We start from the raw sequence: 57,384 nt of genomic DNA, 5'->3' as shown, positions 1-57,384 counted from the left end.
GGTCCCGGCCAAAGCGTTGATTTCTATAATGCGCCCCCAGCGCTGCTTGCGCATGTGAGGCACAACCGCCTGGGTGAATCTAAAGTGGCCCATTTGCAGCACGTTAGCGTGTTCAAGAATGTCCTCGGGTGTGAGGGTATCCAGGTCGCCGCCTTTCCCTTGGCCGGCGTTGTTGACCAGTACGTCAACGCCGCCCCAGGCTTCGGCTACCTCGGCAACAAAGGTACGCACGTTATGACTGTCAGTAACGTCAACGGCACGTGCTATGACTGCGTCCGCGCGCTCGGCTAGAGCTTCTCCCACCTTTGCGATGTCTGCGAAATTGCGCGAGCAGATGGCTACCTTCGCCCCATCGTTGGCGAAGGCGGTAGCTATCGCTCTTCCAATGCCGCGTGACGCACCAGTCACGATGACACGCTTGCCCTTTAAGTCGATATTCATACATTTTCCTCGGTTATTTTGTTTTCAGAATGCTTCATCTGTAACTAGTGCTATAGCCCGTTCTACAAGGCATAAACGACTTTTTTGCCGATTTTGCTGATAAGGGTATTACAAAAAGTAAATCATAAATTGAACAAAGTATAAAATTATGTTTAATTCTGGCTGTATACGGTTCGCAACCAAAAGGACGGGCACGCGGCGGTGCCCGGTAACAGCTCTGAGCAAAGTGACAGCGCGCTGGATTTAAAATCTGTATGTAGAATTTAAATCTTGATATGGAATTATCTGGAGCGCTCCGCTAGGATGGCGAGACGCTGGTTTAGAGGCGCTAGGCGAATGTCACTGTTTTTAGGCGGCTTTGTCAGAGTGTTACGTCAGGCCAGTAATCGGATGATTTCTATAAGTCACTGAAAATAAAAACAAAAGGAATAATGATGAACACTATCGACAATACTGGTCACATGAATGCGGCGCGCAGCGCCTTGGCTATTGCCGTTCTGATCGCCAGTGGCAGCGCCTCTGCGATGCAGATAGATCTGGGTAACCCAGATATTCGGATGCGTTGGGATAACACTGTTCGCTACAACCTCGGCATCCGGGCGGAAAGCCAGGACAGCGCGATCATGAACAACCCTAATTTCGACGAGTCTGATGGCAAATTTGACCGTGGGGATATCGTCACCAATCGTCTTGACCTGCTGACAGAGGTTGACTTGGCCTACAAGTGGCACTTTGGTGCGAGGGTCAGTGCCGCCGGCTGGTATGACGATGCCTACAGTGACCGTTCGGTCGATAGCAATGTGCCTGGTTATTCCACCAGCTATAACAATGATAAATACAGCTCCGAAGTAGAGCGTTACGTCTATGGCCCTTCTGGCGAAATTCTCGATGCCTTCGTGTGGGCTAACTTTGATGTCGGGCAGGTACCGGTGAACGTGAAGGTCGGTCGGCACACCCTGTATTGGGGGGAGGGCCTGCTGTTTGGTGCTCACGCGATTTCCTATTCGCAGGCTCCTACCGACGCGGTTAAGGCGGTAACCAGTCCAGGGATTGAGACCAAGGAGGTCTTTTTGCCGATTGGTCAGGTATCTGCCAAAGCGCAGTTGACCAATGCACTCTCCGTTTCTGCACAGTATTTCTATGAGTGGGATCACACTCGCTTCCCCTATGGTGGTACCTATTTTGGTGCTGCTGACCCCTTCTTCGAGGGGCCCGACCGTTTGCCTGCGGCGCCGGGGTTCAACCTACAACACGCCGATTCCAAATTTGGTCGTGACTCTGCTAACTGGGGTGTGATGGCCCGCTATGACCTGCAAAGCGTAGGCGCCACGCTGGGTGCCTATTACCGCGAATTCGACGACTATCAAGCTTGGCTGTCGCCGCAAATCGATATGGCAACCGGCCGGTATCGGTTGGTTTATCCGCGAGGCGTGAAGTTGGTTGGCTTGAGCTATGCGGGTAACGTTGGCTCGGCCTCCATTGGCGCAGAGGTGTCTTACCGCAAAGGTGGCGCACTTAACGCCACTGGCGTCAGCAACGTGGATGATGAAGGTCCTCGCGGTAACACCTACCATGCATTGGTAAACGCTGTTTACGGTGTGCCTCGCTTTTGGCTGGCCGAAAGTTCGACGCTGGTTGCCGAGCTGGTATACAGCCACCTGGATAAGGTGACCGAACATGAAGAGTTGTATAAGGGTGAAGGCACCGCTGCCTGCAGAGACCTGCGCAGCGGTGGCGAGGGCGATAAGTCCGACGGCTGCTCTACTCGTAATTACCTGGCGGCGGCAGTGAACTATACCCCCCAGTATCTGGCGATTTTGCCGTCGTGGGATCTGTCTGTGCCTTTAACCGTGAACTACGGTATTTCTGGTAACGCGGCTAACGCCGGCGGTGGGTCGGAGGGTGCCGTGTCATGGTCGGTCGGCGCCAAGATGACCTACCAGCAACAGCACGAGTTCAGCTTGCGTTATGCAGATACGATGGCCCAGGAGAAAAACACCATCAACCCGGTCAACGGCCAGACCATGGTAAATGGTAACGGTGCTGTTGGTGGTACCGACCGTGGTTGGTTGTCGCTCACCTATAAGACATCGTTTTAATAGAGCAGTACTGGCTCCCAGTTAATAAACACAAGAACGGAGATTGTTATGAGATATGCACTCGCTTTCAGCCTGGCTTTAAGTGGTATTTCAGCCAATGCGGTAGCAGCAGTTTCTTCCGAGGAGGCTGCCCAGCTCGGTAAAGCACTTACCTTGTTTGGAGCTGAACAAGCCGGCAATGAGGCGGGTACTATCCCTCCCTATGAAGGGGGACTCCGGACCGCCCCTGCCGGTTTTGAGCCCGGCAGCGGCTACTGGGTGAATCCCTACAAGGATGAAGAGCCGCTGTTCCGCATCGACAGCAGCAACTATCAGGAGCATGCAGATAAGCTGAGTGCTGGTCAGTTGGAGCTGTTGAAGCGTAACCCCGATTACTATCTGGATATCTTTCCAAGTCATCGTACCGCCGCGCTACCACAGGATGTGCTGGATGCTACAGTCCGTAATGCAACTACCTGTGAAACGCTGAACAACGGCCTGACGTTGTCGCCTGAATGCCGTGGTGGCGTTCCATTCCCGATCCCTAAGACCGGCCATGAGGTCATGTGGAACCAACAGGTTCGTTACAACGACGGTAAATACGGCACTACCACCAGTTCATCCAACAGCTGGTTGGTGGCGTCGAATGGGGCTGTAACCAAGGCATCAGAACAGGCTACTTTTGTTGAACGTCCCTATTATCAGGATGATGTAGAGGGTCGCGATCCGCAAATGTATTCCCGCGTTTACTCGGTCACCAAGGAACCCGCGCGCCGAGCAGGCGAGCTTACCGGGTATATGGACTACCTTGACCCTACCCAGCAGCCCCGACGCGCCTGGAGCTACACGCCTGGTCAGCGCCGCGTCAAGTTGGCCCCTGAGTTTGCCTACGACACGCCAGTTGCCAGTATGGGCGGTCTGGAATTGTTCGATGAGCTTTTCATGTTCTCAGGTATGCAGGACCGCTTCGAGTTCAAGCTGGTCGGCAAAAAAGAGATGTACATCCCGTATAACAGCTATGAGCTGTACTTCGACTGTGATCCTAAAACTCAACTGATGGAAAACCACGTTAATCCCGAGTGCGAGCGCTGGGAGCTGCACCGTGTATGGGTCGTTGAGGCCACCCTCAAGGAAGACCGTCGGCATGTTTACAGCAAACGCACCTATTATCTTGATGAGGATACCTTTGGTGCGGGGCTTTACGATGCTTGGGATCAAAGCGGCCAACTCTATCGTTCGATGATGCTGGGCGGCGTGCAGTTTTACGACCATGACATTCCCTACATCGTAAAACACTCTATCTACGACTTTAACAAGGGTATGTACGGGCTGATCAATGATGCGCTCAGCGGCGGTTACAAAGTGCTGGACGCACCGCGCTCCGAACGTGATTTGAACCCAGAAGCAGTGGTGGCACGCGAGACCACCCGGTAATTGCACCAGTTTGGCGCCACCGACGATGGGTGGCGCTTGCGTGTTGGACCGTGACAGGCGATGTAATCGCAGTACTCGGCGTTTTGAGCGAGCTGCGTAGAGGATAAAAACAATGACTTTGATCGACCTGATGAGAGGGTGCCTGCCATGCAGGTTGCCGCGGCTGCTGATGTGCCTGTTTTATGTTGGCTCCATTGCATCCTATTCAGTTGCCATCTCAGCGATGGCAGCGGAATCGGAGACGGTTGAGTCGGACAAGACGGGGTTGTTTGATCCGCTCAGCAATGCCGGTGCCAAACAGTTGATTCCACAATCCCAACCGACGCTGAGTGTTGCCCGAGCGGGTAGCCGGCTTGTCGGTGTAGGACTGCGCGGGTTGATCATGCTGTCCAATGATGAGGGTAAATCCTGGCAGCAAGTTGTTAGCCCGGTGGGTAGTGATCTTGTGCAGGTTCGCTTTCGTGATGACCAACATGGCTGGATCGTTGGCCATGACTCGGTTTTTCTGGCCACAGAGGATGGCGGACAAACTTGGTCCGTAGTGCTGGATGGCCGTAGTCTCCTGACGCTGCTGAAAAACTACTACTCCAGTGCTAATGATCTGGAAGAGTTCGAATCTGAAAGCATGCTACGTGAATTCGAGCTGGCGATGAGTACCTCGTCCGACCCCGACGTGATGGCTACACCTTTCCTGGATGCCTACATTAATGCGCAAGGTGAAGGTTATGTCGTAGGCGCTTTCGGGATGATCCTTCGTACAATCGATAACGGTCTTCACTGGGAGCCCTGGATACAGCGGACAGATAACGACCGGCGGATGCATCTATATTCCGTGAGCATGTCGGGCGCGGAAACCTTTATCAGTGGTGAGCAGGGGCTGGTAATGCGTCTGGACGATGAGGCACAGCGCTTTATTAGAACGCCTACGCCTTATACAGGGACCTTTTTTGGCGTTCAGGCTTCGGCTGACGCGGTTCTGGTCTATGGGCTGCGGGGCAACCTCTACGCGAGTAAGGACCAGGGCGAAACCTGGACCAAGGTGGAGACTGGCCAGGAATCTTCCATTGTGCAAAGCCTGCCTCTGAGCAAGGGCAGGGCCCTGCTGATCAGTCAACGGGGCGGAGTCATGCAGATAGACACCAAGTCACTGGAGCTCACGCAACTGGTTGGTGATTACCGTGGCACGGTTTTCTCCGCTGCGTTACTTAACTCGCCGGATCAGTTGCTGCTGGCTCAGTTTTCCGGCGTGCGTACCACGCAACTCAAGCCTTAATTTAACGTGCGATCGACGCTGGTTAGCTGCTTGCGTGGCTGACCCGGATAGCAATAGTCAGGTTGGCGAGGTGGAAGGGCATGCATAGCGTGTCGCTACGCGTCGATCCTCGGAGATAGAGATGGTCAATCAGAATAATACTAATGGGATGCCTGTCGTCCAAAATGTTGAGGATTTCGACAAGAAGTCTGGCGGTCTGTTTGAGCGCTTAATTTTCAGTCACCGAGTCCTGGTTATTCTGTGCTGTCTGGCTGCTACGCTGGTGCTTGGTTTTTTTGCATCTCGCATTGAGGTGAACGCCAGCTTTGAGCGGATGATTCCGGTCAACAATCCCTATATTCAAAATTATCTGGATCACAAGACCGAGCTGCCGGGGCTGGGCAATAGCATTCGCGTTGTCGTTGAAAACAAGAACGGAGATATCTACGACCCTGAATACCTAGAGGTGCTTCGCCAAGTGAACGACACTCTGTATTTGATACCGGGTGTCGACCGCTCCTGGATGAGGTCGCTCTGGATGCCCATTGTGCGCTGGCGGGAAGTGACTGAGGATGGCATCAGCGGCGGGGCCGTGATGCCGGCGAACTATGATGGCAGCGAAAGCAGTATACAGGCGCTGCGCCGGAATATTTCGCGCGCCGCTATATCCGGCAGTCTGGTTGCCAACGACGGTCAGTCCAGCATGATTGTTGCGCCACTGCAGGATACCAATCCGCAAACGGGGGAGCCGCTGCATTACGGCGATTTTTCCGATCAGCTGGAACAGAAAATCCGTGCCTACGAAAGTGACTCCATTGGCATCCACATTGTTGGCTTCAGCAAGCTTGTTGGGGATCTGATCGATGGCTTGAAAGTAGTGATGCTGTTCTTCGCCATATCGGTGGTGATCGCATCAATATTTGTCTACCTGTACACCCACTGCTTACGCAGCACGCTGTTGCTGGTGGGAATTGCGGTAACCGGTGTGATCTGGCTTTTGGGGCTAATGCAGATACTCGGTTACGAACTCGACCCTTACTCGATATTGGTACCCTTCCTGATTTTTGCGATTGGCCTATCGCACGGCACGCAAAAAATGAATGGCATCCTGCAGGACATCGGCCGCGGCACTCACAAGTATGTCGCTGCGCGCTACACGTTCCGACGTCTTTTTCTGACCGGGCTCACCGCGTTGCTGACCAATATTGTTGGTTTTGCAGTACTGGCAATTATCGACATTCCGGTAATCCGCGACTTGGCGTTGACTACCAGTATTGGTGTCGCGGTCCTGATCTTTACCAAGCTTATTCTTATTCCGGTTGCGCTCTCTTACATTGGAGTGAGTAAGAAAGCGGCGCAAATTGCCATCGATAAAGACCAGGCTGGACAGGCCAACAAGAACTGGCTGGGCAGAGTATGGCAAAGGCTGGATTACTTTACCGAGCGAAAATGGGCTCTGATGGCAATCAGTGCTTCTGTTCTCGTCACGGCAATCAGCACAGTCTTGATGATGGATTTACAGATTGGGGATCTCGACCCGGGCGCACCGGAGTTGCGCCCGAACTCGCGCTATAACCAAGACAATGCCTATATAACCTCTCACTATGGACTTTCCAGTGATCAGTTTGCGGTGATCATGAAAACTGGCGTGGACGGCTGCCGCTTTTACCGGCCGTTGCAGACTATGGATCAGTTGGCATGGAAGCTTAGACAGACCGAGGGTGTGCAGACGACAAGTTCATTGGCAGACACTGTTCGTGTTGTGTCCTCAGGCATGGCTGAAGGCAGCGCAAAGTGGCTGACCATCAGTCGTGACCAGGCGATCACCAATGCCTCGGTCGATGCAGCCATGATTTCATCACCTGGCATCACCAATCAGAACTGCTCAGTAACGCCGTTGGTAGCTTACTTGGCAGACCACAAGGCCGAGACGCTTAACCGTGTGATGGGGGTGGTAGAAGACTTTGCTGAACAGTACAACACTGCGCCGGATGCCGAGCGTCCGGTAGAGTTCTTGCTTGCAGCCGGCAATGCGGGTATCGAGGCGGCAACCAACATCGAAGTAGAGAAGGGTATTATCACCATGTACTTCGCGGTATATGGAGCAACTGCGCTGCTTTGCCTGCTCACTTTCAGAAGTATCCGTGCCACCATCGTTGCACTTATTCCCCTGATCATGACGACGATTATCTGCAAGGCGCTGATGGTCGTGCTTGGTATTGGACTGAAGGTGGCGACCCTGCCAGTGATAGCCGTTGGTGTTGGGGTCGGGGTGGATTACGCGCTTTATTTATTGAGTGTGCAGGTGGCTGTACAGGAGCGTGGTGAAAGCCTGGCGGTAGCTTATCGCAGGTCACTCGACTTTACCGGGCGTGTAGTTGCGCTTATTGGCCTGACCATGGCCGCCGGCGTAATAACCTGGGCTTGGTCCCCTATCAAGTTTCAGGCTGACATGGGCATCCTGCTGACCTTTATGTTCCTCTGGAACATGCTCGGTGCGTTGATTTTGATTCCAGCCCTATCGCACTTTCTGCTCAACCCAAAGCAAAGCTCAGATGGCCAAGGCGATAGCTCAGACGAGGCAAACGTCTCGCTATCCTCTGGGCAAGTGCGCCATGCGGCCCCGTCATCTGACAAGCGCGAAGAGGTAGCAAGTTTTTGAAGTACCAGCTGGGTGGCGTTTGAGGTCACCGCCTTGAATTGAATGGCCGCCGTTGTTTCGGCTGGCAAGAACGACAGACGGAGAAGACTATGTTTGAGCTTTTGATGAGTGCCGACATGATGGTGCCGGACCCCGATGGTATGACCGAGTTGCTGGTCGACAAGTTGGGCATATATAAACACGAGCGCTGGCGCCAGGCTTTTGATGATCACCCATACATTGCTCATTTTCTCCGGGTGCACAAGTCTCTTGCTGTGTCCCCGACGCGGGTTGAGCCGCAATGGCATCTTGATCGCCCGAACCCAGGCGATCCGATGTTTCATGATTTCCTGGAAAGTCTGAAAGCGTTTCAAGGCAAACATAGACCGATGCTGACGCACTCTATCGTGCTTGCTTTGCATGGTGACAAGTTTGATGCGCTGGTCAGCAAGCTCATGCGTCGAGGTTTGCCATTTCGCATGGCTCAGCGCACGCCTGACATGCCCTTTGACCGGCTATGGTTGGGAGCGACCCCGGAAAAGCCCATTTATGATCCTATAGTAGATGGCGGGTTGTGTATCGAGATAATGCCGGTGGAGCCGCTTCAAATGCCGCCAGAGACTTTCGCACAGCCGCCGGTACAACCGCGTGATGTCAAGCCAGGTGACATGGTTCGGGTTTCAGCAAGAGGGTACTTGGTACGCGATCTGAACGAGACGCTGCGCCGTGTCTCAACAAATCTTGATTGGGAGCCGAGTGGCCCTGTCGAGACCATTCAGAGCGAGGGTTACCGTCGCGCTCGAATGGGCTTTACCCTGCCCAATAGCGCCACTTTAGACTTGATCGAGGCAACCCGGTGGGACAGTGAAGCAGGCTTGTACCTGAACAGCTGGGGGCCAGGACCTTACTACATTCGTATTGCAGTCAACGATCTAGCAGCTAAGGCAGAGGATCTGCGAGCTCGCGGTACCAAGTTCACCTGGATTGAGGCCAGCGACGCTGTAGCCGGCAAGGCACTCATTCGCGTCGATCCAAACGATCTAAATGGTCAGCTGTTTGAGTTTGAGGAGTGCTGATATGAGTGTTGACGTAGAAGCCACGGCGGTCGCGATCAATGGCGCAGTCAAGATTGTTCGTGATGGTGCGGTTGGCTGGGTCGTCCTGACCAGGCCTGGCCAGATCAATGCGATTAATGATGATATCCGTCAGGGAGTACCTGCCGCGCTGGCTTTGCTGGAAGGCGACTGCGCGGTGCGTGCTATCGCCATTCGCGGTGAAGGTGAACGGGGTTTTTGCGCTGGAGCGGACATCAAAGAGAAGCGCGGCGTTGAGACATCGCTTGATGTGCGCAAACGCATTGAGTTATCGAGCTGGATAGACTATCTCGATCGAGTCAGCAAACCGGTGGTAGTGGCCATTCACGGTTACTGTATGGGCGGCGGTTTGGAGTTCGCCTTGGCTGCGGATATCCGCGTTGCTGCACCCGACGCCATCCTCGCGTTGCCCGAAACGGGCCTCGGTCTGATTCCAGGTGGTGGGGGAACACAGCGGCTTAGCCGGGTTGTTTCACCAGGCCATGCAATGGACATGCTTTTGACTGGCGACCGCCTGGACGCCGCAAAGGCCTTGAGTATCGGGTTGGTATCCAGAGTCTCCTTGAGCAGCGACAGCTTGCTTGATGAGGTGAGTGCACTAGCGCACAAGATCGCCGCAAAGCCGCCAATGGCATCGGCCTTTGTCAAGCGTGCTGCTCGCGCATCCCTGGAAATGGAGCTTGGTGCCGGGCTGAGCCTGGAGCGCGACCTGTTTTCTTTGTTGGCGACCACAAAAGACGCCAAGGAGGCTGCGCTTGCATTTGGCGAGCGGCGTCAGCCTGTTTTTACCGGTGAGTGATACTGACCTTAACGTACGGAGTTACAAGATGACGACGGGAAAACTTGATGGGCGCGTAGCGATAGTCACCGGTGCTGGCGGTGGTCTGGGCGCGGAATGTGCGCGAGTGCTGGCGGCGCATGGTGCCAGTCTGGCTATTGTGGATATCAATGAAGCTGCTGCCGCGCGCGTGGCAACGGAGATTGAGGCGTCAGGCGGCTCGGCGATGAGCGTCGCGACCGATGTCTCATCCGAGGAAAGTGTTGAGGCGATGGTCAGTGCGGTCATGGAGCGATTCGGCCGTATCGATGTACTGCACAACAATGCTGCAGTGCTTGACGTCGCCCAGCGTCAGAATGATCGAGACATCTGCAACCTGGACATTGCTGCGTGGGACCGTGCCATTGCTGTCAACCTGCGCGGTTCGGTGCTATGTACCAAGCACGTCGTACCAGTGATGGTGAAACAGGGAAAGGGCTCGGTGATTTTTGCGACCTCTGGTCTGGGCGCTCAGGGTGACCTTTCGCTAACGGGTTATGCCTGTTCCAAGGCGGCGTTGAACATGATGCCGAAACTGGTCGCGGCGCAGTATGGGAAGCAGGGGGTTCGGGGTAACGCGGTACAGATTGGGCTCGCTCCGGCAGAAAACGCACATTCATCCATGCCGAAAGAGCTGCTGGATATTCTGCGGGATAATCACATGACTCCTGAACTCGGCACGCCAAGACAAATTGCCGACGTGGTTGCCTTTCTTGCCAGTGATGAATCGTCTTTTGTTACGGGCACAACGTTAGTCGCTGATGGCGGCTTTTCAAGCCATACGCCTTCGCTGGTGGCGATGCAGGCGTTCTTCAGTCAGTCCGACCGTAAGGGCATGTAAACCTTGTAAAGGGTTTGTTTTAGCAAGGTTTGATAATTGCGGCGAGAATGAAATTCGCCGCATGCTCTCGCCAAATTTTCATACCCTCTGTGGACCTGGTATCGAAACCCACCAGAACCGAGAGGGTGTAATGGTTGGTAAAGCCGCCAGACATCAATAGCGCTGATGTGGCTAGCAGAAAACGGGCATCTACATCCGCACGGAAAATTCCGTCGGATATCCCACGCTGCAGTAGCGAGGCAAACTTGGCTTTTAGCGCCGGCGATTGACCGGAGAAACTGTTGACCTGATCGTCGTGAGCTGACTCATGATAGCGGATACCTTCAAGCGCCAATGAGCCAAGTAGTGGGTCGTTCATGTACTGCTCGAAGGTACAGTCGAGCAGTGTCAAGAGGGCCTGTTGTGGCGGCAGGTTTTCTACATTCAGTGCGACGAGCTCATCCATTATTTGCCGTGACGAGTCATCCAGCACTGTTGTAAACAGGGATTCCTTGGAGCCGTAGTAATGGTAAACCAGTTGCTTGGTTACTCCTGCCTGCCGCGCTATATCCTCCATTCGCGCCCCGGCCAGACCTTTTTGGGCAAAGATCTTCTTGGCCGCTGAAAGCAGGCGCTCAAGGGTATCTCGCTTGCTGGGTTCGGCGCGAGCCGAGAAAGACTGGAGGTCATCAGTAGGCATGTCACACTCTTGATACATGACGCTTTTGGGTAATCAGGATAAAGCATTGCACGCGCACTGGGCACCCTGAAATCAAGCGCTTTGCTAGTCGAGAAAAGCAACGGGAGTATAGTTATGGAAACAGGGCTTCAAGGGCGCAAAGCGCTAATTTGCGCTTCCTCCCGCGGGCTTGGTTTTGCCTGTGCACAGGCGCTCGCACTCGAAGGTTGCGCCATAGTGATCAATGGTCGTGATGAGGCATCCCTAGCGTGCGCTGCCAGGCAAATTGCGCAGATCACAGGCGTAAGGCCGTTGCAGGTGGTGGCTGACATTGCCACCGAAGAGGGTCGAGAAAAACTCGCCGAACCGCTGGCCAGTGCGGATATCCTGGTGACCAACAATGGTGGTCCCCCACCGGGCGACATGGCTGATTGGGACAACGCGCGCTGGCATGCCGCCCTCGAAGCAAACATGTTGTCTGCGGTGTCGCTTATTCAAGACGTTGTTCCGGGCATGCGAACGCGCAAGTTTGGTCGGATTGTCAATATCACCTCCGCAATGGTGAAGACTCCGCGCTTGGCCATGGGACTGTCAACGGCTGCCCGTGCCGGGCTTACCGCGTTCTCCAAGGCGCTCTCTGCGGAGGTAATCCGGGACAATGTGACGATCAACAACCTGCTGCCGGAAAGGATTGAGACAGACCGCCTGCGCTACATGACAGACAAATTGGCGAAGCACAAGGGGATTAGTTTGGCGCAGGCACGTGAGGAGATGCTTTGCCCCATTCCTGCTGGTCGTTTTGGTCGGCCCGAAGAGCTTGCCGCGGCCTGCATTTTTCTTTGCTCGCAGCAGGCAGGCTATATAACAGGACAGAACCTACAACTAGATGGTGGCGCCTATTCGGGGCTGATCTGATAGGTCATCGAGACGACAGCGTCTTCCAGTTAGCAGGGGGGGCTTCGTGCGGTGCAAAGTCCAACTCGACTTCTACTCCATTCGGGTCGTAAAAGAAAACCTGCCATGTAAGGGTGTCGGGGCTACGTATGATGCGAAAGGTTACTTGGTGCTTTTGCAGAGCCCCCAAGGTCCTGATCAAATCATTGGCGGAAAAAGCCATGTGATCTAGAACGCCACGGCGTGGAACGGGCATTTCTTTAACTTCGATAACATGCAGCACCGGCTCATCCTTTAAATATAGCCAAATCCCGGGGACCGGGAAATCCGGTCGTTGCCCTACCCGGAGTCCAAGCAGGTCAGTATAAAAACGACGCGTTAACTCAAGCTGATCGGTTACGATCGTGAAATGATCCATGCTGGTGATCATGCCAGAAGCTCTCTCTGTGTTCTGCAGGTGGAGGAGTCAAAGCCCTAGACTTTATCGCTGGATCTGGAGTTTATTTTGGAGCTTAAAGACAGGGGAAGCTGGCCTGTTTTAGTCCATTCGGCGATCCCTTCCCAGATATCAGACCGTGCGTTTGCAAAGTTGTGCAAGTGAGCATTCCCGGCAACACATAAGAGTGTCTTGTCGCACGCATTGGAAAAAAACTCAGGTTCCTTCTCTGGTGCAGGACTGACATCAACTTCACCGTATGCCAGCAATACCGGACAGAAAATGTTGGCGGCACTGGCGACAACCACGTTTGGAGTGAGTGCTGCGGTGGCCAGAGTGACGGGCGTCAGGCTCGAGTGCTGGTTATCGGCAGTTATTACGGCTTCAGCAACATCCGGCAGGTGGAAAAGAGCGCGCATCTGCGATCGATCCGTGGGTATGTAGCCGCTGGGGGGTAGTGCCGCCTTCATCGCTTCTACTTTGGCACCGGCCAGTTCCAGAGGCAGGTTGCTCCAGCCTGCGACGATAAGGCGATCAAAGCTCTTGTAATGAGCTTGCTGATAGGTGACCAGCATACCGCCCATGGAGTGGCCCAAGCCGGCGACTGTCAGGCTTGTTGATTCTGCCAACGTGCCCCACTGGTTCGACATTAAGGCTTGAACACACTGTTGAGTGGCAAGGTGATTGGCCTCTGCTATCACATTCAATGTCAGCTTGGATTCGGGCTCAGGCCTGCTGCTTTCACCCATGCCCAGATTGTCGAGCGCTAGAACCAGGTAGCCTCTATCGGTCATAAACTCGGCAAAGCTGTAACTCGGGTCAAGGTATGGCGGATGGAAGTAGCTGCGTGAGCAGCTGCCGCCATGCAGGCAAACAACAAGGGTCAGTGACGCTGGTACGTTGTCGCCAAACTTGTCCGGCAGGAACAGAGAGCCGCATAGGTCAACTTTGGATATGAAGGGGGTAAGGTGAGTTACGTCCCAGGATAGATTGATCGTTCGCATCCGTTACGCCTTAGCAATTCCCCTTGGCCGCGAAGCTCAAGGGGATTGGTGAGTTGGTTTTAGCGTTGAGATTCGCGCATCACGATGGCTTCGGGGTTTAGCTCACGTTCAGTGCGAGCTTCGGTGAGAACCTGATAGCCGCCATCCATCCCGTCGTTGACGATGCCGTACATGCCTTTATTAAAGTCGTACATGGAGTGCTTCACGATGTAGGGGATGTCGTGGTCATAGAATTGGACACCTCCAAGCATCATCGAGCGATACAGCTGGCCGTTCTGATCCCAGGCATCGTACAGGCCGGCACCATAGGTATCTTCATCGAGATAGTAGGTGCGCTTGCTGTAAACGTGACGCATACCTGGTTTCAAGGTTGCTTCAACCTCCCATACACGGTGCAGCTCCCAGCGCTCGCATTCGGGGTTTACATGAGAGGTGCGGAACTGGTCCTCACAATCGAAGTAGAACTTGTAAGTGTTGTATGGAATCAGCATCTCTTTGCGTCCAACAAGCTTGAAATCAAACCTATCCTGCACGCCTGAGAACATGAATAGTTCGTCGAACAGCTCCAAGCCGCCCATGCTTCCCACCGGAGTGTCATAATTGAACTCGGGGGCGAGTTTGATGCGCCGCTGTCCAGGGGTATAGCTCCAGGCACGGCGCGGCTTGTCGGTCGGATCGATAAAGTCCATCAGGCCAGTGAGCTCTCCAGCTTTGCGTGCGGGTTGCTTGGTCAACGAGTAAACCCGGTAAAAAAGATCCTCCGGTCGGCCTGGTACATCTGTCTGGTAGTAAGGGCGCTCAACGAACGTAGCTTGGTTGGCAGACTGGGTTACTGACCCGTTTCTATCAACGACCCAGGTGTTGGACGAAGAGGTAGTGGTACCAAACTTGCCGTCGTTATAACGCACGAGCAGGTTCCAGATTACTTCATTGCCTGTTTGGGGGATCGGAAAGGGTAAGCCGCCACGACAATTTGGCTCAATCGCCAAGCCGTCCTTCAGGGTGTGGCAGGTAGTTGCGTTACGCACCGTTGCGTCCAGCACTTCCTGCGGGTAGGCAGCAGATCTGTGGCTGGGGTAAATGTCCATGTAGTAATCAGGGTTGCGCTTCAATACCTCTATCTGCCCCGCGCTAAGCAGGTGCTCGTGCTCGCTTAGATTGGCCGCAGTTATCCGATACAGGGGTTTGTCCGCAGCATAGGGGTCTTTCCAAAACCCAGTACCTGGCTCGAATCCCGGGGGAGCGGTTCGCAGACCCCCCTCATAGGCCGGAATGCTGCCATCGGCGTTCGCGGCCTGAATAGCGCCCAATGGTGTGAGGGTATCGCCGATAGCGCTGGCTTCATCCGGGCTCACTGCGGCCAGAGATGTGGCGGACAGGCCGCCAACTAGCAAGCCAATAGCAATTTTCAGTTTCATGATCTTTCTCCGTTTTTGTTTTTATAAAGAGAGCGCGAAAAATCGCTGTCCGGCACTGCTGCCAGGCAACGAGTTCGAGGTTAGGTAGTAGAACAATGAAGGTGCGGGACGTGCATCCCGATTTCCCTGCGCAGGAACGCCTTCCGGTAGGCAGAGCTGACCGGAACCGGCTTCACCCTGGATGTAAACCAGAGATGCTTTCACTTTATGTCCTTTTATTTTTATTTTTCAAAGGCTTTCATCGTGCTCCCAGCCCAGTCTGGATGGGCTGTACAGCCGAATCTGATTGCCTGCCTAAGACCCTAGCAGAGCATTGAAAATAATTCCATATGCAGATTGAAATTCTACAATTGGAATTATTCTGTCGGGATGCTTGAAGCGAGAGGAAGGGTTGTTTTGCTCTTTGCTCGCACGTCAGGGCGCTGGTTATCCGTTTTACGCCCGGTAAAACGGATAGCCAGCGCCTCCGGTTCTTTCTTGTTACGTTCCCGATTGCCGTATACAGCGGACGGCGAATGTTCATGCGTGGTGATGCCAGTGGGTATCGGACGCATTGTTTATTGGGCGTAGCAAGGACTCTGTCGGCAGGTGTTTGGTAGAGGAAAACCTGAGTCAGCCCAGTAGGGAGATACTTTGATGAATAACAAAAATACCGATTTCGACGTGATTGTCGTGGGCGGGGGAAGCAATGGCCTTTCAGCGGGTTGCTATCTTGGCCTTGAGGGCAAGCGTGTTCTTGTTCTCGAGGCGTTGGACAAGGTGGGTGGGATGGCGTCGTCCGGCTATCTCATCCCTGAGGCGCCGGAGCATCTGGTGCATCCTTGTGCGCTCGACATGATGTCGATGCGCGTGCACTCCCATGTACCGGAGGAGCTAGGCTTGGCCGACCACGGCTTTGACTCTATCGAGTTGTCGCCGGGTTATGTCTATTTACACCCCGATGGAAGCTCGTTGATCTTTTGGCGAGATCGGCAAAAAACAGCAGATGAAATTCGGCGGTTTAGCCACAAGGATGCTGCTGCATTTCTTGAGTTCATGGATGTTATCGACATGTTCATGGATATAGCCCTGCCTATGATGCGGGTAGATCCCGCGCGGTTCAACTTGACAAGTAAGCTTAAAGTTCTAGGCGTGGCGCTGAAGAACCGGCGCCTTAAGCCTGAACTCATGGCGCTGATGACAGGGTCCGCTCATCAGGCTGCCAAGGAACGTTTCGAGCACCCGGTGACCGTTTCCGCGATGTGCGCGCTGACGGGACTGGCAGGTGATATTCGGGCTGATGGCGGCGGTATCTATTATGCGCTACTTGGGTTTCTGCACCGCTTTGGCGTGGGACGGGTCAGGGGCGGTATGCAGCAATTGAGTAACGCAATGTGCTCACGTCTCGAGGAGCTGGGTGGCAAGGTGATTACGTCTGCCACTGTGACTGAAATCATCTCTTCGCAGGGCAAAATCGAAGGCGTACGGCTTGCTGATGGGCGCACTTTCACTGCGCCCGCGGTGATAGCAGGTTGTCACCCCAAGGTAGCGCTGGAAATGGTAACCCCGGGCGAAATGCCTGCCCACCTGCTCACACGGGTAGCCATGGCTCCTGCCAACGCGAAGGGCTCGGGCCCACTGAAAGTGGATGTCGCGCTTGACGGTTTGTTGTCGGTTCCACGCTATGAGGCCATCCGCGGCGACGGAATTGATTTGCGCAAGACGGTCATGTTGATCGGTACGGAAGACGCAGTACTTGAAAGCTTCGCCGCCTGTGAGCGTGGCGAAGTTCCCAGGTACCCCTACATTACGCTTGCGGTCCCTAGTGCGGCGGATCCGGCTCAAGCGCCCGCCGGCCAGGACATCGTATATGTCTATCCGCCAGTCATGCCTGTCAACCCCAGAGCAGGCTGGGATGCGCTAAGGGAGACTGTGGCAGACCAGGTGTTGCGCCAATTGGCTGACTACGTGGATGGCATCGATGGTCATGTCATTGGCCGCCGTATCGAGGCAGCACCGGACTTCACAGAACGGCTAAATACAGTGAATGGCTGTGTAGTCCATATCGACACCACCACCATGCGTTCGAGCACTATGCGGCCAGCCTATGGGCTGGGTGGCGATACTCTCCCGGTTTCCGGGCTGTATCTGGGTAGCGCAGGCAGCCACCCGGGCGGAGGAGTCAATGGTATGGCCGGCAAGCTTGCAGCCAAGCGGGCGTCCAAGTTTTTGTCGAATAATTCCTAAGTCGGCTGTATCGCTTACCCGCGATTACAAGCGTGACTATAACAAAAGACCTGAAGGTCACAGGGAGAACCACTAATGTCAGCGGAAATGAACGAGCTTGATATCGAGCAGGCTTATCACGCGGTTTCAGATACCTATCTTGGCTCAGCAGTCGATATCCACGGGCTGTGCAGGGATAAGCGGATTAACGACCCAGTTATGCGTGGCGACTTCGTAGATAGTTACCTGGGTGTGCCAACCAATGCTGGTGCCAAGGCGGCCAAATGCGTTGTCACGCTGTTCAAGCACAAAGACGTGATGGCGGTGCTGCGCGACGCAGAAACCTTCACCAACGGTTTTATTGCCGAAGGGCTGGGCGCGTTCTTCGACGGTTTGATTGTGTTAGCCATGGACGGTGAACAGCATCGTCGTACACGGGCCCTGTTGCAGCCAGTGTTCATGCCGGAAACGGTCAACAAGTGGCGACCGGAAATCGACAGGGTGATTCGGGAAGAGTTTCTGCAGCCAATGCAGGCAGACAAGAAAGCCAACCTGATGGATTTCGGGTTGTATTTCCCCATCCGTGAGATGTACGCGCTGATGGGCTTTCCAAGCGACGACCCAGATAAATTCAAACAATACGCTACTTGGGCTCTCGCGCTGGTGGCCGCCAACCAGATCGATCCGGAGAAAGCGCGTATCTATGGTGCCTTTGCCGGTAAAGCGGTTAAGAACCTGTATGACGCGATAATGGAAATTGTGGTGACAAAACGGGCTGCTGGCGCAAAGGGCGATGACTTGATCAGTCGAATGATCAACGCTGAATATGAAGGCCGTGCGCTGGATAACCATGAGGTAACTACCTTCGTGCGCTCTTTGTTACCCGCCGCTGGAGAAACAACCACACGCACCTTCAGTTCGATCATGACACTGTTGCTTGAGCGGCCAGAGCTGCTGGAACGAGTGAAAAGAGATCGGGGTTTGATTGGCAAGTTGATCGACGAAACTGTGCGTTATGAGCCTGTAGCAACTTTCAAGGTTCGTCAGGCTTCGAGAGACGTCGAGGTGGGTGGCGTTCTGGTTCCCAAGGGGGGCTTGGTTCAGTGCATGGTGATATCCGCCAACCGAGACGAAGATGTCTTCGACAACGCAGATCAGTTTGATATTGATCGAAAGGTGAAGCCTTCCTTCGGCTTCGGCTGGGGGGCGCACATGTGCATCGGTCAGTTTGTTGCCAAGGTCGAAATCAATTGCGCGATCAACGCAATTCTGGATCTGTTTCCAAACATCCGATTGGACCCAAGTATGCCTGCGCCTGTCATCGCAGGGGCTCAACTGCGAGGTGCGAAATCCATTCATGTGATTTGGGATTGATGCAACCTTAGCGGAGGAATACCAGTATGAAATCTTACAAAAACATCCCCGAGCGTGGCGACTTTGTTTACCAGCAGCTAGTTGGCCCATGCAAAACCACTGGGCCGGCGTTGAATGAAACGCGCTCATTCTTCGGCCTGTTGCTGAGCAAGAGCATGCCTTTTGGCTCTGTACGTGATGATGAAGGGCACATCTACTCATTTGTTCGCTCGGTAATGGCCCCTACAGGTACGCCCAACCCGACGCGGTTTTTTTATCAGTCTACGCGGATTGACGGCCAGCATATTCGTATGGATACCGAGCGAATGGCAAAGCAGGCGTTGACGCCAATGCCAACGCAGAAACTGGATGGGGATACGGTGCGCTGGACCAGCCTACCCGGAGAAGAGGGCAACCCCTGGTTACTGGAAGCCTCTGCTGAGCATATCAAGTGGGTGGAAGAGGGGCTGTATGAGCTGCAGGGGAAGCCGGTTGGCTGCGGTATGCAATGGTATTTGCCTGGTGTTGAGTGGGGCACGTTTTATGTCTCGCAACTGTGGAGCCTTTCCGGCGTGTGCGAAGGGCGGAAAGTGAAAGGCCTGATGGCACTGGACCAAGTGTATATGGCAGAAGGTGGAGCCATACATTTCAAGAAAGACTTGGTGGTAAACAACAAAATGCACGTCATCTGGTGGTCTTTTGCCACGGTATACAAGGACGGTACATTCGACTCGGGATCTTTCATGGTCGGCCATGACAACCTTGGTTACGCCATCTTAAACAATGAAAAAGGCGAGGTGCGTACTACCACCGATATCGAGGGCTTGGCAGTGCATAAGGACGGTAGTTACTTCCTGGACAATGCGCGAATTGTTTTGGACGGCAGCGAAGAGTGGGAGTTTCTGCCGGACGAAAAGGGTGAAATGGCGGACTTTGTTGGCGGCTTTCCGATTACAGCCCAGCAGGAAGGTCGCTGGCGCAGAGTAGGGGATACACGCGAACCAGACCACTGGCTGGCGTGGGGAGAGTCCGATCGCCGTAATGGCTCAGCGCGTAACGTGCGCGGTGCGGATCTATGACAGTCTCAATCGCCCGACTGTTCGAGGGCAAAAACAGGAGCGGAATGTGATGCCAGGCTTAAACCAAAAAGACATAGACGCCTTTTTACACGGCCAAATCGCCTGTTGGAATTCAGGTAACCGTGAAGGCTTCTTCGAGCATTATCGGCAGGTTGCCCCAAAGGGCTTGAGCATTGAGTACGTCGGGCGCCCGGCGGCGGATGGCTGGCCTGTACTTGAAGCTATGTGGGACCAGCAAAATAGCCGCTTTTCGGTGGAGGTAGAGGTGAGTATTCTCGGCTCGAATGAAGCCGCCTGTCACCATCGTAATGTGATGCGGGACGGCAGTGGCTCAATTGAGACGATTGAGCTGTACCGGTTCGAGGAAGATACAGTGAGCGTGCGTTATTTTATAAAACAATAGTGCCTGCTCTACTGAGCCACAAAAAACCGCTGCCCTGGCAGCGGTTTTTTGTGGGCCATACTCACGCTTTGGCGAGGCTTCAACTTTTGCCAAATTGCTCGGTGATTTGACCGGGCGCGTTTGGCTGGCTGATACGATGCAATAGCAAACTGGCGGCGCTGAGGCCAAGCATTACAGTGATAACCGGCAATGCACTTGGGCTCATCCACAGGCTGACGATGCCCACGGCCAAAGTGCCGAACAAGAACTGTATGAACCCAATGACTGATGAGGCAGAGCCGGCGCGGTGGCCCTGACTTGCCATTGCCAAGGCTACCGCGTTGGGTGTCAACAGGCCCATGGAGGTCATGTAGATAAAAAAGCACAGCATAAGCTGCGACAGGTTGATAGTGCCTGCCCAAGTGGACAGCGTCGCCATTAGGGTTGCGATTGCTGGCGCAAGAAGCACATATTTGAGCAAAGTGGCAGGGCCGTAGCGAGCGACCAGTTTCGCGTTCAGTTGTGAGCCAACAATCATGCCAAAAGCGTTGAGGCCGAAGAACCAGCCAAAGTGGTTAGGTTGGATACCATAGAGGTCGATGATGATCTTGGGGGATCCGGATACATACGCGAACATCCCGCCAAAAGGTAACGCACCTACCAGGACAAACCGCATAAACTTCCAGTCACAGGCCAGGCTCAGGTATTGATTGAATGCGGAACGTAGTTTCGGCTTGCTGCCGTTGCCGAGACTCGGTGAGGTTTCCCGCATGCAAAAATGGACACCCAGCAGCAGCGCCAGTCCACAGGCAGCCAGCGTCATGAAAATACCGCGCCAGCCGACTGCCAGCAGCAAAGCTCCGCCTGCAAGCGGTGCCAGAATAGGCCCGAGGCCCAACATCAACATTAGCATCGAAAAGGCTCTCGCGGCCTGTACAGTGGAGGTTCGGTCGCGGATGACAGCCCTGCTGATGACTACGCCAGCTCCCCCGCCCAGCGCCTGGCAAAAGCGTGCGGCGGTCAGCGTTGTCAGATCCGCTGCGAAGGCACAGCCAATTGATGCGATGAAGAATAAGGTTAACCCTGCATAGAGCGGTGGCTTGCGGCCGTAGAGGTCGCTGAGCGGGCCGTAGAGCAACTGCCCAAATGCCATTCCCAGAAGAAATACGGCCAAGGTGATTTGCACCTCCGACGAGCTGACTTGCAGTTGGCTCGCAATTACCGGGAAGGCTGGCAAGTAAAGGTCGACGGAGAGCGGCGAAAGGGCCGTCAGCATGGCGAGTAAAAATAGCCAGCCGGGGAGCAGCGGTACCTTCTCAGGAAGCGTCATAGCGGAGAGTCCTATCGAATGACACGTGCAAGCGGCGTTCAGTCAGGCGCCGTGTCGGTTTCAAGAGTGGGTATTGTTTTTTGCTAGCGAGACAGCTGGTGGGGGACGTTAAAAAAGCCCCCTCAAGCCCAGCAGACTATCGGGGGCTACACGATCAACTTGTTATGTACGGTGTGCTATTTCCCAGGCTTTGAGATCGAAGCCCGGGGTGCTGGCCTCACTGATGGTGAGTTCGGCTGGACGAGAAAGCAGTTTCTTCCCGGCCATGTGATCACTTGGCCGGTTGCAGGACTCAACCGCAATCAGGTGATCCTTGCGGAAGCAGAGCACGGAAAACTGTTGCGAACTCGGGTCGCCTAACGTGACGGTGGTGTCGAAGCCGGTAGACAAGCCAACGATCTGCAGCTTGAGATTCCCCTGATCGGTCCAGAACCAAGGCGTGGCGATGAACGGCGACGGTTTCCCGAGCAGTCTTGCTGCAACGCTCCGGGCCTGATCCATAGCGTTGGGCACGGATTCTATGCGGGTGTGTTCGCCGTTGTTGTGTATGCACGGGAAGCATGCCACATCGCCAATAGCGGAAATATGGGGATCGTTGGTTAAGAGGTTGGCATCGACCTTAATACCATTGTCAATCTCAAGGCCAGCCTCGGCTGCCAAGGTGATGTTCGGGATGATGCCGATGCCATACACCACAAGGTCAGCCGGCAACTCTTCGCCGTTCTCCTTCACCACGCCGGTTACTTTTCCGTTGGCATGGGTTATTCGGCTGACGCCTTGATTGAAGTGAAATTTTACCCCCCAGCTTTGGTGCGCATTGAGGAACAATGCCGACATTTCATGGGAGATTGCGCGCGCCATGAGGCGGTCTCCGCGGTCAACCAGTTGGACTGATTTTCCCAATGCCGCAGCGACAGCGGCAAACTCCAGTCCGATAAATCCGCAGCCCACTACAACTACGTTACTCGCCGCGCTCATTCGGGGGGAGAGCGCATCGGCATCAGCCAGGGTTTTTATTCCATACACCCCCTCAACATCATCCCCGGGGATGGATAACAACCTGTTGTGACCGCCCGTGGCAAGAATCAAATGATCGTAATCAACGCTGTTGCCATTGGCCAGCACCACATTTTGGTTCTGGCGGTCTATCTCGACCGCACGCGTATGCAACAGCTCGATATTCTGCTCGCTGAAAAAGGTGGCCGGGCGAAATGCCAGATTGTCCGCCTTTATCTTGCCCAGCAGGTAGGCTTTTGATAGTGGCGGGCGCTGGTAAGGCAGGCCGGGTTCATCGCCTATAAGAGTGATGGCTCCGGTGTACCCGCCTTGTCGCAGAGAAGCTGCGACCTGAAAGCCGGCCTGGCCTGCGCCGACAATCACTACTGAAGAAATCGACATGTTTGCTCTCGCTGCTCAGTATTGAGATTCTGGGAGCCGCAGGATCATCCCTTCCATATTGGCGCTCACCGTCAGTTGGCAGGTGAGTCGGCTATTTGCCTGACGCTCGCTTGCGTACTCAAGCATGTCCGACTCTGACTCCTGTAGCTCTGGCATGCCCGATAGCCAAGCATCATCCACAAACGCATGGCAAGTAGCGCAACTGCAGGCACCGCCGCAGTCGCCTTGAATACCGGGAACCATGGCAGCCAGCGCCGCCTGCATAACAGACTGTCCTATCTCAGCGTTTACTTGATGCTCTGTACCATTGTGTTCAATGAGCGTGATGGTGGGCATGAGTGCTCTCCTGTTATTTTTTTGCAGTTATCGGGAAAAAGCCCCGGTAGTCCTGAAGGTGGGTGCGCGACCCAGTGTGAGAATTAATAAGGGGCCGAGGACAGTACAAGCTACGCTGTAAATCAGCATCGATGAGTAGGAGCCTGTTGCGCTCAGGAATGCTGCAAATAGCAAGGGCGCTAGTGCTGCGGCGACGGTATTCAGCCCTTGATGAACGCCAAACAGGCGCCCGTACTCCTTCATGCCGAAATAACGGGCGACTAGAAATGCGGCGATATCAAACTCGGCACCTGCACCGAAACCCACTAGTACAGCGGCAAATGCCATCAGCCAAAAGTCATTGCTTTCGCCGAGAAACAGTAGGCAGCCAACGGCTGGCATGGATAGGCTGATGGCGGATACCAGCGGCGGCCATACACGGTCCAGCAGATACCCGATAAGTATCCGGCCGGCCGTCAGTGATACGCCAAAGCAGCCAAATATCAGGCCGGCGTTCTCTGCCGAAATACCCTTGTCACGAAGCATGGGAACAGTGCTGGTAACCAATCCGACGATGGCAGATATAACTAGGCTCAACGCGAGATTGCAGATCCAGAACTTTCTAGATGCCAAACCTTCAGCAAATGTCAGGCCCGGCAATTGATTCGTATCCAGACGGCCCGCCTTTTCTTCTGCGCTTACCTTCAAGCCTTGCGGCAGAGAAAACCAAAAAAGCGTTATCGGTAACAGCACCGCCAAGTTCAGCAGGGCGAGAATGACGAAGGCTGCGCGCCAGTCCCATAAGCCAATACCCCAGGACATTAAAGGTGGAACCACAGCAGCAGTGAGGCCGGTACCTGAAAGTCCGATGGCGAGCGCGAGACCGCGATTCTTGTCGAACCACATGTTCAAGAGCTGGGTCCAGGTGACCGCGAGACAGCCCATGCCCAACAAGGGGAGTAGTGCGAAGGCTAGATAGAGAGTCCAAACAGAGCCGCCGATCTGTGTGGTCGCCAGGTACCCGAAAGCAATGGCTACAAGCGAGATAATGGTAACGCGCTTCATGCCGAAACGGAGGTTGAACCAGCCGACCAATTGCAGCGATATAACCGCGCCGCCGAACAAGAACGTAATAGCCGCTTGCATTGCTCCACGCTCCCAGCCAAAGGCTTCTTGAAGAGGGATGACCAGGGTGCCGAAGCCGTATAGAAGAGACGCATTGATACTGATGGCGATGCCGATTAACGAAAGAATCAAGACTCGCCATCCGCTGCGGAACTCCGCTAGATCAATCGCTGCTTCGCTGTTGGGTGCATGCATGGGACGGCCTTTCATTGTTTTTATGAGTGCTGCTTAAGAAAATTCTGAGTTTCTGTTCTGCATAAAGAATGTGTTGCTGATGTCAGAATATTTGATCTAGTCTGCTGTGTCTATCCGATCATTGTAAGATTTGAACACAAAAACAATAAGTGACTAAAGGAAAACGTTGTATGCGATGGCTCAGTAGCTTTTCCATGGGTGCCAAGCTCCTTTTTGCTCCTGCCCTCATTGTGGTTTTACTCATTGCTGTCTCTGCGATTGCGTACGACGGTGTCGCCCGTCAGCAGGGAGTGCTGCGTGAGGTCGAAGAGGTTCGCTTCCACCAGTACCAGCGCGCACTAGACATCGCGGCGGCTTCTCAGGCGGCTATGGTGGGTTCCTACGCGGCGGTGGTTCAGTTGATCCAGACCGAAGGCAGCGCGTCGCAGGAGGAAATGCAGTTTTATGTAGAGGATATGCGAGCCAGTGTTCATGACATGAGTACTGGAATCGAGCGTGGCATGGCTGACAGTGCGGCTTTTAGTGAAGAAGAGCAGACGCTTTACCAAACCATGGGAGAGCAGGCCAAGGTCTTTGCGCAAGGAGTCGACGATCTGGCTGAAGCGGCGTTGACGTCACCTTACCAGGCGCCCTCATTGTTGGGTTATGTGCGTGCGGATTATACCCGTCTGCAAGGCCTGCTTTCTCGCATGCTTGTACTCCAGGAAGAGTTGTCTGCGCAGGCTTTTGCTACAGCAAACATGACAGCTGCATCGGTGACCAGGGCGCTTGCGATCGCCGTTGTTATTGCCATTGTCTTGGCTCTGCTGGTTGGGTTGTTGATGCGCTATCAGCTGCTGCGCTCGATCAAAGCCATAGAGCGAGCGGCGGTGAAGCTCAAGGATGGCGATCTGACTCATAGAGTGGAAGTGATAGGACGTGATGAAATCGCACAGACAGCGGTGGCTTTCAATGCGCTGATTACCAGTTTGCAGACGGCTGTAGAGCAGGTTAAGCGTGTTGCCGACTCTGTGGGAGCCTCGGCAGAGGAGTTGGTGGTTACTTCCAACCATGTCGCCGTTGGTGCGAATGAACAGGCCAGTGCCGCCGTTCAAGCATCCTCCACCGTCGAGCAGATGAGCCAGGGCATCGAATCTATTTCCTCCCACGCGGAAGGTTTGCGCAATTCAGCAGCGGATAGTTTGAAAGGTGCGGAAGAGGGGCGGTCCGCACTCAATCGGTTGCTTGATGAGATTCTGCGAGTCAGGCAAGCATTCCATGCGATTACGGCCTCGGTAGGGGACTTTGTCGCCAGCACCACCGCCATTACTGACAGTATCAACCGGGTCAAGGAGCTTTCGGCACAAACGAATTTGCTGGCGCTCAATGCGGCGATAGAGGCGGCGCGTGCAGGGGAGAGCGGTCGTGGATTCAGCGTGGTGGCCGATGAAGTAAGGAATCTAGCCCAGCGCTCTGCGGTCGCGGCCAACTCGATTAATGAGCTGACGGGGGCACTGGAAGGGCAGTCTGCCAGCGTTAGTGTGGTTCTGGGCGAGGGTGCTTCTGCCCTTGATAGCAGTCAGGAGTTACTAGAAGAGCTGGAAAAGGTGCTGCTGGAAGCCACGCGACTGGTGGGTGCCTCGAGCACCGGCGTCAGTGAGATTGCCGCTGCGGTGCAGGTCCAGAATGAGGGTAGCAAGGACATTTCCCTGGGTATTGAGCGTATCGCGAAGATGGCTGAGGAGGGGGACCAGATTTCGCACCAGGTCTCCGCTTCTGTTGCTTCGCTGCGTGTGATCGCAGAAGAACTTGCTCTATCAGTGAGGCACTTCAGAACCTGAAGGCCGAAAAAACCAGTTGTTTGGTCTGGGTAGAGAGTGCGCGGTAAAAGTTGCACATTAATTTCATGGTTCGGCTATTCAACGGGTTTGGCTGTATCTGTCTGAAAATAAAGGATTAATTTTAGTTATTTTGCGAAGGTTAAGCGATATTTTAGGCTTTTTTACTAATGGTAAAACTCAAAAATTTACAAAAGAGAAAAATTTGTTCATTATTTGTCTTCGCTGAGCCTGACAAGAGGAAAAAATATGAGTTCAGATAAGGTTATTTTTCGCGCTGTAGCGGATCGTGGCCGCTGCTGTGGCTATGGTTTGTGTGCTTCCATTTGCCCGGAAGTATACAAATTGGACGGTGATGGGTTGGTTTACTTCGACGACGACAAAGTCCCGCCGGAGTTGGAAGAGGCGGCCCGAGAAGGCGCAGAAGCTTGTCCTGCCGAGGCAATCTGGTTGGAAGAAATCCAGAGCTAACAACCGCTCACCTGAATACCATGGAGTCAAGCATTATGAAACGCTTTGAAGGTAAGGTCGTATTGATCAGCGGTACTGGCGGCGGGCAGGGCCGGGTAGCTGCGCTGAGGTTTGCACGTGAAGGCGCTATCGTCGTCGGTTGTGACACAAACAGTGAGGAGCACGCCAAGACCGCTCAATTGATGGAAGCGGAGGGTTATTCACTGCATGGCAGTGCGCCAATCGATCTGGGCGACCACGAGCAAGTGCGCGGTTGGGTGGAAAGTGCGGTTGCCGCTCACGGCAAGATCGACGTCCTATACAACAACGCTTCGGCAGCGCGTTTCGCTCCAGTGCAGGACATGAGTATAGAAGACTGGCATTTCACCATCCGCAACGAGGTCGACCTTATTTTCTATGCAACCAAGTATGCATGGAACCACTTGGCCAAGCAGAAAGGCGTGATTATCAACGTGTCTTCAACCGCGGCCTGGGGAGGATCTAAAGTGGCGGGTATCTCCGCCCATTCTGCGGCTAAGGGTGCAGTGGTGTCTTTCACTCGTCAGATCGCTGTGGAAGGTGCGCCCTTGGGGATTCGAGCCGTCTGTCTCAGCCCTGGATTTATTGCCACCCCGGGAACGGCGGCTTTCATGGAAAACCCTCAGGCCAGAGCCGCACTGCTTGATGGTGTGCTGATGGATCGCCCTGGTGAGCCGGAAGAGGTTGTCGCAATGGCTCTGTTTATTGCCTCGGAAGAAGCATCCTTCATCACCGGGTCAGATATCGTTATTGACGGTGGTTTGCTGGCAATCTGATCAGTCAATCGCGCTATGCGATAACCATTACGATCGCTGCCGACACAAAACATGAGGTAAAGAGCATGGATATTATTGGCATTGGCTATCTGGGCTTTGAAGCTACGGACTTGGATGCATGGCGTGACTATGGTCCGTCAGTGATGGGGTTCGGGATGAGCAAAAATCCTGATGGCGATCCCGATTCGGTTTATTTCCGTATAGATGACCGGCGTCATCGCTTTGCCTTTCACCCAGGTGATGTGGACCGTCTGGCCTATATCGGCTGGGAAGCGAAAGGTCGTATGGAGTACAAGCAAGCCTTGGCGCGTTTCCGTGAGGAAGGGGTCGATTTTGAAGTTGGCGATCAGGCGCTGTGTGAAATGCGCGGCGTCAAAGAGTTAATTCGATTTTTTGATCCAGTCGGGTTTCAGCACGAATTATTCTATGGACAAAAGTGGACGCCGGACTCCTTTGTGCCTGGTCGGCGACATGGTGGATTCCTCGCCAACCATCGGGGGTTGGGTCATGTCGTGTTAATGGCCCCTGAGTACTCTGATGAGTTGGAGCACTTTCTTATCAATATCATGGGCTTTCATTGGTACGGATCTGGCGCAGGTAAGGGGCGCACGGGCTTTTTCCGCTCCAAACTGAACACTTACACCAGCCATGACATTGCGTATGGTCACGCGCCGGGCCGTATGGGAATACAGCACATTGGTTTATTCGTAAGCAGTATCAGGGATGTAGGTGAAACCTACGATCTCGTCAAAAAGCGTGAGCTGCCAATGATGATGACGCTGGGGCAACATGCGCAAGATCCCCATGTATCTTTCTACCACTTCACGCCCTCTGGTTTTGCTTTTGAGTGCATAGGCGAGATTGAGCCGTGGCACGATGATGGCTTTGAGCTAAATCCTGAGGTGATGAGTGTTTGGGGGCATGAAATTGTAGGCCCGATACTTGGGCCAAGTGTCAAAACACCTGAAGAGGTTCGTGATCCGGCTTTTAGCAAGAAGAAAGGCTAAGCCGCTTGCATCTCGCTCGTATTCAAGACCTGTACGGGCGTACCGGCTGGGCCTCACTCGACCTTGAGACAGGACAGGCTTGGTGGATACTTGGATGTTTTACCGAGTGGGCTGAGAAGCTGACGCGGTGCCAAGCCAGAGCGCCCGCGGTGGATGAGATGCCTGTTCAACCAGGACGCTATACGCTTTTGGCGCCTGCTGAATCAGGAGCTCGCGTTTTTGGCGTAGGCCTGAATTACCGGACGCATCTTGAGCGACTTGGTAGCTCTGAGCCAAATCATCCGCTGTCTTATATCAAACCCGAGTCCGCACTGGTCCCGCATCTGGGTGAAATTCTTTATCCCGCGGTGACACAAGAGCTTGACTACGAAATAGAACTGGTCGCGGTAGTGGGTAGACCGCTTGAGGATGAAGCAAACGCGGTGTCATGTCTATTGGGTTACACCATTGGCAATGATGTGAGTGCGCGAGACGCTGGCAGGGCGCTGGGGAGACTAGATCTTTTTACTCAAAAAGCGCTGGATCAGACAACACCTCTCGGACCCTGGTTAACCTTGAGAGCCGAGGCTGGTGGGGATAGGCAGCCGGAACTGGACATGCAGCTCTCAGTAAATGGTGAAGTCCGGCAGCAGGACAACACAAGAGAGATGATCTTTTCCCTGGCCGAGATTCTGAACTACCTGGATGCCCGTGTGAAGCTGCGTGCGGGAGATGTTGTTTTTACCGGCTCTACCCATGGGGTAGGTCTGGAGTCGGGTATTTTTCTTCAACCGGGAGACCGAATCGAGGCAACGATTCAGGGTATAGGCACGCTAATAAACCAGGTCGGTCCACGCAGGCAATTAGCGGCGTCCAGGCGTCGGGGTCGCTTGGGGTTCCCCTCAGATCGTGGGTGAAAAAAATCGCGTGTTTGTAAATGTCGTGCTGCGTCCTGAGGGGGTGGTTTGATCAATCGGAAGTCTCCCTGGTATCCGCTGACGCTAGCAAGGTTTCGGCCCTTCTGGACTGCAGGGGCGGTAACCAATCTCGCAATCTGGATGCAGACGGTGGGGGCTGCCTGGATCATGGCGGGCTTATCGGATAGCGCCTGGATGGTCTCTCTAGTGCAGACCGCAATTACCTTACCGGTTTTTTTGTGCGGCTTGCCAGGAGGGGTGATTGCAGATCTTGTTGATCGGCGTCGATGGCTCCTTTTTACTCAGTCATTGATGCTATTTGCGGCTTTCAGTCTATTTGCTCTTATGGTGTCAGGGTATTTGACGCCTTGGGCGCTACTTGGTTTGACCTTTCTGCTCGGCATTGGCAGCGCCCTTAATATGCCGGCTTGGATGGCTGCAACTTTAACCCTGATTCCCCGCGATGTGGTTCCCTCTGCGGTCGCCTTGAATGCGGTGTCAACCAATGTGGCCAGGGCGGTAGGGCCTGCGATTGCAGGGCTGTTGATTGCGGCGGTTGGGCAGTCGGCTGTGTTTTTCGTTATTGCCTTGTGTTTCTTCGGTGTTACGCTCTTTTTGCTGCGCTGGCAGGAGCAGCAACCGGTTGTCACCTTGCCTCCGGAGACCTTGTTCGGCGGAATGCGCAGTGGCCTGCGATATATACGCCACTCGCGAGAGTTGACCAGCTCGCTCACCCAGGTATTCGTATTCACCAGTTGTGCTAGTTCGCTTTGGGCTCTCTTGCCGTTAATAGCGAAGGAGCGCCTCTCAATGGCGGCCGATGGATACGGCTTGTTGATGGGCGCGTTGGGTTTGGGCGCTGTTTTGGCTGCGCTCAATTTGCCGCGGCTTTATCGTGACTTTACGCTGCGTAAACTGATAGCTGGCGGGGTGGCGTTTTTTGCGTTAGCTACGGCTGGAGCAGCACTGCTGGAATCGGTTTGGGCGGTATGGCCAGTTTTGGTGGCGGCAGGTATGGCCTGGATGGCAGTGAATGCTACAGCCTCAACGATCGTCCAGACTTGTGCTGCCGATTGGGTGCGCGCGCGGGTGGCCTCCGTTTACCTGTTGATGTATATGGGGGCGATGGCACTTGGCGGCTTCTTGTGGGGTGTTGTCGCGGAGGTTGCCGGCCTGCAGATGAGCCTACTGGTTTCCTCCGTCGCGATGCTAGCAGGGCTGTGGGTAACCCGACGGGGTGTCTTCGTGTTGGGCAGTGAAGCGGACTATCGAGTCATTGCGCAGGCGGACAAGGTGATGGTCGCAACCGCGGTGGCGCATTCGGATGGTCCGGTTTCAGTAGAGACTGTCTACCGTGCGGTCCCTTCGATGCGTGCTGACTTCCTCCGTATCGCCTACGCGGTTGGTAAGTCACGCCGCCGTAACGGTGCCAGAAACTGGCGCCTGTATCGCGACTTGGCTGATCCGGATCGCTATGTGGAGCGTTTCATTGTCGAATCCTGGTTGGACTATCTTCGTCAACGCGAACGAGTGACGCAGGCAGATCGGCAGATTGAGCTCGGGCTGAGCGGTTATATTGATCCGGGAGTGGTGTCGACCCGGCGCTATATCTCCCAGAGTGCGCAGGACACTTCGGATAAGTGACTTGGCTTGATTCTGGGCAAAGTTTTCCAGTTAAAGGCGTATTCAAAAAACATATTCTTGATATAGAATAAATTGTTGGACCGCATAGAGTGCGGCCCATAATTTAGTTAGCTCAGGGAATATGATCAGATGCCAGCAGACGTCGCTCATGGAAATGCCCCGGTAACCGTTAAACCCGTTGTTAATGCCATACGTATATTGCGGCTCTTGAGTCAGGCGGGTAGGCCTGAGCGCGCGGTGGACATTGCGCGGCAGCTGGATATCAACCCAAGCACCTGTTTCAATATTCTGCGCACGTTGGCGGCGGAAGATATGGTTGAGTTCAATGCTATGTCCAAGCGATATTCTGCTGGGCTGGGTTTGGCTAGGCTCGTGGAGCAGTTTGTTACTCAAGGTCAGAAGATTCAGTTGGCCAAGCCGTTGCTTGAAAGCTTTGCTGCCAAGGTCCGCGTAACGGTAACGCTCTGGCGACGTATCGGTAATGATCGCATCGTTATTGTCAGCTCCGCGGCCTGCCCGACGGACGTGCGAATCGATATGAGTGAGGGGCAGCGCCTGCCCATAATGATGGGGGCGAGCGGAAGACTTTTCGCCTCGCAGCTAGATCTGGAGTCCGAGAGCTCGCGGGAAATTTTCGAGAAAATTCGCTGGGGAGCTCCGTTGTCTTACGACGATTACAAAAAGCAGGTCAGCGATGCCTCGCAACGCGGCTGGGCGCTGGATGATGGCTATTTCTCTATAGGTATCCTTGCAGTCGCAGCTCCAGTATTTTCGCCGAGTAATAGTATCGAGTTTACTGTTTCGGCGGTGATGTTCCGTGGGCAGCGTGATGAGGCCGGTATTGCCGAACTTGGCAGCATGTTGGGAGGCCTGTGTAGTGAACTGGAGTCTGTCCTTTTCTAGGCTTTCATGAGTCACTCTTTTACCAGCAGTAGGCTGCCACCGAGCGGGCCACCGCCGGCGGCAGTGACTGCGACCTGATGGTCTGCAATCTGTCGCTCTCCCGCCTTTCCCCATAATTGCAGACAGGCCTCATGCAAGTAGCCGAGCCCGTGGGTACGCCCTCCTGAGAGTTGGCCGCCGTTAGTATTGAGCGGCAGCTGGCCGGTCAGCGAAATCCGTTGCCCCCCCTCGATGAAGTTACCACTTTCTCCTCGTGGGCATAGTCCAAGAGCTTCAAGCCAGATCATGGTCAAAATGGAGAAGCCGTCATAAAGCTGTGCAGACTTCACGTCCTTGGGTTTTAGGTCTGTGCGGCTCCACATCATTTTACTCACATCGAATGCTGCGCCCTCAGTGAGTGATATTTGGTCCCATGACCAAGGCTGGTTCAGCGCGGCACCTATTGCCTCGATTCGAATGGGAGGGTTTTTTGTATCCCGGGCAGCGTCCTTGTGAGACAGAATAATTGCAGTGGAAGCGTCACAGTGTACGTCGCAGTCAAACATGCGTAAGGGCGATGAAATCATCCTTGATTGCATGTAGTCGTCCATGCTCATGGGCGAGCGATAAACCGCTTTTGGATTCAGCTGCGCATGCTTGCGACAGGTCAATGCTATCTGTGCAAGCTGCTCCGGCTTAGTTCCGTACTCATGGAAATGGCGCTGGGCATATATCGCCATCAAGTTCACTGCAGATAGGACGTTGAAGGGGGTATACCACTGCCAGGCAAAGCTGCTGTCGCGTCCAGCAGTCTTGTTGGTGAGCGCCGAAGCCTGTTTATTTATGAGGCGCGAGGATGACTCGGTGATGGTTCGAAATACCAACACGTGTTTGCAAAGGCCGCTCGTAATGGCCATCGCCCCGTTGATGACGCCGGCAAGTGGTCCGGGCCCTTCGTAGCCGCCACCAAACCAGTTTACTTCCAAGCCTAACGCGTTCTTTAGGGCGATGGGGCCGACGGGTGAGAAGCTGTCGCCATTGTTGTTGTCACCCGGCCAGCAGGCGATACCGTCGATATCGCCCCGCTCAAGGCCTGCATCAGCTATGGCCTGCAGGCAAGCATCCACTGTCAGGCGCATTCCCGACAGTTGGGAAGGGCGCCCCACCTCCGATTGGCCGATCCCGGTGATCGCGACCTCTTTCTCATAGAGTCTGGTCGACATACTTAGTCCTTAATAAAGAGCGGAATCCATACATCATCTTGCTGCTCGAAAACAACTCTCAGCGGCATGCCGATATAAATCTGCTCAACAGGTTCTTCAACGTTGCTGAGAAAACGCAGCCCGGGCTGTTCGGGCAGTTCGACAATCGCTATCGCAAAGGGCGCGGCTAGGTTTGGAGTCCAGGGTTGGTAATTGATCGTAAAACTTACGACTGTCGCCTTCCCGGACACTTCTTTAGGGCGGACTGAAAGGCTTGCGCATTTTGGACAGACAGGCCCGGGAGGGTGAAAGTAGCTGGTGCAGTCTTCGCACCAATGCATAAACAGGCGGTCCTGCTCCCCTCCTTGCCAGAAAGCGCGATTGTCTGCGGTCAGTGCGGGCAGCTTCCTGTGCATCTCGGTTGGTTCCTAAGTAATTACGGCGATGTAGCGAAGCGTATCATTTGTACATATATAAAAAAAGTGTTCTAATTTTCTAGGGGGCCGCCAATTAGGCCACCAATAACAATTAATAAGAGGAGAGCTGGAGCATGGCGCACCTATTAAAAGGCCGCTCGGTCGTGATTACCGGGGGGTTCGGCATCTTGGGCAGGGCTCTTGCAGTCTACCTTCTAGAGCAGGGTGCCCGAGTGGCTGCCTTAGACTTGAGCGCTGTCCCTGTAGATATCCAGGCGAGTGAAGACTTTCTTCCGCTGGGAGGTGTAGACCTGACCGACCCGGTGTCCGCGGGGGATGCTATGGCCCAGGTGTCGAGTGCGTTTGGCCAAATAGACTCGCTGGTCAACGTCGCTGGTGGTTTTGCTTGGGAACCCTTTGAAACCGGTGCTCTGGAAACCTGGGATCGGATGTATCAGATGAACGTCCGAACGACCGTTACTGCGACGCACGCAGCGCTTCCCCACTTGCTTACATCGGCTGATGGTCGGGTGGTCAGCATCAGTGCGGTCGCTGCCGGTAAGGCAGGTTTGGGGGTTTCAGCATACGCTGCTGCCAAGGCTGGTGTGTCTCGATTCACCGAGTCTCTAGCTGAAGAGTTGAAGGCGCGCAGCGTTACGGTGAACGCGGTTATGCCGAGCATTATTGATACCCCCGCTAATAGAGCTGATATGCCTGATGAGGATTTCTCAAGTTGGGTAGCTCCAAGTTCTCTAGCTGCAGTTATTGGGTTTCTCCTTTCGGATCAAGCGGCAGTCATTACCGGTGCCTGCCTCCCTGTGACCGGCAAGGTCTAGTTTCCAGACAACAATAAAAGGAAAGCTACCATGAGATTGGTTACCTTCGTGAATAGTGAGGGCCTGGAACTGCCAGGTGCATTGCTCGACAGCGATCAGGTGGTACTTGATCTTCAAGCGGCGCATCGTGAATGCAAAGGTGGTGCCTCGCCAGCGTTGCAGAGTGTCTTGAGTTTGGCGGAGTCGGGTGAGGCCGGCCTTGAGTTGGCACGCAGTGTAGTGGCTAAAGCGCCTGCTTCTGCGGTTGTTGCGCGGGATCAAGTACGTCTGCGAGCGCCAATCCAGCCCCCTCCCCAGATGCGCGACTTTTCCTGCTTTGAGCTGCACCTGCAGCAGTGTTTTGCCGCTGCCAGAAAGGGTCGTGCGATGCGGGCAGCTGACCCGGAAGCGGCACTGCGTGAGATGGATACCAGCGCAGATGACTCCGTCCTTAAAACCTTCAACCGTCAACCCATTTACTACAAGTGCAACCGCTTCGCGGTAGCGGGTATGGACGATGAGTTTCAGTGGCCATCGTACAGCAAGCTTTTGGATTTTGAGCTGGAGTTCGGTTGCTACATGGGCAAGCGAGGCAAAGACATAACGCGTGATCAGGCGCGGAGCTTCATCTTCGGTTACACCATTTTTAACGACCTCAGCGCGCGCGACGCCCAAGGTCGCGAGATGGGCGGGATGTTGGGGCCGGCGAAGGGCAAGGATTTCGATACTGCGAATGTGATGGGGCCGTGCCTGGTGACGGCCGATGAGCTTGGTGATCCCTACGATCTGAATATGATTGCCAGGGTGAATGGCGAGGAGTGGGGGCGAGGTAACACGAGAGATATGCGCTGGCAGTTCGAAGATGTAATTGCTCATGTGTCGCAGTCGGAAACCTTGTATCCAGGGGAATTCCTGGGGTCAGGGACTGTGGGTAATGGTTGTGGTTTGGAACAGCTGCGCTATCTCAAGCGAGGGGATGTGGTGGAGCTTGAGGTGGACGGTATTGGTGTATTACGTACACAGGTCGGACAAAAGTGATCACTCAGGGCGTATGGGAGTGGCTGAAACCCCGAGATACATAATTGTCCTTACATTTTATGTACATTTATTAAAAATTTGTTTATATTTTTCCCGACTGCGGCCAGCATCATTTCAAATACCCTGGAGGCGAGCATGCTAACAAAAACAAGCGCAGTGCTTTCTGATGGCACTAAGATATCCGACCTGATTTATCCTGATACGCGTGAAGTTCAGATGCGCGTACTGTCCGATCCAGAGATCTATGAGCTGGAGATGGAGAAGATCTTCGGCAAGACGTGGGTCATGCTGGGCCACGAATCCGAGATTCCTAACTCTGGTGACTTTATCGTTCGAGATATGGGATCCGACTCAGTTATCGTTGCGCGTGACAAGGCTGGTGAGGTTCACGTGACGTTGAACGTTTGCCCCCACCGTGGCATGCGTGTAGCTCTGACCGACTGCGGTAATACCCAAATCCACAAGTGCATTTATCACGGCTGGGCCTTCCGTACCAATGGTGACTTTGTCGGCTCACCAGTAGAGCGTGAGTGCATGCACGGGAAGCTACTTGAAAAGTCTGAACTAGGTCTGAAAAAGGCGCGTTCGGTTCTGTACGGCGGCTTGATATTTGCTACTTGGAACATCGAGGGCCCTTCTTTTGAGGAGTTTCTTGGTGATGCCAAGTGGTATTACGACATGCTCTTCCTGAGAAGCGACAAAGGCATGGAAGTGCTCGGGCCACCGCAACGGTTCATTGTCAATGCAAACTGGAAGACCGCAGGCGAGCAGTCAGCGGCAGATGGTTTTCATACGCTGACATTGCATCGTTGGCTGGGTGAGGTAGGTAACTACTCAAAGAAGGGTGAGGATGAGGGTGAGGGCGCAGACCTGAGCCCGGAAATGATCGGGGTCGAAGTAAGTTCTCCCCATGGTCACGCATTGCGTTGTATTGATCTCGCTCGCAAGATCCGCCGTCTAACGGGTCTAAATCCGGATGAGCTTAGTGTTCAGGAGAAGCTCAAAGCGCTGCCTCCGGCAGGCATGACTCAGGATATGATTGATCAGCTTGCCAACAATTTGTCCGAAGATCAGTTGAAGGTTCTGACCTCTATGCCACCCCAGGTCGGCGGTATGTTCCCTAACATTCTGTTCGGTTTCGTCTACATCCCACAGCCTGATGGTTCTGTAGTGGGATCCATGACGATGCATACCTACATTCCGCGCGGACCAAATAAGCTTGAATTCTGCAACTGGATTTTTGCCGAGAAGGATGCACCGACAGAGCTGCGGGAAAAAATGTTGAAACAGACAATTCAGCTGTTTGGCACTTCCGGCATGGTAGAGCAAGACGACTCTGACACCTGGCCGCACATGACGCTCGCCGCGAAAGGTGCAATGGGCAAGCATATGACGCTGAAGTATCAAGCGATGTTTGAAACAGGCGCCCCGGAAGGCTGGCCAGGGCCGGGCATTGTGAACGAAGGTTTCACCAAAGACGACACCCAGTGGCATTGGTGGTTGTACTGGAACGAATTGATGAACGCGGAATAACCTTCTCCATATCAATAAAAATAGGAGTCTCTTATGCAGCATGCTGAAGAAAAGAGCCTAGATATCAGTCAGGGATCTTACGTGCCCGTTGGTTCAGCTGAGTACAGTGCCGTTGTGACTTTCTTGTATGAGGAGGCCGCACTTCTGGACCAGTTACGCTTGAACGAGTGGGGGGATCGGCTGGCGACTGACCTCGTGTATACCGCGCCACTGCGTCACACTCGACTGGGTGTTGATCACGCACAGAGTTTTGTACGCAGCGTTCAGCATTTTCACGATGACTATCGCTCTGTGATGGGGCGTATCTTGCGCCTGTCCGGCAAGAGCGCATGGGCCGAAGACCCGCCGTCGCGCACTCGACGCCTAGTCACCAACGTCCTGGTTCGTGAAACTGAAAATCCCGACGAGCTGGACGTGACGAGCTATGTGCTGATGACACGCAGTCGCTTTAGTGAGCACCATGTTGACATCATCAGCTTCGAACGAAGAGATGTTCTGCGTAAGCAGGCGGATGGCGGATTCAAGCTCGCAAAACGAGAGGCGATCCTGGACCAATCAGTACTGGGCACAGCAAACCTCGCAGTGTTTTTGTAGTAAGAGTTGGGCTTTGGTTGTGGTCAGCAATCAAATGCCATGCGGGAAAAAGCCTGCCATTTGGCGGGCTTTTTTGTCTAGTTGTTCGATGTTGGTGGGGTTTTCAGTGCTGCACTTCGGCTTGTCGGCCTAATGTTCAGCCTACTCTTGACCGGATTGATGGTTAGTTGGAAGGGTTTAGCTGGCATTATCACCGTTAAGCCAAGCCTGATCTGTTGCGCATAAGAGCTCTTGTTGAGAACCAAAGTCGAGCGTTGAGCCAACCATCCTTCGCGCATGTTTAGCCCTTATCGGTTGCTGCGCGTAACATAAACCGGTTTCTGCTGCGTGTTCATTGGCATCAAGATCGTACTCTCTTCCGCGAGAGATGGTGGTACAGCGACGGAGGATCAGCGCCGCTTCGGCCTCTTCAGTTGACAGCGTTCGAATAGCCCAGCTAGCCATGCCGTGGTTGAGGTCTATTCCGGCATATGGACGGGGGGCGGTTATCTGAGTGCCTTGGGTCTTCCAGGCAAGATAAAGCTCGCCATTGCGCCACAGGCTGGGGCTGGTTGCGCCCAATAATCGTTGGGGAACTGCAATCTCATAGTGGCGCTGCTCTATGTTGGCCGCTGCAGCAGCGATTGCAAGGCCAGCTAAGTCCAGCAAGTGCGTGCATTGAAGTTTGGCGTCAGTTTGCCGGTTCACGCTGTGTGCGATGTCAGATAGTGGCATCCCTAGTAGCCCACGCAGCTGGTTGGCCGCAGATGGGCAAGCGTCGTAGGGGAAGCGAACTGCCCAGCCATTGATATCAGTCAGAATCTCGGAATTATGTCTGATGCTTACCCTGAAGTGATGAAAATCATCCTCAAGAGCGGCCCTGACTTCATGGGCGTTTTGAGCCTGGATTACTATGCGCCGCCTGAAAAGCATATTGATCTCACATTCTAGGTAGCAGGGAAATTGAGTGGAACTCTAGGTTATCGTGTAATAATATGAACATTAACAAAAAAAGTGTTTATTAAAAAGGCTGACGATATGGAACTGCTCAAGAATAAAGTTGCCCTGATCACCGGTTCTGGTGGCGGTATCGGCGAAGGTGTCGCACGTTACTTCGTTAAGCAGGGCGCTAGTGTTGTAGTCTCTGAGCTAAATGAAGGGCTCGGAGAGCGGGTGGCTGAAGACCTGCGCGCGCTTGGCGGTAACGCTGTTTTCGTTAAAACGGACGTGTCCAGCAAGGCCAGCATAGGAAACGCTATCGAAGCTGCGGCCAGGGAGTTTGGCGGCTTGGATGTGTTGGTAAATAATGCGTTTGCTCCCACGCCAAATGTCCTGTTTGAAGAAAAAACAGATGAAATGCTCGAGCAGACCCTGGGTACGACCGTCTGGGCTGCTTGGTGGGCAATGCGCGAAGCAATGCCTCTGATGAAAAAGCGTGGCGGCGGGTCAATTATCAACTTTTATTCAATTGATACTGAAATAGGTGCATGGCTGCATGCGGATTACAATACAGCCAAATCCGCCATTTTGGGCCTGACTCGCAGCGCTGCGTCTGAGTGGGGGCGATTCAACATCCGGGTAAATGCAATAGCTCCTACCGCTATGGGGGCAACCTTTCACAAGTTGGCCGCAGAACGCCCCGGTTTTGCCGAGATGTCAGCCTCGATGCGACCTTTGGGGCGCTGCGGTGAGCCGGAGGATGATATTGGGCCTGTGGTTGCTTTCCTCGCGTCAGAGATGGCCCGGTTCGTTACCGGAGAGGCGCTGCACGTTGATGGTGGCCTGCACTTGCCGGGATATAATTCGCGCCCGGCCAATGTACTGCCGAGAGAATATTAACGCCTAACAGCTTCAGGTTGAACCCGCATGCCTGCCTGGCAGGATGCGGGTTCAACCATCTCTTAACGTTTCTTGACTGTTATGTCGGTGTCTTCCAGATCCCAAGTTGCAGCTGTTTTCCCTTCGTCCCGCAGTTGATATTTGAGTACCCTGCCTTGGGGGTTTTTTGGCAAGTCTGTACGGAACTCGATGTAGCGAGGTAGTGCGTAGTAGGGAACGGAATCCGTAGCCCACTGGAAAAGGTCTTCCTCTTTGAGGGAGGCGTTTTCATGCAGGATTGCAGTTACTTTAACGTCATCCTCTCCTTTGTCTGACAGCACAGCATGTACTGCTACTTCAGCGATGGCAGGGTGCATGGCGAAGGCAGACTCCATTTCAAAACTGGAAATGTTTTCCCCTCTGCGGCGCAGGTAGTCTTTCTTGCGATCAACAAAAAAGAAAAAACCATCCTCGTCGAACTTGCCGATATCGCCAGTGTGATACCACATGTTCTTCATGACTTTCAGCGTTTCTTCGGGACGGCGCCAGTACCCCTGGAACATGATGTCTGGCCGCAGGGGGCGGACTACGATCTCTCCGGCCTGGTTGGCTGGCAGCTCGAAATCATTTTCATCAACAATGCGCACGTCAAAGTCGGGGATGCGCTTGCCGGAGGAGCCTGGTTTTGCGTACTCCCCGGCGGCCAGCGTAGTCACTACGCAGGCTTCGGTCAGGCCGTAGCCGTTACCCCCAACCAGAGGAGTGCCGAAACGAGATCGCCAGATCGATTTGGTTTCCTCCGTGTAGGGATTCCCGCGTGCTGTATGGATTTGTCCAAAACAGCGCTTCATCGCTTCATTGTCTGGAGCCTGGGCGAGCAATCCACCCATGCCGCCAAGAATGGATGCGATGGTGGCGCCGCTGCGCTCCACTTCCGGCCAGAAATTGGAGACCGAAAAGCGCGGAAGAATTGCCGCTCTCGCGCCCACCAGCATCGTGGCTATGATAGTCACGCAGAGCGCATTCATGTGAAATAAGGGCAGGGGCGTGATTGTTACGTCGGTTTCTGAAACAGGGCCTGCACGCAGCTGTAGTCGAGCAAGGTTGCACATGAAGTTATAGCTGATCATGCAGCCCTTTGAAGGCCCTGTGGTCCCTGAAGTATAGATGAGGCAGGCAAGGTCAGAAGCGGCTGGTCTAAACTCAATTGGGCTGTCGTTCTCGCCCCGGTGGTGGTCGAGAGGGGCAACAGGAACGGCGCACTCGCCGCTAGTGTTGAGTGCTCCTCTAACCAGGATTTGCTTAAGTGAAGTAAGCTGACTGCTGATAGCAGACACGCGCTCCAGATAAGCCTGCTCGCAGATGAGTAGAGGAGTGTCAGCATCGGCAATTTGATGTCGCAAAAACTCACCGCGTAGTGCGGTATTAATCGGCACGCTAACAGCACCGAGTTTGTTTACCGCAAGCCAGCAGACGACGGCGTCTACATTGTTATCCAGCATGCTGACGACGGTCTCACCTGGCTTAACACCTAGAGTGGCGAACGAGTGAGCTAGCTTGGTCGAAAGTAAATCAATATCTCTATAAGTGTGCAATTCTCCGCTGAAATCGAGAAATACCCGATCTGGATGGCTTGCTACTGCCCGGTCTAGTGCAGCGATGACAGTGTCTTGATCTCCGACATACCATGTATCAGGATTGCCAGTACCGCTCATGACTCATCTCCTTTCAGTACGGCTCAACGCGCGAGCCTGACGCTATTATTTTTGATAGAGAATTGAATTCTACATTGTATTTTTTGACCTGTCTCTACTGAGAGTTGAACAGAAAGTGCTTAATATGACCATATTTCGTGGTAGTATTGCTCCAATGAATGCTTTAAAGGGAGCTTGAGTGATGTTGGAAGAGTTTGAGGGAGGTAAGCCTGTAGAGGCTAAGGTGAGCGCCGTGAAAGGTAAGGCCGCTATGGGGGGCCGCAACGCACCAGCCGGCTCGAAGGCTCGGGCGGTTAAACCTAATCGACGCTCTGAAGAAACCATCAACGAAATACTTCAGGCTACCGAAGAAGTGGTTTTGAGCTCGGGTGCTGACCGTATTTCCATTTTGGACGTATGCAAAATTGCGGGCGTTTCGCGCGGAACCTTCTATCGCTATTTTTCATCCCAAGAAGATCTTCTGGATACTTTTTCAAGGCACAAGCGAGATAGTTTCCATCAGGTTCTGGTTAGCACCATAAGCGTAGTGGAGGATCCAGAGGCACGTTTGAATGCGCTGATCGCTTTTATCGACGACTATCTTGAGGAGAGTCGTGCTCAGCGTCTGCTGCGCGTTGCGCCCGAATACGCACTGGGCTTCTTTCGGCGTATTTTTCATGACTCCATATTGCGGTTTCAGGACACCTTGGACGTGGTGTTTGATGACTGGGATGCGAAGCTGGGTGTGAAGCTGGATCGAGAACTGATCTGCGAGATGATTATCAGGTACGTTCTAAGTGAAATCCTGGTTCCGGAAACCTCCGGGCGCAGGTTGTTGCCAGCGCGTGTGCGACGCCTGGTGGCTTCTTTAACCATGGGATCGACCTCAAGAACCCGACGTTAAGCCCGAGCTTCTTCGCGTTGTGCATGGGCCAGCAGGCAGTGGCCCTGCGCATCCGCCTGCGGTTCGTTTATGAGCGCTGCGCGCCTTCTTCATCGACTTCTCTTCGCGTGTTAACTAGTTAACACTCAGCCCTCGACAGCTTTTTCTGCCACAACCGCTCACCCTAGCTGACGTATTTTGGCACGCCCGGAGCCGGCGTACGAATAGCTGTGCCTGGTAAAAAATAATTTGAACAGTTTTGCAGTATGTGATCATTTTGTATTATGCTTTAGCTTATGAGCAAATTCTGTATTGAGAATTTAATGGCTCAGCTAACTAAAACAAAATCGAGGTCCAAAACATGCTGATTGATCTTCACGCGCACGCTCCCCATCCTGAGTATTACGACCAGCACCCTCACTGGGGTCCAGCGTTTGAATTACAGCCTGATGGCGACATCAAGCTGCGCGTTGGCGAATGGATTTTGTCGCTCGGCGCTCCTGAGCGTAAGGCTGCCTTGCGCGAGGCTCATGCACGTGGCGAGACGCTTCAGGTGGCTGAGTACATGGCCAAGTGGGCTGATCCGAAGCATCGCTTAGCTGGCATGGATGCCGCTGGTCAGAATGCCCAGGTTCTGTCTGTTCCCAGCCACTGTTACATGTACTGGGCTGAGCCCGAGTTTTGTGTGCCTTTCGCCCAAAAGGTGAATGATTCCTTGGCCAAATACTGCTCTGGTGCGCCTGATCGCTTGATGTTCTGGGCGCATGCGCCTCTGAATGTACCGGTTGAGGCCGCAAAGGAAATTCGCCGAGCGTGTACGGAGCTGGGGGCGAAGGGGTTGGTCGCTGGGGGGTCTAATTTTGGCGGACTGGAGTTTGACTCTCCTGAGATGGATCCGGTGTGGGAAGCATTGTGCGACCTCGATTTGCCCATGTTTGTGCACGGTTACAATCAATCTGTGACTTGGGGCAAAGACGCAAATACAGATCGCTATGAGACCACAGCCATTCTCGGTATGAATTATGACGAGTCCAAGTGCTTCTGGTACATGATCAACGGTGGCGTGTTTGATCGCTTCCCCAACCTGAAGGTTTACATCACCCACGGCGGTGGCTTTGTTCCGTACCAATTGGGTCGCATGGCACAAACCAATCCCAATCTGGATACCTATCACAATAAAAAGCCCTTCCTCTCTTATCTACGCAATTTCTACTTTGATGTGGAGCTCCATGAAGTGCCAATGCGCCAGGCAATGGTTGAGGTTATCGGTGCTGATCGCGTTCTCTATGGCTCCAATTTCGGTGGTAGCGACGCTGTGCGTCACGACCTGACGAGCGACTTGAAGCTGTCGCAAGAGGATATGGATCGTATCCGGTGGAAGAATGCCTGCGAGTTGCTGCATCTCGATCCCGCCAAGATCGGAAAGGTGGGTGCGTAATGAGGCTGGCGCGCTGCGCTCGCCATGGGGGAGCACCTTTCTGGGGGGTGGTTGATCTCGAGCATGGCGAGGTAAGTCCGATCTTGGGGCTGTTCACTGATTGGGCTCCCAGGGTTACCGCAGGGGAGGGTATCAGTGCATTGAAACTGGCACACCGCCCCGTGCCCTTGGCGGATGTCGTACTGCTGCCACCAATCGATCCGGTAAATCGCGTGGTGGTGGCTGGTGCCAACTACACCAAGCATCTGAAGGAGGACTTTGGCCTGGAAGCGCCCTCGCAACCCGTGGCGTTTCTCAAGGCGTACGGGGCGCTTATCGGCGCAAACGATTCAATCCGCTTTCCTCCGCTGACTGATGAGCTCGACCACGAGGTTGAGCTTGTGGCTGTAATTGGTCGAAACGAGGTAGATCCGCAGGACCCGTTGGCAAGTGTTCTGGGTTATACGGTTGGCAATGATGTCAGCGCCCGGGACCTGCAGCGCAGCGGTCCCAAGGGTATCGGGATGGATCTTTTTGCTGCCAAGAGTCAGGACCGTACGACCGGGGTTGGGCCTTGGATAGTAACCCGTGACGAGTTTCCAGCGGGTTCTCCACGTTTGCGTCTGACCTTGTCGGTCAATGGGGAGTTGCGCCAGGACGGACATACTTCAGACATGACTTGGGATGTCGGTGAGTTGGTGGCGTTTGTGGCGGCCAGATCCAGTTTTGCCTGCGGAGATATTCTCTTTACCGGATCTCCGGCCGGGGTAGGTATGGGCACCGGCAAGTTTCTGAAGTCAGGCGACGTCGTTGAAGCGACGGTCGAAGGTATCGGTACGTTACGTAACGTCGTAAGTGAAAAATACAGCTGAAAGGGGCTTTCGCAATGAATGCTGAAAACAAAGGCAAAGTGGTAGTGGTGGGTGCCGGACTGATGGGAACCGGAATTGCCCACGCATTTGCTAGTTCCGGGTTTGAAACGGTCCTGGTTGATACGAACTCAGACTCGTTGAAACGCGCTTACGCCGGTATCGAGAAAATCCTTGGTGATGGTGTCCGTCTGGGGAAGGTGGAAGAGCTGGTTGCGCAGCAGTCAATGGCCCGCTTGAGCACAAACGGTGATTTACGCCAAGCTGCAGCGGGCGCAGCACTGCTGATCGAGACTGTTTCAGAGCAGCTCGCGATTAAGAAAGCAGTAGTGACTGAAGCAGCGGCAATGATGCCGGACGATGCCATCATTGCTAGTAACACTTCAGCATTGAGTGTGACAGAGATTGCAGCAGTGGTTCCTTGTCCAGAACGTTTTATCGGAATGCACTTTTTCAACCCTGTTCACAAGATGAAGTTGGTCGAGCTGGTGCGGGGGCTGGCCACCAGTGATGAGACCGTCGCCAGGGCGCGCGATCTATGTGCAGCTATCAATAAAACCGCGATTGTGGTCAATGAGTCTCCTGGCCTTACCACAAGCCGGATGTCTGCTCTGCTTGGCAACGAAGCCATGTACATGCTGCAGGAGGGCACTGCCAGCGCCGAGGATATCGATACCGCATTGCGGATGGGCTTCAATCACCCTATGGGACCGCTTGAACTTGGCGATCTGACAGGTTGGGACACGCGCCTGTCGGTCCTGCGCTACCTGCACTCGACCCTTGGTGAGAAGTTTCGGCCGTGCCCACTCATCATCAAAATGGTAGCCGCTGGCCGTTTGGGCAGGAAGACAGGTCATGGAGTCTACCGATATGAGGATGGTAAGCCCGTCGCCGGTTCGGGCTTGAAGGCGGGCTTCTGATGAATGACAACGATATCGTCATTGTCGAAGCTGTGCGCACGCCGGTGGGTCGCTTTCGCGGCTCGCTCGCGGGCGTGCGTGCTGATCATATGGGGGCATTAGTACTCAACGCTTTGCTCGATCGAACTGGTATTTCGGCGGACCAGGTGAGCGATGTGGTATTTGGCTGTGTGACGCAAATTGGTGAGCAGTCAGCAAACATCGCGCGAACGGCATTATTGAGCGCAGGGTGGCCGTCATCCGTGCCGGGCATGACTATTGATCGCAAATGCGGTTCTGGTGAGGCGGCAGTTCACGTGGCTGTGGGCGCCATTGCATCCGGAGCTGCGCAGATCATGGTTGCCGGCGGGGCTGAAAACATGAGCCGAGTGCCGATGGGCAGCAACCGTGACCTGCACGGCGAAGCCTTTGGCTGGCAAGCCTTGGAGCGCTATGAGCTTACATCGCAAGGTGAGGCTTCTGAGCGCATGGTAGACAAATGGGCGCTGACGCGCGAAGAGCTGGACGCTTTTGCGTTACAGAGCCACAGTCGTGCGGCTGCGGCGGCGGACGCGGGGTACTTCGAGCGGGAGATTGTCCCTGTACCGATTGCAGATTATTGCGAAAAAGACTTTGACGGGGACAGGGGCGTGTTCGGTTACGACGAAACCATCCGTCGCGACACCTCGGCCGAAAAGCTTGCGACGCTGAAGACGAGTTTTCGCCCTGAGAATGGTCGAATCACAGCCGGTAATTCTTCACAGATATCGGATGGTGCTGCGGCCTTGATGCTGATGAAGGCAAGTACCGCTAAATCCTTGGGGCTGAAGCCCAGGGCTAAAATTCGTTCCATCGTTACCGTCGGCGCTGATCCGACACTGATGCTGACCGGACCCATTGCTGCGACCCAATCACTGCTGACAAAAACAGGTCTGACGCTCAGTGATATTGACCTATTTGAAGTTAATGAGGCTTTCGCCTCTGTGCCGCTGGCGTGGCTTCAGGAAATAGGTGCCGCGCCTGACAGGTTGAATGTGAACGGTGGGGCTATCGCGTTGGGGCACCCGCTAGGCGCTAGCGGCGCCCGGATAATGACATCGATGCTGCACGAGCTAGAGCGACGTGGTGCCAGATTCGGTTTGCAAGCAATCTGCTGTGCTGGCGGTCTAGGTACGGCGACATTGCTGGAGCGGTGCGATTGATGTCCCGGATCCAGCCGCTACCTCTGGAACAGCTGCCGGCTTCATTGGCTGATTTGCTGCAGAAGGGCGTGAGTTCTGGTGTTCTGAGTTCCACTGTGCCGATTCAAGTATGGGCGAATAGCCCCTCTCACGCGCAAGGCTGGCTGGCTTTGCTTGATCTATTCCACAGTGACAGCAGTCTCCCCGAACGATTGCGGGAGTTGGTGCGGCTTAAAATTGCCGGGATTACCAATTGCCGGGCGTGCCAGGTTGCTCGCAAGAGCGACCAGGTAAGTGAAGAAGAGGTGGCTTGTTTGAGCGCCGATGATGATCGATTTTCTGCCGGCGAGCAGGTTGCAATAAGGTTTGCGCAGTTGTTTGCCTCTGACTATACGGCGATTGATGAAGGTCATTTTGCAGCGCTACGCCAGCACTTTTCTTTAGAGCAGCTCACCGAGCTGAATATGTACTGCGCCTTGATGCTGGCAGGCGGTCGTATGACGTTCGTGCAGCAAGCCTACTGAGGTAATCATATGAACGAACAGCTGCAAGATATCCCCCTCATTACGATTGATGGGAAAGAAGTATCGCTCAAAGACTATGCGGGCAAGGTCATTCTCATTGTTAACGTTGCATCCAAGTGCGGACTGACTCCCCAGTACAGCAGCCTTGAGAGATTTTATCGGCATCACGCCGAGGAAGGCTTGGTAGTGCTGGGGTTCCCTGCTAATGACTTCAGGGAGCAGGAGCCGGGTACTGATCAGCAGATCGCTGATTTCTGTAAGACCGAATACGAGGTTACTTTTCCACTGTTTTCCAAAATTGCGGTTAGCGGGCCCCACCAGCACCCATTGTACACCGCGTTAGTCAGAGCCAAGCCATCTACTGTGGGTGAGGGAAGCATGCGGCAGCGCCTGCAGGATTATGGTATTGCCGTGAACCTGGAGCCTGAAGTGTTGTGGAACTTCGAGAAATTTTTGATCAGTAGAGAGGGGGAGGTGGTTGGTCGCTTCGCGCCGGATATGGACATCACCGATACTCGCATTCAAGAGGCAATTCGGGCATTGCTTTGAGCTGGTTGTTTTATTGATCAAAATGTGTAAAACAGTTCAAAAACTAATTTGGGTGTCATAATCTTCTAAAGAAGACAGCGGGCACAATACATTTTCAGTCCGCCGCCACAAACAACAATCAAGAGGTAAGCGATATGTCCGAAGCGGTCAAGAGTGACCTTGAAAAAGTATTTGCCGATGTCGCCAGTAACTATCAGGGCTCTGACATCGATCTGCATGCAACCTACGCGAAGATGCGTGCGGAAACCCCTGTGCTGGAAGCCAACTTCATGGAGCAGTTGGGCGTGCCCTCCATCGCTGGTGTCGACCCTAACCGCCCTTGTTACACGTTGTTTAAATACGATGACGTGATGAGAGTTATGCGTGATAGCGAGCAATTTACCAGCGGCTTCATTGCTGAAGGGCTCGGTGCCTTTTTTGACGGTCTTATTCTCACAGCTATGGATGGTGATCTGCACAAGAGCATGCGCAACCTGCTACAGCCGGTCTTTCTGCCTGAAACTGTAAACCGCTGGAAAGAGCAGCGTATCGATAGGGTAATACGCGAAGAGTTCATCAAGCCGATGCTGCCGAACAAAAGCGCTGATTTGATGGATTTTGCGCTGTATTTCCCCATTCGGGTCATTTACTCATTGATTGGTTTCCCGGAAGACAAGCCCGAGAAGATAAAGCAGTATGCCGCATGGGCCTTGGCGATTCTGGCTGGGCCGCAAGTGGATCCCGCCAAGGCAGAAGCCGCTAAGAAAGCTGCGATGGAGGCTGTGGTGGCGCTGTACGATGCTATCAAAGAAGTTGTAGTACAGCGCAGAGCAGAAGGTGCAGAGGGTGACGATCTCATTAGTCGTTTGATTCGAGCTGAGTACGAGGGCAGGTCCTTGGACGATCATGAGGTAACCACCTTTGTACGCTCCCTGCTCCCGGCGGCGGGTGAAACAACTACGCGTACTTTCGGCACCTTGATGGTTCAATTGTTGGAAAATCCGGACGTACTTGAACGTGTTCGCGCTGATCGTGGTCTGGTTAACAAAGCCATCGACGAATCTATACGATACGAGCCAGTGGCTACGTTCAAAGTTCGACAGGCTGCTAACGCTACCGAGATAAGAGGTGTTCAGATTCCCAAGGGTGCAATGGTTTCTTGCATTGTCAGTTCGGCTAATCGGGATGAGGAGGCGTTCGTCAACGCCGACAAATTCGATATTGATCGCAAGCCTCGTCCCTCCTTTGGGTTTGGTTTCGGCCCGCATATGTGCATTGGTCAATTTGTTGCTAAAACCGAGATCAATTGCGCCCTGAATGCGATCCTGGATCTTATGCCTAATCTTCGCCTCGACCCCTCAAAGCCTGCTCCGAAAATTACTGGGGCGCAGTTGCGTGGGCCCCACGAGCTACATGTTTTGTGGGATTGATATGCTCTAGTGGGTGATTTCCCTTGTACAGAAGCGCGTTGCATGAAAATGCATCGCGCTTTTTTTTGAGCATTTTTAATGGTTGCTGCATAGGCACAAAAATTCATTTAAAAACAATAATTTGAGTTTTTTTTATGAAATTCAAAATGTTCGCATGTGAACAGAATCAAAAAATATGTTTAAATTAATTCCTGTGTGATCTATCATCATCAAACAATCACAATCCGCGAAAAGCGAAGGGGAACATAATGAATCTGGACGACCTCATTCTCGTTAGTGTTGACGACCACGCGATCGAGCCGCCGGATGCGTTCAAGCATCATATGCCGGAGAAGTTCAAGGGCCGCGAGCCCCATGTTGAAAAGCGCGGCGATCGGGATGTATGGATTTTCGAAGATGAAGCTACTGGTTATATGGGGCTTAATTCGGTCGTAGGCCGGCCCAAGGAAGAGTACGGCATGGAGCCGTTGGGCTATGACCAAATGCGCCGCGGAACTTGGGATGTGGCGGCTCGCGTAGATGATATGAACGCCAATGGCGTACTCGGTTCGCTGTGCTTCCCGACCTTTCCTGGTTTTGCTGGCCAGCGCTTTCAGGCCCACTCCAATCGCGAGATCGCTTTGGCTGCTATCCGCGCTTATAACGACTGGCACCTATACGACTGGTGCAACGCCGCGCCTGGTCGTTTCATCCCGCTGATGCTGGTGCCTTTTTGGGACATGCCCGCAGCTGTGGCTGAAGTAAAGCGCTTGTCAGCCCAAGGTGTACATGCGTTGTCTTTCTCTGATAACCCAGCGCGTCTTGGGTATCCTTCAATCCACGATGATTACTGGGATCCGCTGTGGAAAGCCTGTTCTGACAACAACGTCGTGATCTGCTGTCACATTGGTTCTGGCGGTAAAGCGGAGCACGCCTCTGACTTATCCCCTATCGACGCCTGGATCACCACTATGCCGATCTCCATTGCCAATGCGGCTGCGGACTGGATTTGGGCGCCGATGTGGAAGAAGTATCCGAATCTGCGTATGGCTCTCTCGGAAGGTAGCATTGGCTGGGTTCCATACTTGTTGGAGCGTGCGAACTTTACCCATCGTCACCATAACGCCTGGACCAACGCGGACTTCGGCGGAAAAATGCCGAGCGATATCTTCTTCAAGCACTTCGTCACCTGCTTCATTGAAGATAACTTTGGCCTGCAGAATCTGCACTTCATGAACGAAGACATGGTTACCTGGGAAAGCGATTACCCGCACTCAGATTGCACCTGGCCACACTCTCCCGAAACTACTTGGGAAGGTCTGAAGCATCTGACCAAGGAGCAGATCGACAAGGTCACGCACCTCAACGCTATGCGTCAGTTCTCCTACGATCCCTTTTCTATCATGAAGCGCGAGGATTGCACCGTTGCAGCGTTGCGCGCCAAGGCGGCGCATGTGAGTACCGAGCCGGCTCTGGGTCTTGGTGGGGCAGATGTCACTCGCAAAGACGGTAAGCCCGTGACCTCTGGCGATATCAACGCCATGTTCGAGAGCGCGGACGCAAAGACCGCAATCTGATTTGCTCAGGCAATGCACAGTGCTCCCTTAAATAGGGAGCATTTGAGTGCCACTGAACAAAATGACTTTTGTCGATTTTTGAATTATTCAGGATGCCTCGGAAATGAGTATTTCAGAGTTTAGCTACAGCGCTATTCCTGCCGACGCGGAGCAATTGCGTGCGCAAGTGCGTGCTTTTCTGTCAGACGTGTTGCACGACTACCCAGAGGAAAAGCGTGCCTACTCTTGGATGGGCTTTGACGCAGAGTTCAGCCGTCTGCTAGGCGAAAAGGGTTGGTTGGGAATGGCACTGCCAAAGCAGTACGGTGGCGCAGAAGCATCTCCCTTTTCCCGCTATGTCATTATCGAAGAGCTGTTGGCTGCCGGGGCTCCAGTGTCTGCACACTGGATTGCAGACCGGCAAAGTGCGCCACTTATTTTACGCTTTGGCACCGAAGCTCAGCGTAAAAAGTATCTGCCCCCTATTTGCCGTGGCGAGAGCTACTTCTGTATTGGCATGAGTGAGCCTAACTCCGGCTCTGACTTAGCCTCCATCCGTACCACCGCCGTGCGTAATGCTGGTGGCTGGGTTTTGAATGGGCAGAAAGTATGGACCACCAATGCTCAACACTCGCATTACATGATCGCTCTGGTGCGTACCGGCGATAAGGAAACCTCTGGACGTCATGGGGGTATGTCACAGTTCATTGTCGATCTGCGTACCCCTGGCATCTCTATCAGACCGATCGCGGACTTGGCTGGTGGCGAACACTTCAATGAGGTGTTTTTTGACAACGCCCAGCTTGAGGAGGATGCCCTGATTGGCGAAGAGGGCCGGGGATGGGACCAGGTGACAGCAGAGCTAGCTTTCGAGCGGAGTGGCCCTGAGCGATTTCTTAGCAGTATCGCGGTAATGCACACCGCCATCGATGCTATCGGGCGCCAGCCTGATGCGCTGCAAGCACGTGAAATAGGCAAGATTACAGCTCGTCTCTTAACACTTAGAAACATGTCGCTGGGGGTTACTCGACAGTTGAGCGAGGGCAAAAACCCTGCGTGGGCGGCTTCGTGTGTCAAGGATCTGGGCAATGTGCTTGAGCAGGAATTGCCCGAGATACTGCAGGGTGTGGTTGATGAGCAGCCGCAGGTCATTGGGGGTTCAGCACACGCGAAAGTGCTGGCATACCTTACGCAAATGGCACCTTCTTTTTCTTTGCGCGGGGGAACTCGAGAGATTCTCCGCGGGATTATTGCACGTGGACTGGGGCTTCGATAATGCGCGAACTTTTTGAATCGACCATTGAGCGACTGCTGTCTGATTTGTGCACGCCCGACCTGGTTCACGAAGCCGAGTCTGGAGAGTGGCCGGCTGCCTTGTGGCGAGCATTGGAGGATAACGGATTTCCTTTGGCAGGAGCTCCGGAAGTAGCTGGAGGTGCAGACGCGAGTTGGGCGGATCTGTATGTGATCATTCGAGCACTAGGCCGATTTGCCGCCCCAGTGCCATTGGCTGAGATGATCATCGGTAACTGGCTACTGGAGCAGGCTGGACTCGGCGCACGCAGCGATATTCTGAGCTTTGCGAGCGAAACGAGTTTGACCATTGGCGAAGGCCGCGTTTCGGGAGGACTGGCTCAAGTGCCTTGGGGGCGATTTGCAGATTCGGTGGTGGCACTAGCCGGCGACAATGCAGGACAAACCCATGTGGTACTTCTGGATGTCGCCACGGCTGAACGGGTTAGGCAGGGCACCAACATCGCAGGTGAGGCTCGTGATCACCTCAGCTTCAGCGCCGCCGCCGTCGTAATGTCCGCCGTATTGCCGCCCCATCTGGCTGACGACGTCTTGCTGGCGGCAGGCGCCATGGCGCGTTCCGCGCAAATAGCTGGTGCCATAAACGCGTTATTGGAGATGACAGCCAGCTATGCAGGTGAGCGCAAACAATTTGGCAAACCAATCGCAGCCTTTCAGGCAATCCAGCAACAGTTGGCGGTCTTGGCAGAGCAGGCTGCTGCGGCCAACGTCGCTGCAGAAGCCGCCTTTGCGGGTGCTGATCAACGCCTGCCTATGTTCAGTGTGGCAGCGGCAAAAGTTTCTGCCTCGGAGGCAGCCAGCCAAGCTGCCGCTATCGGCCACTCAGTGCACGGTGCCATTGGCTTTACGCAGGAGTACGCTCTGCACATGTTAACCCGACGGCTCTGGAGTTGGCGTAGCGAGTTTGGCTCAAGCACGTTCTGGAGCAAGGCTCTAGGTGAGCATGTGTGCGCTGCTGGTTCAGCAGACTTCTGGCCAATGCTTACCAACCCCGAATTACAAGATCTTTCCACTACACAATAATAAGGAGCCGCACCCATGGGTGATTTTTTGCAGCTGGAGCGTCGCGGCGGCGTAGTCATCGTCCGTATGGATCGTCCGGATACGCGCAACGCGTTATCCGAGCCGTCGCAAATGCAGGAGTTCGTTGACCTGTGCGCGCAGATGCGCGCAGACGCGAGCGTTAAGGTCATTGTACTTAGCGGTAACGGCAAATCATTTTGCGCCGGCGGAAACATCAAGGATATGCAAGCGCGCGACGGCATTTTTGCCGGCTCTCCATACGAACTGAGAAACACCTACCGCGATGGCATTCAGCGTATTCCAACAGCGCTCTACGATCTGGATATCCCTATTATCGCGGCCGTTAACGGAGCTGCGATTGGCGCTGGGCTTGATTTGGCGTGCATGTGTGATATCCGCATCGCTAGTACCAACGCCGTTTTTGCCGAGAGCTTTGTAAAGCTGGGAATCGTGCCCGGTGACGGTGGCGCCTGGCTGTTGCCGCGCATAATTGGCATCCCCAAAGCCAGTCTGATGGCTTTTACTGGTGACACGATCGACGCGGAGAAAGCACTGGAGTGGGGGCTGGTAGAGCAACTGTGCGATCCGCAAGAGCTTGAGACGCGAGCGGTGGCTTTGGCAGAGCGTATCGCCGCGAACCCGGGTCACGCTTTGCGGCTGTGCAAGCGACTGCTGCGTGAAGGGCAGCATATGCGCCTGGACTCCCTGCTTGAGTTGTCGGCCGCCTATCAGTCGCTGGCTCACCATACTGAAGATCATCAGGAGGCCGTGGCGGCTTTTGTTGACAAGCGTACGCCCGAATACAAAGACCGATAAACGCCAACTTGAGGGAGGACTCGTCACGATGCGTAGCGTATTCCGTGAAGACCACAATATGTTTAGAGAGCAGGCCCGTCGCTTTATTGAGCGGGAGATCAGCCCGAATCTGCATGAATGGGAGAAGAACGGCATCGTACCGAAGGAAGTCTGGTTAAAAGCCGGAGAAATGGGACTGTTGTGCTCCACAGTGCCTGAAGAGTACGGCGGCGCTGGCGGCGACTTTGGTCACTCCGCGGTCATGATCGAAGAGCTGGCCCGTGTTAATGCAACAGCCGTGGGCTTTACCACTCATTCTGAAATCGTTGCACCGTATATCGTGGCGTATGGCACTGAAGAGCAAAAGCACAAGTGGCTGCCCAAGATGGTGTCCGGTGAGATCATTGGCGTTATCGCTATGAGTGAGCCAGGCATCGGCAGCGACCTACGCTCGATGCGCACTTCCGTGCGCCAGGACGGTGACGAGTATGTGGTATCCGGCCAAAAGACCTTTATCACCAACGGTGGTAACGCAGACCTAGTAGTAACTGCGACCAAGCTGGATCCAAAGGGCAAGGATCTAACCCTGATCTGCATTGAGACAGATCGCCCGGGCTTCTCCAAGGGCAAGCTCCTAGACAAGATTGGCTTGAAAGGGCAAGACACCGCTGAGCTGTTTTTTGACGAAGTCCGTGTGCCTACGTCGAATCGGCTGGGTGAGGAAAATAAGGGCTTCAAGTACCTTACGCATCAGCTTGCGTGGGAACGGCTCATCATAGGCCTTCGTGCTGTCCAGTCTGTATCTACGCTGCTCGAAGAGACAATCGAGTACACGCGCGAGCGAAAGGTGTTCGGTAATTCGGTATTCGAGTTCCAGAACACGCGTTTCAAGCTGGCAGAGGTCAAGGCGCAGGCTACCATGCTGCGAGTTTTTATTGACGATTGCTTGCAGAAAGTCATGAGTGGAGAGCTCGCTCCGGATGTTGCTGCAATGGCAAAACTCATGGGCTCTGAGCTTCAAGGCAAGCTGCTTGATGAGCTACTGCAGCTTCATGGCGGCTATGGCTTCATGAGCGAGTACAAGATCGGTCGGGCCTGGGTGGATGCTCGGGTAGCGCGGATTTATGGTGGTACATCCGAAATAATGAAAGAGATTATTAGCAGAAATCTCTAACTTAAGGGTTCTCGTAAAACAATAACAAGAGGGGCCAGGCTATGTGGCTTGCATGTCGAAATGTATTTATTTTCATGGCGTTGTTCTATATAGCAAACGCCTTTGCCCAAGGTATTCCAGAAGAGCAGTACTCTCAGGAAGAGGCTAGTGCAAAGCGTCTGTTAAACGAGGCTATCGACTACTACAAAAGGCACGGCGACGAAGCCATGGCCGCATTCAGCCGTCAGGGTCGCTTTGTCCAGGATGACCTCTATGTCTATGTGATCAACACGGACGGGGTCATGCTTGCCAGCGGCGGTCCCTCTGCAAACCTCATAGGACGAGATGTTGGAGCTGCTCTCAACGATGATCTTAACAAGGCTTTGAAAGAAGCGCTGTCACTCCCTGAAACCGGAGAGATGCACGCGGCAGACTACCGCTGGATGAATTGGGCTGACGGTCGTGAAGAGCGCAAACGAGTGCTGTTCCAGCGAGTGGATGACAAGGTGTTTTCGGTTGGCTATTACCTGCCTCGGTCTAGCCGTGAAGAGGCCAAGTTATTTCTTGATCGCGTTGCTGCAGCAGTTGCGGACAGTCCGGAAGAAACCTTCGAGCGGATCAATGGACTGGACGCGGAGTTCCAGAGAGATGATCTCTACGCCTTCGTTGTCGATATAGATACCGAACGCTTCGTTGCGCATGGTTATAACCTGCGTCTGGTACGTAGCGATTTTAGGAAGATCCATTCGGCGGATGAGCACCCTATCGGCCAGCAGATACTGCAGGCGGTAGAGCAAGCTGATCAAGGTACTGTGTCTTATGTGTGGCCAAATCCCGTTACCCGGAAGAATGAGCAGAAGATAACGATGTTTCGCAGAGTAGAGCATTACATCGTGCTGGTTGGTTATTACGAAGACCCGCGATGAAGGCAGGGTAAACCTTGGGCATGCTTTATAAAGAAGAAACACCTAAAGAGACTGTTTTAATCACCGGTGCAGGGCAGAGAGTGGGCTTGCATTGCGCTCAGCGGTTGGTCGCTGATGGTTATCAGGTCGTAATCACCTGTCGCAGGCTCCGGCCTGAGTGGGAGGTCAATCCTCTGAAAGGCATTGAGGTGATGCTTGCAGACTTCTCGTCAGAGCAGGGTATCAATGCCTTCATCCGGGTATTACAAGAAAGGGCGCATTCGTTGCGCGCAATCATTCATAACGCTTCTACGTGGATTGATGACGACCTTGTCGATGGTCCTGCCTTCCAGCGGCTATGCATGGTACACATGCAGGCTCCATATATGATCAACATGGCCTGTGCGAGTCTTTTTTCCGCCGACACTGTGGCTGACATCATTCACATCACTGACCACGATGCGCTCAATGGAGCAGATGACCACATTGCCTACCTGGCGACCAAGGCAGGACTGGAAAATCTGACCCGCTCGTTTGCCATGCGTCTGGCCCCAAGCATTAAGGTCAACAGCATCGCGCCTGCGCTGATCATGTTCAATGACGGCGACAGCGAAGAGCAGCAGGCGAAGTTGCTTGCACGCTCCGCACTAGGTCTTGAGCCAGGACCGGAGGTCGTTTATCAAGCAGTAAAATACGTGATGAACAACTCTTACATCACCGGAACCTGTGTAGACCTGAATGGCGGCGGAACGCTGAAATTTGCATAAGAGAGTAGCCCATGAATATTGAAAAGCTAACCTGTCATTACGCTAATATTATTGAAGAACTGGATGAAAACCCCACGCGGGACGGATTAAAAAACACGCCGGAGCGGGCAGCAAAAGCGATGCAGTTCTTGTGCAGAGGCTACGAGCAATCTCTGGATGAACTTGTTAATAATGCGCTTTTTGAGTCAGATAACGATGAAATGGTCATCGTAAAAGATATAGAACTTTATTCCTTGTGCGAACATCACATGCTGCCGTTTATTGGTAAAGCGCATGTTGCTTATATACCAACAGGTAAGGTGATTGGGTTGTCAAAGATTGCTAGGATCGTGGATATGTTTGCACGTCGCCTGCAGATACAGGAGAATTTGACGCGCCAGATAGCGGAAGCGATTCAAGCAGTTACCAATGCAGAAGGTGTTGCCGTAGTTATAGAGGCTAAACATATGTGCATGATGATGAGAGGCGTGGAAAAGCAAAACTCAACAATGTATAGCTCAGTAATGTTGGGCGCTTTCAGGGATTCAGGGAATACTCGCCAAGAGTTTCTGCAGTTGATTGGCCGCCACTGATGTTAAATGCGTATGGCTGTTTTCAACAGCGCGGCCAATTTATATTACTTAGCCGTTGTCAGTAGAGCGGGACAAATTTTCCCAGTTCTGCAACTCGGCCCCCAATGTAGCCAAGCGGCTGTTAGCCATGTTGATAGCGTCCGACCCGGCAAGAAAGCGCGGCGGCACATCCGCATCGTTGCTTAGAGACAGTAATGCCTGAGCAAGCTTGTCGGGATCTCCCTTTTGCTGGTGATTGTTGGCGTTGGAGGCAGCGACAATTTTTTCAGAAAAAGCATTATAGTCTTCTATACCCTGGTCTGCGAAGTGCGCCGAGCTTGGGTCCAGGAAGTCAGTTTGGAAGGCGCCGGGCTGAACAGCGGTCACCTTGATACCAAAACCGGCTACCTCTTGTGCCAACGCTTCCGAAAACCCGCTGACTGCAAATTTTGATGCGCTATAGACGCTAGCGCCGGCCATGGCGTTTACACCAGCGATCGATGATATGTTGAAAATATGGCCTGACCGGTTTTTTCTCATCACGGACAGAACAGCTCTGCACATGTCGAAGACGCCGAAGACATTGGTGGAAAACTGATGGGCGGTTGCAGGAACTGAGT

At 53.8% G+C, this 57,384-nt stretch carries 54 protein-coding genes (1 of these 54 only partly in view); 40 read left to right on the top strand and 14 right to left on the bottom strand.

Features of this window, described 5'->3' with window-relative positions; all coding sequences use genetic code 11:
• Positions 1–441, bottom strand: partial view of an SDR family oxidoreductase gene (locus CNQ84_RS17845; RefSeq protein ID WP_096006179.1) — the 5' portion only. 411 nt of this gene lie to the left of the window's left edge; only the first 441 of its 852 coding nucleotides appear in the window; its start codon is at positions 439–441; its stop codon lies beyond the left edge, outside the window.
• A 434-nt stretch (positions 442–875) separates the two neighbouring features.
• Here CNQ84_RS17845 and CNQ84_RS17840 point away from each other — a divergent pair, with 434 nt between their 5' ends.
• From CNQ84_RS17840 to CNQ84_RS17810, 7 genes are all read left to right on the top strand, one after another.
• Complete coding sequence (locus CNQ84_RS17840) at positions 876–2,540, top strand: DUF1302 domain-containing protein (protein ID WP_096006178.1); 1,665 nt, start codon at positions 876–878, stop codon at positions 2,538–2,540.
• A 48-nt stretch (positions 2,541–2,588) separates the two neighbouring features.
• Positions 2,589–3,953: a DUF1329 domain-containing protein gene (locus CNQ84_RS17835; RefSeq protein ID WP_096006177.1), complete on the top strand. Its 1,365-nt coding sequence runs from the start codon at positions 2,589–2,591 to the stop codon at positions 3,951–3,953.
• Positions 3,954–4,065: 112 nt separating this feature from the next.
• Positions 4,066–5,226 (top strand): WD40/YVTN/BNR-like repeat-containing protein, encoded by a 1,161-nt coding sequence (locus CNQ84_RS17830; RefSeq protein ID WP_228247469.1) that lies wholly within the window; start codon positions 4,066–4,068, stop codon positions 5,224–5,226.
• A 121-nt stretch (positions 5,227–5,347) separates the two neighbouring features.
• Positions 5,348–7,867, top strand: a complete 2,520-nt coding sequence (locus CNQ84_RS17825) for an efflux RND transporter permease subunit (RefSeq protein ID WP_096006176.1) — start codon at positions 5,348–5,350, stop codon at positions 7,865–7,867.
• An 89-nt stretch (positions 7,868–7,956) separates the two neighbouring features.
• A complete protein-coding gene (locus CNQ84_RS17820) occupies positions 7,957–8,922 on the top strand; it encodes a VOC family protein (RefSeq protein ID WP_092287629.1) in 966 nt (321 codons plus the stop codon).
• 1 nt (position 8,923) lies between these two features.
• Positions 8,924–9,739, top strand: a complete 816-nt coding sequence (locus CNQ84_RS17815; RefSeq protein WP_096006175.1) for an enoyl-CoA hydratase/isomerase family protein — start codon at positions 8,924–8,926, stop codon at positions 9,737–9,739.
• Positions 9,740–9,767: 28 nt separating this feature from the next.
• Complete coding sequence (locus CNQ84_RS17810) at positions 9,768–10,598, top strand: SDR family NAD(P)-dependent oxidoreductase (RefSeq protein ID WP_096006174.1); 831 nt, start codon at positions 9,768–9,770, stop codon at positions 10,596–10,598.
• Positions 10,599–10,617: 19 nt separating this feature from the next.
• Here CNQ84_RS17810 and CNQ84_RS17805 read toward each other — a convergent pair whose 3' ends face one another.
• The gene (locus tag CNQ84_RS17805) at positions 10,618–11,277 is read right to left on the bottom strand and encodes a TetR/AcrR family transcriptional regulator (protein ID WP_096006173.1); all 660 of its coding nucleotides are present in this window, start codon (positions 11,275–11,277) and stop codon (positions 10,618–10,620) included.
• A 114-nt stretch (positions 11,278–11,391) separates the two neighbouring features.
• Here CNQ84_RS17805 and CNQ84_RS17800 point away from each other — a divergent pair, with 114 nt between their 5' ends.
• Complete coding sequence (locus tag CNQ84_RS17800; protein WP_096006172.1) at positions 11,392–12,171, top strand: SDR family oxidoreductase; 780 nt, start codon at positions 11,392–11,394, stop codon at positions 12,169–12,171.
• 4 nt (positions 12,172–12,175) lie between these two features.
• Here CNQ84_RS17800 and CNQ84_RS17795 read toward each other — a convergent pair whose 3' ends face one another.
• Genes CNQ84_RS17795 through CNQ84_RS17785 form a run of 3 tightly spaced genes read right to left on the bottom strand, consistent with a single transcriptional unit; the run spans position 12,176 to position 15,008 of the window.
• Positions 12,176–12,580, bottom strand: coding sequence for a VOC family protein (locus CNQ84_RS17795; RefSeq protein WP_096006171.1), 405 nt, complete (start codon positions 12,578–12,580; stop codon positions 12,176–12,178).
• 44 nt (positions 12,581–12,624) lie between these two features.
• Positions 12,625–13,590: an alpha/beta hydrolase gene (locus tag CNQ84_RS17790; protein WP_096006170.1), complete on the bottom strand. Its 966-nt coding sequence runs from the start codon at positions 13,588–13,590 to the stop codon at positions 12,625–12,627.
• 59 nt (positions 13,591–13,649) lie between these two features.
• Positions 13,650–15,008: a DUF1329 domain-containing protein gene (locus CNQ84_RS17785; RefSeq protein ID WP_096006169.1), complete on the bottom strand. Its 1,359-nt coding sequence runs from the start codon at positions 15,006–15,008 to the stop codon at positions 13,650–13,652.
• Between the two features lie 636 nt (positions 15,009–15,644).
• On the opposite strand from CNQ84_RS17785, the gene CNQ84_RS17780 reads away from it, so the two are divergent.
• The 4 genes from CNQ84_RS17780 to CNQ84_RS17765 all read left to right on the top strand — a co-directional run bounded on the left by CNQ84_RS17780 (position 15,645) and on the right by CNQ84_RS17765 (position 20,048).
• Complete coding sequence (locus CNQ84_RS17780; protein WP_096006168.1) at positions 15,645–17,234, top strand: phytoene desaturase family protein; 1,590 nt, start codon at positions 15,645–15,647, stop codon at positions 17,232–17,234.
• A gap of 75 nt (positions 17,235–17,309) precedes the next feature.
• Positions 17,310–18,587 carry a cytochrome P450 gene (locus CNQ84_RS17775; RefSeq protein ID WP_096006167.1) on the top strand — a complete coding sequence of 426 codons (1,278 nt, stop codon included), beginning with the start codon at positions 17,310–17,312 and terminating at the stop codon, positions 18,585–18,587.
• Between the two features lie 26 nt (positions 18,588–18,613).
• Positions 18,614–19,645 carry a hypothetical protein gene (locus tag CNQ84_RS17770; protein WP_096006166.1) on the top strand — a complete coding sequence of 344 codons (1,032 nt, stop codon included), beginning with the start codon at positions 18,614–18,616 and terminating at the stop codon, positions 19,643–19,645.
• Positions 19,646–19,694: 49 nt separating this feature from the next.
• A complete protein-coding gene (locus CNQ84_RS17765; RefSeq protein WP_096006165.1) occupies positions 19,695–20,048 on the top strand; it encodes a hypothetical protein in 354 nt (117 codons plus the stop codon).
• A 79-nt stretch (positions 20,049–20,127) separates the two neighbouring features.
• On the opposite strand, the gene CNQ84_RS17760 is transcribed toward CNQ84_RS17765, so the two are convergent.
• The 4 genes from CNQ84_RS17760 to CNQ84_RS17745 all read right to left on the bottom strand — a co-directional run bounded on the left by CNQ84_RS17760 (position 20,128) and on the right by CNQ84_RS17745 (position 24,390).
• On the bottom strand, positions 20,128–21,357 hold the full coding sequence (locus tag CNQ84_RS17760) for a multidrug effflux MFS transporter (RefSeq protein WP_096006164.1): 1,230 nt from the start codon (positions 21,355–21,357) through the stop codon (positions 20,128–20,130).
• 162 nt (positions 21,358–21,519) lie between these two features.
• On the bottom strand, positions 21,520–22,755 hold the full coding sequence (locus CNQ84_RS17755) for an NAD(P)/FAD-dependent oxidoreductase (protein ID WP_096006163.1): 1,236 nt from the start codon (positions 22,753–22,755) through the stop codon (positions 21,520–21,522).
• Positions 22,756–22,770: 15 nt separating this feature from the next.
• Positions 22,771–23,091, bottom strand: coding sequence for a 2Fe-2S iron-sulfur cluster-binding protein (locus tag CNQ84_RS17750; RefSeq protein ID WP_092287643.1), 321 nt, complete (start codon positions 23,089–23,091; stop codon positions 22,771–22,773).
• 27 nt (positions 23,092–23,118) lie between these two features.
• Complete coding sequence (locus CNQ84_RS17745) at positions 23,119–24,390, bottom strand: MFS transporter (protein WP_096006162.1); 1,272 nt, start codon at positions 24,388–24,390, stop codon at positions 23,119–23,121.
• A 170-nt stretch (positions 24,391–24,560) separates the two neighbouring features.
• Between CNQ84_RS17745 and CNQ84_RS17740 the strand changes: the two genes are divergently transcribed.
• The 7 genes from CNQ84_RS17740 (at position 24,561) to CNQ84_RS17710 (ending at position 31,922) form a co-directional block, all read left to right on the top strand.
• On the top strand, positions 24,561–26,210 hold the full coding sequence (locus tag CNQ84_RS17740) for a methyl-accepting chemotaxis protein (protein ID WP_096006161.1): 1,650 nt from the start codon (positions 24,561–24,563) through the stop codon (positions 26,208–26,210).
• 246 nt (positions 26,211–26,456) lie between these two features.
• Positions 26,457–26,678, top strand: coding sequence for a ferredoxin (locus CNQ84_RS17735; protein WP_092287646.1), 222 nt, complete (start codon positions 26,457–26,459; stop codon positions 26,676–26,678).
• Positions 26,679–26,713: 35 nt separating this feature from the next.
• A complete protein-coding gene (locus CNQ84_RS17730; RefSeq protein ID WP_096006160.1) occupies positions 26,714–27,472 on the top strand; it encodes an SDR family NAD(P)-dependent oxidoreductase in 759 nt (252 codons plus the stop codon).
• A 65-nt stretch (positions 27,473–27,537) separates the two neighbouring features.
• Complete coding sequence (locus CNQ84_RS17725) at positions 27,538–28,479, top strand: VOC family protein (protein ID WP_096006159.1); 942 nt, start codon at positions 27,538–27,540, stop codon at positions 28,477–28,479.
• A 5-nt stretch (positions 28,480–28,484) separates the two neighbouring features.
• Positions 28,485–29,375: a fumarylacetoacetate hydrolase family protein gene (locus CNQ84_RS17720; RefSeq protein ID WP_096006158.1), complete on the top strand. Its 891-nt coding sequence runs from the start codon at positions 28,485–28,487 to the stop codon at positions 29,373–29,375.
• A 48-nt stretch (positions 29,376–29,423) separates the two neighbouring features.
• Complete coding sequence (locus tag CNQ84_RS17715) at positions 29,424–31,019, top strand: MFS transporter (RefSeq protein ID WP_228247548.1); 1,596 nt, start codon at positions 29,424–29,426, stop codon at positions 31,017–31,019.
• Between the two features lie 129 nt (positions 31,020–31,148).
• Positions 31,149–31,922 carry an IclR family transcriptional regulator gene (locus CNQ84_RS17710; RefSeq protein ID WP_096006157.1) on the top strand — a complete coding sequence of 258 codons (774 nt, stop codon included), beginning with the start codon at positions 31,149–31,151 and terminating at the stop codon, positions 31,920–31,922.
• Positions 31,923–31,933: 11 nt separating this feature from the next.
• Here CNQ84_RS17710 and CNQ84_RS17705 read toward each other — a convergent pair whose 3' ends face one another.
• Positions 31,934–33,124 (bottom strand): thiolase family protein, encoded by a 1,191-nt coding sequence (locus tag CNQ84_RS17705; protein ID WP_096006156.1) that lies wholly within the window; start codon positions 33,122–33,124, stop codon positions 31,934–31,936.
• Positions 33,125–33,126: 2 nt separating this feature from the next.
• Entirely contained in the window at positions 33,127–33,519 is a 393-nt protein-coding gene (locus CNQ84_RS17700; RefSeq protein ID WP_096006155.1) for a Zn-ribbon domain-containing OB-fold protein, read from the bottom strand.
• A gap of 134 nt (positions 33,520–33,653) precedes the next feature.
• Between CNQ84_RS17700 and CNQ84_RS17695 the strand changes: the two genes are divergently transcribed.
• The 4 genes from CNQ84_RS17695 (at position 33,654) to CNQ84_RS17680 (ending at position 37,499) form a co-directional block, all read left to right on the top strand.
• Positions 33,654–34,355, top strand: a complete 702-nt coding sequence (locus CNQ84_RS17695; RefSeq protein ID WP_096006154.1) for an SDR family NAD(P)-dependent oxidoreductase — start codon at positions 33,654–33,656, stop codon at positions 34,353–34,355.
• 30 nt (positions 34,356–34,385) lie between these two features.
• On the top strand, positions 34,386–35,372 hold the full coding sequence (locus CNQ84_RS17690; protein WP_096006153.1) for a fumarylacetoacetate hydrolase family protein: 987 nt from the start codon (positions 34,386–34,388) through the stop codon (positions 35,370–35,372).
• A gap of 135 nt (positions 35,373–35,507) precedes the next feature.
• The gene (locus tag CNQ84_RS17685; RefSeq protein ID WP_096006152.1) at positions 35,508–36,905 is read left to right on the top strand and encodes an aromatic ring-hydroxylating dioxygenase subunit alpha; all 1,398 of its coding nucleotides are present in this window, start codon (positions 35,508–35,510) and stop codon (positions 36,903–36,905) included.
• Between the two features lie 33 nt (positions 36,906–36,938).
• On the top strand, positions 36,939–37,499 hold the full coding sequence (locus CNQ84_RS17680; RefSeq protein WP_096006151.1) for an aromatic-ring-hydroxylating dioxygenase subunit beta: 561 nt from the start codon (positions 36,939–36,941) through the stop codon (positions 37,497–37,499).
• Between the two features lie 177 nt (positions 37,500–37,676).
• Here CNQ84_RS17680 and CNQ84_RS17675 read toward each other — a convergent pair whose 3' ends face one another.
• Positions 37,677–38,411 (bottom strand): DUF2889 domain-containing protein, encoded by a 735-nt coding sequence (locus tag CNQ84_RS17675; RefSeq protein WP_096006150.1) that lies wholly within the window; start codon positions 38,409–38,411, stop codon positions 37,677–37,679.
• Positions 38,412–38,516: 105 nt separating this feature from the next.
• Between CNQ84_RS17675 and CNQ84_RS17670 the strand changes: the two genes are divergently transcribed.
• Positions 38,517–39,317: an SDR family NAD(P)-dependent oxidoreductase gene (locus CNQ84_RS17670; protein ID WP_096006149.1), complete on the top strand. Its 801-nt coding sequence runs from the start codon at positions 38,517–38,519 to the stop codon at positions 39,315–39,317.
• 62 nt (positions 39,318–39,379) lie between these two features.
• Here CNQ84_RS17670 and CNQ84_RS17665 read toward each other — a convergent pair whose 3' ends face one another.
• Positions 39,380–41,011, bottom strand: coding sequence for an ATP-dependent acyl-CoA ligase (locus tag CNQ84_RS17665; RefSeq protein WP_096006148.1), 1,632 nt, complete (start codon positions 41,009–41,011; stop codon positions 39,380–39,382).
• A gap of 250 nt (positions 41,012–41,261) precedes the next feature.
• Here CNQ84_RS17665 and CNQ84_RS17660 point away from each other — a divergent pair, with 250 nt between their 5' ends.
• The 16 genes from CNQ84_RS17660 to folE all read left to right on the top strand — a co-directional run bounded on the left by CNQ84_RS17660 (position 41,262) and on the right by folE (position 56,785).
• On the top strand, positions 41,262–41,894 hold the full coding sequence (locus tag CNQ84_RS17660; RefSeq protein WP_228247557.1) for a TetR/AcrR family transcriptional regulator: 633 nt from the start codon (positions 41,262–41,264) through the stop codon (positions 41,892–41,894).
• A 340-nt stretch (positions 41,895–42,234) separates the two neighbouring features.
• Complete coding sequence (locus CNQ84_RS17655; RefSeq protein WP_096006146.1) at positions 42,235–43,311, top strand: amidohydrolase family protein; 1,077 nt, start codon at positions 42,235–42,237, stop codon at positions 43,309–43,311.
• Complete coding sequence (locus tag CNQ84_RS17650) at positions 43,311–44,162, top strand: fumarylacetoacetate hydrolase family protein (protein ID WP_096006145.1); 852 nt, start codon at positions 43,311–43,313, stop codon at positions 44,160–44,162. The genes CNQ84_RS17655 and CNQ84_RS17650 overlap by 1 nt, the downstream gene beginning before the upstream one ends.
• Before the next feature lie 14 nt (positions 44,163–44,176).
• Entirely contained in the window at positions 44,177–45,079 is a 903-nt protein-coding gene (locus CNQ84_RS17645; RefSeq protein ID WP_096006144.1) for a 3-hydroxyacyl-CoA dehydrogenase, read from the top strand.
• Entirely contained in the window at positions 45,079–46,260 is a 1,182-nt protein-coding gene (locus CNQ84_RS17640; RefSeq protein ID WP_096006143.1) for a thiolase family protein, read from the top strand. Before CNQ84_RS17645 ends, CNQ84_RS17640 begins: the two co-directional genes overlap by 1 nt.
• Positions 46,260–46,763 (top strand): carboxymuconolactone decarboxylase family protein, encoded by a 504-nt coding sequence (locus CNQ84_RS17635; RefSeq protein WP_096006142.1) that lies wholly within the window; start codon positions 46,260–46,262, stop codon positions 46,761–46,763. The genes CNQ84_RS17640 and CNQ84_RS17635 overlap by 1 nt, the downstream gene beginning before the upstream one ends.
• A gap of 9 nt (positions 46,764–46,772) precedes the next feature.
• The gene (locus tag CNQ84_RS17630; RefSeq protein ID WP_096006141.1) at positions 46,773–47,312 is read left to right on the top strand and encodes a glutathione peroxidase; all 540 of its coding nucleotides are present in this window, start codon (positions 46,773–46,775) and stop codon (positions 47,310–47,312) included.
• A gap of 134 nt (positions 47,313–47,446) precedes the next feature.
• Positions 47,447–48,721: a cytochrome P450 gene (locus tag CNQ84_RS17625; protein ID WP_096006140.1), complete on the top strand. Its 1,275-nt coding sequence runs from the start codon at positions 47,447–47,449 to the stop codon at positions 48,719–48,721.
• Between the two features lie 248 nt (positions 48,722–48,969).
• Entirely contained in the window at positions 48,970–50,277 is a 1,308-nt protein-coding gene (locus CNQ84_RS17620; RefSeq protein WP_096006139.1) for an amidohydrolase family protein, read from the top strand.
• A 103-nt stretch (positions 50,278–50,380) separates the two neighbouring features.
• Positions 50,381–51,532 (top strand): acyl-CoA dehydrogenase family protein, encoded by a 1,152-nt coding sequence (locus CNQ84_RS17615; RefSeq protein ID WP_096006138.1) that lies wholly within the window; start codon positions 50,381–50,383, stop codon positions 51,530–51,532.
• Entirely contained in the window at positions 51,532–52,593 is a 1,062-nt protein-coding gene (locus CNQ84_RS17610) for an acyl-CoA dehydrogenase family protein (RefSeq protein WP_096006137.1), read from the top strand. The genes CNQ84_RS17615 and CNQ84_RS17610 overlap by 1 nt, the downstream gene beginning before the upstream one ends.
• Positions 52,594–52,608: 15 nt before the next feature.
• On the top strand, positions 52,609–53,409 hold the full coding sequence (locus CNQ84_RS17605; protein ID WP_096006136.1) for a crotonase/enoyl-CoA hydratase family protein: 801 nt from the start codon (positions 52,609–52,611) through the stop codon (positions 53,407–53,409).
• 28 nt (positions 53,410–53,437) lie between these two features.
• Positions 53,438–54,562 (top strand): acyl-CoA dehydrogenase family protein, encoded by a 1,125-nt coding sequence (locus CNQ84_RS17600; RefSeq protein WP_096006135.1) that lies wholly within the window; start codon positions 53,438–53,440, stop codon positions 54,560–54,562.
• A gap of 74 nt (positions 54,563–54,636) precedes the next feature.
• A complete protein-coding gene (locus CNQ84_RS17595; protein WP_245841470.1) occupies positions 54,637–55,467 on the top strand; it encodes a cache domain-containing protein in 831 nt (276 codons plus the stop codon).
• Positions 55,468–55,487: 20 nt separating this feature from the next.
• Positions 55,488–56,213 (top strand): dihydromonapterin reductase, encoded by a 726-nt coding sequence (gene folM, locus CNQ84_RS17590; RefSeq protein ID WP_096006133.1) that lies wholly within the window; start codon positions 55,488–55,490, stop codon positions 56,211–56,213.
• An 11-nt stretch (positions 56,214–56,224) separates the two neighbouring features.
• Positions 56,225–56,785, top strand: coding sequence for a GTP cyclohydrolase I FolE (gene folE / locus CNQ84_RS17585; RefSeq protein ID WP_096006132.1), 561 nt, complete (start codon positions 56,225–56,227; stop codon positions 56,783–56,785).
• Between the two features lie 48 nt (positions 56,786–56,833).
• On the opposite strand, the gene CNQ84_RS17580 is transcribed toward folE, so the two are convergent.
• Positions 56,834–57,384 (bottom strand): SDR family NAD(P)-dependent oxidoreductase (locus CNQ84_RS17580; RefSeq protein WP_133065919.1); only part of this gene is annotated, 551 nt, incomplete at its 5' end.

The organism is Pseudomonas abyssi (assembly GCF_002307495.1).
GTDB classification, from domain to species: domain Bacteria; phylum Pseudomonadota; class Gammaproteobacteria; order Pseudomonadales; family Pseudomonadaceae; genus Halopseudomonas; species Halopseudomonas abyssi.
Note: the sequence above shows the minus strand (reverse complement) of the source record. Positions and strands in the feature narration are given on the sequence as shown.

Coding starts and splice junctions, on each gene's coding strand:
- CNQ84_RS17825 (WP_096006176.1), top strand. CDS start 5,348: ATGGTCAATCAGAATAATACTAATGGGATGCCTGTCGTCCAAAATGTT.
- CNQ84_RS17665 (WP_096006148.1), bottom strand. CDS start 41,011: ATGAGCGGTACTGGCAATCCTGATACATGGTATGTCGGAGATCAAGAC.
- CNQ84_RS17595 (WP_245841470.1), top strand. CDS start 54,637: ATGGCGTTGTTCTATATAGCAAACGCCTTTGCCCAAGGTATTCCAGAA.
- folE (WP_096006132.1), top strand. CDS start 56,225: ATGAATATTGAAAAGCTAACCTGTCATTACGCTAATATTATTGAAGAA.
- CNQ84_RS17645 (WP_096006144.1), top strand. CDS start 44,177: ATGAATGCTGAAAACAAAGGCAAAGTGGTAGTGGTGGGTGCCGGACTG.
- CNQ84_RS17765 (WP_096006165.1), top strand. CDS start 19,695: ATGCCAGGCTTAAACCAAAAAGACATAGACGCCTTTTTACACGGCCAA.
- CNQ84_RS17695 (WP_096006154.1), top strand. CDS start 33,654: ATGGCGCACCTATTAAAAGGCCGCTCGGTCGTGATTACCGGGGGGTTC.
- CNQ84_RS17840 (WP_096006178.1), top strand. CDS start 876: ATGAACACTATCGACAATACTGGTCACATGAATGCGGCGCGCAGCGCC.
- CNQ84_RS17730 (WP_096006160.1), top strand. CDS start 26,714: ATGAAACGCTTTGAAGGTAAGGTCGTATTGATCAGCGGTACTGGCGGC.
- CNQ84_RS17675 (WP_096006150.1), bottom strand. CDS start 38,411: ATGCTTTTCAGGCGGCGCATAGTAATCCAGGCTCAAAACGCCCATGAA.
- CNQ84_RS17670 (WP_096006149.1), top strand. CDS start 38,517: ATGGAACTGCTCAAGAATAAAGTTGCCCTGATCACCGGTTCTGGTGGC.
- CNQ84_RS17710 (WP_096006157.1), top strand. CDS start 31,149: ATGCCAGCAGACGTCGCTCATGGAAATGCCCCGGTAACCGTTAAACCC.
- CNQ84_RS17650 (WP_096006145.1), top strand. CDS start 43,311: ATGAGGCTGGCGCGCTGCGCTCGCCATGGGGGAGCACCTTTCTGGGGG.
- CNQ84_RS17655 (WP_096006146.1), top strand. CDS start 42,235: ATGCTGATTGATCTTCACGCGCACGCTCCCCATCCTGAGTATTACGAC.
- CNQ84_RS17795 (WP_096006171.1), bottom strand. CDS start 12,580: ATGATCACCAGCATGGATCATTTCACGATCGTAACCGATCAGCTTGAG.
- CNQ84_RS17735 (WP_092287646.1), top strand. CDS start 26,457: ATGAGTTCAGATAAGGTTATTTTTCGCGCTGTAGCGGATCGTGGCCGC.
- CNQ84_RS17615 (WP_096006138.1), top strand. CDS start 50,381: ATGAGTATTTCAGAGTTTAGCTACAGCGCTATTCCTGCCGACGCGGAG.
- CNQ84_RS17685 (WP_096006152.1), top strand. CDS start 35,508: ATGCTAACAAAAACAAGCGCAGTGCTTTCTGATGGCACTAAGATATCC.
- CNQ84_RS17835 (WP_096006177.1), top strand. CDS start 2,589: ATGAGATATGCACTCGCTTTCAGCCTGGCTTTAAGTGGTATTTCAGCC.
- CNQ84_RS17770 (WP_096006166.1), top strand. CDS start 18,614: ATGAAATCTTACAAAAACATCCCCGAGCGTGGCGACTTTGTTTACCAG.
- CNQ84_RS17775 (WP_096006167.1), top strand. CDS start 17,310: ATGTCAGCGGAAATGAACGAGCTTGATATCGAGCAGGCTTATCACGCG.
- CNQ84_RS17810 (WP_096006174.1), top strand. CDS start 9,768: ATGACGACGGGAAAACTTGATGGGCGCGTAGCGATAGTCACCGGTGCT.
- CNQ84_RS17700 (WP_096006155.1), bottom strand. CDS start 33,519: ATGCACAGGAAGCTGCCCGCACTGACCGCAGACAATCGCGCTTTCTGG.
- CNQ84_RS17815 (WP_096006175.1), top strand. CDS start 8,924: ATGAGTGTTGACGTAGAAGCCACGGCGGTCGCGATCAATGGCGCAGTC.
- CNQ84_RS17620 (WP_096006139.1), top strand. CDS start 48,970: ATGAATCTGGACGACCTCATTCTCGTTAGTGTTGACGACCACGCGATC.
- CNQ84_RS17610 (WP_096006137.1), top strand. CDS start 51,532: ATGCGCGAACTTTTTGAATCGACCATTGAGCGACTGCTGTCTGATTTG.
- CNQ84_RS17680 (WP_096006151.1), top strand. CDS start 36,939: ATGCAGCATGCTGAAGAAAAGAGCCTAGATATCAGTCAGGGATCTTAC.
- CNQ84_RS17745 (WP_096006162.1), bottom strand. CDS start 24,390: ATGCATGCACCCAACAGCGAAGCAGCGATTGATCTAGCGGAGTTCCGC.
- CNQ84_RS17640 (WP_096006143.1), top strand. CDS start 45,079: ATGAATGACAACGATATCGTCATTGTCGAAGCTGTGCGCACGCCGGTG.
- CNQ84_RS17790 (WP_096006170.1), bottom strand. CDS start 13,590: ATGCGAACGATCAATCTATCCTGGGACGTAACTCACCTTACCCCCTTC.
- CNQ84_RS17660 (WP_228247557.1), top strand. CDS start 41,262: ATGGGGGGCCGCAACGCACCAGCCGGCTCGAAGGCTCGGGCGGTTAAA.
- CNQ84_RS17605 (WP_096006136.1), top strand. CDS start 52,609: ATGGGTGATTTTTTGCAGCTGGAGCGTCGCGGCGGCGTAGTCATCGTC.
- CNQ84_RS17785 (WP_096006169.1), bottom strand. CDS start 15,008: ATGAAACTGAAAATTGCTATTGGCTTGCTAGTTGGCGGCCTGTCCGCC.
- CNQ84_RS17705 (WP_096006156.1), bottom strand. CDS start 33,124: ATGTCGACCAGACTCTATGAGAAAGAGGTCGCGATCACCGGGATCGGC.
- CNQ84_RS17830 (WP_228247469.1), top strand. CDS start 4,066: ATGACTTTGATCGACCTGATGAGAGGGTGCCTGCCATGCAGGTTGCCG.
- CNQ84_RS17755 (WP_096006163.1), bottom strand. CDS start 22,755: ATGTCGATTTCTTCAGTAGTGATTGTCGGCGCAGGCCAGGCCGGCTTT.
- CNQ84_RS17725 (WP_096006159.1), top strand. CDS start 27,538: ATGGATATTATTGGCATTGGCTATCTGGGCTTTGAAGCTACGGACTTG.
- CNQ84_RS17805 (WP_096006173.1), bottom strand. CDS start 11,277: ATGCCTACTGATGACCTCCAGTCTTTCTCGGCTCGCGCCGAACCCAGC.
- CNQ84_RS17760 (WP_096006164.1), bottom strand. CDS start 21,357: ATGACGCTTCCTGAGAAGGTACCGCTGCTCCCCGGCTGGCTATTTTTA.
- CNQ84_RS17690 (WP_096006153.1), top strand. CDS start 34,386: ATGAGATTGGTTACCTTCGTGAATAGTGAGGGCCTGGAACTGCCAGGT.
- CNQ84_RS17600 (WP_096006135.1), top strand. CDS start 53,438: ATGCGTAGCGTATTCCGTGAAGACCACAATATGTTTAGAGAGCAGGCC.
- CNQ84_RS17750 (WP_092287643.1), bottom strand. CDS start 23,091: ATGCCCACCATCACGCTCATTGAACACAATGGTACAGAGCATCAAGTA.
- CNQ84_RS17800 (WP_096006172.1), top strand. CDS start 11,392: ATGGAAACAGGGCTTCAAGGGCGCAAAGCGCTAATTTGCGCTTCCTCC.
- folM (WP_096006133.1), top strand. CDS start 55,488: ATGCTTTATAAAGAAGAAACACCTAAAGAGACTGTTTTAATCACCGGT.
- CNQ84_RS17635 (WP_096006142.1), top strand. CDS start 46,260: ATGTCCCGGATCCAGCCGCTACCTCTGGAACAGCTGCCGGCTTCATTG.
- CNQ84_RS17740 (WP_096006161.1), top strand. CDS start 24,561: ATGCGATGGCTCAGTAGCTTTTCCATGGGTGCCAAGCTCCTTTTTGCT.
- CNQ84_RS17625 (WP_096006140.1), top strand. CDS start 47,447: ATGTCCGAAGCGGTCAAGAGTGACCTTGAAAAAGTATTTGCCGATGTC.
- CNQ84_RS17630 (WP_096006141.1), top strand. CDS start 46,773: ATGAACGAACAGCTGCAAGATATCCCCCTCATTACGATTGATGGGAAA.
- CNQ84_RS17780 (WP_096006168.1), top strand. CDS start 15,645: ATGAATAACAAAAATACCGATTTCGACGTGATTGTCGTGGGCGGGGGA.
- CNQ84_RS17820 (WP_092287629.1), top strand. CDS start 7,957: ATGTTTGAGCTTTTGATGAGTGCCGACATGATGGTGCCGGACCCCGAT.